Source organism: Catenulispora sp. GAS73 (assembly GCF_041262085.1).
Classification (GTDB): Bacteria; Actinomycetota; Actinomycetes; order Streptomycetales; family Catenulisporaceae; genus Catenulispora.
The window spans coordinates 1-57,671 of the sequence record NZ_JBGCCM010000050.1 but is presented as its reverse complement, the minus strand read 5'-3'; the positions used below and the strand labels follow the sequence as shown (position 1 = coordinate 57,671).

47 protein-coding genes and 1 pseudogene are annotated in these 57,671 nt (G+C 66.5%); 25 read left to right on the top strand and 23 right to left on the bottom strand.

The window, feature by feature from the left end:
• Positions 1-207 precede the first annotated feature (207 nt).
• From ABH935_RS45670 to ABH935_RS45660, 3 genes are all read left to right on the top strand, one after another.
• Positions 208-942: a TetR/AcrR family transcriptional regulator gene (locus ABH935_RS45670; RefSeq protein WP_370384264.1), complete on the top strand. Its 735-nt coding sequence runs from the start codon at positions 208-210 to the stop codon at positions 940-942.
• A gap of 1,076 nt (positions 943-2,018) precedes the next feature.
• Positions 2,019-3,059, top strand: a complete 1,041-nt coding sequence (locus ABH935_RS45665) for an N-acetylglucosamine kinase (RefSeq protein WP_370384263.1) — start codon at positions 2,019-2,021, stop codon at positions 3,057-3,059.
• Between the two features lie 453 nt (positions 3,060-3,512).
• Positions 3,513-4,742, top strand: coding sequence for a Gfo/Idh/MocA family protein (locus ABH935_RS45660; protein WP_370384262.1), 1,230 nt, complete (start codon positions 3,513-3,515; stop codon positions 4,740-4,742).
• A gap of 362 nt (positions 4,743-5,104) precedes the next feature.
• On the opposite strand, the gene melA is transcribed toward ABH935_RS45660, so the two are convergent.
• The 5 genes from melA to ABH935_RS45635 form a co-directional block, all read right to left on the bottom strand.
• Complete coding sequence (gene melA / locus ABH935_RS45655) at positions 5,105-6,424, bottom strand: alpha-galactosidase (RefSeq protein WP_370384261.1); 1,320 nt, start codon at positions 6,422-6,424, stop codon at positions 5,105-5,107.
• Between the two features lie 14 nt (positions 6,425-6,438).
• Positions 6,439-7,338: an SIS domain-containing protein gene (locus tag ABH935_RS45650; RefSeq protein ID WP_370384260.1), complete on the bottom strand. Its 900-nt coding sequence runs from the start codon at positions 7,336-7,338 to the stop codon at positions 6,439-6,441.
• A gap of 45 nt (positions 7,339-7,383) precedes the next feature.
• Positions 7,384-8,217 (bottom strand): carbohydrate ABC transporter permease, encoded by an 834-nt coding sequence (locus ABH935_RS45645; protein ID WP_370384259.1) that lies wholly within the window; start codon positions 8,215-8,217, stop codon positions 7,384-7,386.
• Positions 8,217-9,080 (bottom strand): carbohydrate ABC transporter permease, encoded by an 864-nt coding sequence (locus tag ABH935_RS45640; protein ID WP_370384258.1) that lies wholly within the window; start codon positions 9,078-9,080, stop codon positions 8,217-8,219. Before ABH935_RS45640 ends, ABH935_RS45645 begins: the two co-directional genes overlap by 1 nt.
• Before the next feature lie 193 nt (positions 9,081-9,273).
• On the bottom strand, positions 9,274-10,575 hold the full coding sequence (locus ABH935_RS45635; RefSeq protein ID WP_370384257.1) for an ABC transporter substrate-binding protein: 1,302 nt from the start codon (positions 10,573-10,575) through the stop codon (positions 9,274-9,276).
• 472 nt (positions 10,576-11,047) lie between these two features.
• On the opposite strand from ABH935_RS45635, the gene ABH935_RS45630 reads away from it, so the two are divergent.
• The 7 genes from ABH935_RS45630 to ABH935_RS45600 all read left to right on the top strand — a co-directional run bounded on the left by ABH935_RS45630 (position 11,048) and on the right by ABH935_RS45600 (position 18,505).
• Complete coding sequence (locus ABH935_RS45630) at positions 11,048-11,473, top strand: DeoR family transcriptional regulator (protein WP_370384256.1); 426 nt, start codon at positions 11,048-11,050, stop codon at positions 11,471-11,473.
• Between the two features lie 208 nt (positions 11,474-11,681).
• Complete coding sequence (locus ABH935_RS45625) at positions 11,682-12,710, top strand: LacI family DNA-binding transcriptional regulator (RefSeq protein ID WP_370384282.1); 1,029 nt, start codon at positions 11,682-11,684, stop codon at positions 12,708-12,710.
• Positions 12,711-13,149: 439 nt separating this feature from the next.
• Positions 13,150-13,947, top strand: coding sequence for a glucosamine-6-phosphate deaminase (locus ABH935_RS45620; RefSeq protein WP_370384255.1), 798 nt, complete (start codon positions 13,150-13,152; stop codon positions 13,945-13,947).
• Complete coding sequence (locus ABH935_RS45615) at positions 13,937-15,496, top strand: UxaA family hydrolase (protein WP_370384254.1); 1,560 nt, start codon at positions 13,937-13,939, stop codon at positions 15,494-15,496. Before ABH935_RS45620 ends, ABH935_RS45615 begins: the two co-directional genes overlap by 11 nt.
• A gap of 231 nt (positions 15,497-15,727) precedes the next feature.
• Positions 15,728-17,107: a mannitol dehydrogenase family protein gene (locus tag ABH935_RS45610; protein WP_370384253.1), complete on the top strand. Its 1,380-nt coding sequence runs from the start codon at positions 15,728-15,730 to the stop codon at positions 17,105-17,107.
• Positions 17,104-17,709, top strand: a complete 606-nt coding sequence (locus ABH935_RS45605; RefSeq protein WP_370384252.1) for a hypothetical protein — start codon at positions 17,104-17,106, stop codon at positions 17,707-17,709. Before ABH935_RS45610 ends, ABH935_RS45605 begins: the two co-directional genes overlap by 4 nt.
• Positions 17,699-18,505 (top strand): DeoR/GlpR family DNA-binding transcription regulator, encoded by an 807-nt coding sequence (locus ABH935_RS45600; RefSeq protein WP_370384251.1) that lies wholly within the window; start codon positions 17,699-17,701, stop codon positions 18,503-18,505. Before ABH935_RS45605 ends, ABH935_RS45600 begins: the two co-directional genes overlap by 11 nt.
• A gap of 188 nt (positions 18,506-18,693) precedes the next feature.
• Here ABH935_RS45600 and ABH935_RS45595 read toward each other — a convergent pair.
• Both ABH935_RS45595 and ABH935_RS45590 read right to left on the bottom strand, forming a co-directional pair.
• Positions 18,694-18,882, bottom strand: a pseudogene (locus ABH935_RS45595) (IS5/IS1182 family transposase); the annotation flags it as partial.
• Between the two features lie 377 nt (positions 18,883-19,259).
• Positions 19,260-19,922 carry a Type 1 glutamine amidotransferase-like domain-containing protein gene (locus ABH935_RS45590; RefSeq protein WP_370384250.1) on the bottom strand — a complete coding sequence of 221 codons (663 nt, stop codon included), beginning with the start codon at positions 19,920-19,922 and terminating at the stop codon, positions 19,260-19,262.
• A gap of 452 nt (positions 19,923-20,374) precedes the next feature.
• Between ABH935_RS45590 and mgrA the strand changes: the two genes are divergently transcribed.
• On the top strand, positions 20,375-21,400 hold the full coding sequence (gene mgrA, locus ABH935_RS45585) for an L-glyceraldehyde 3-phosphate reductase (protein WP_370384249.1): 1,026 nt from the start codon (positions 20,375-20,377) through the stop codon (positions 21,398-21,400).
• A 49-nt stretch (positions 21,401-21,449) separates the two neighbouring features.
• Here mgrA and ABH935_RS45580 read toward each other — a convergent pair whose 3' ends face one another.
• The 4 genes from ABH935_RS45580 to ABH935_RS45565 are packed head-to-tail and all read right to left on the bottom strand — an operon-like array spanning position 21,450 to position 25,204.
• Positions 21,450-21,764 carry a DUF1330 domain-containing protein gene (locus ABH935_RS45580; protein ID WP_370384248.1) on the bottom strand — a complete coding sequence of 105 codons (315 nt, stop codon included), beginning with the start codon at positions 21,762-21,764 and terminating at the stop codon, positions 21,450-21,452.
• Positions 21,765-21,788: 24 nt separating this feature from the next.
• Positions 21,789-23,321: an aldehyde dehydrogenase family protein gene (locus ABH935_RS45575; RefSeq protein WP_370384247.1), complete on the bottom strand. Its 1,533-nt coding sequence runs from the start codon at positions 23,319-23,321 to the stop codon at positions 21,789-21,791.
• A gap of 12 nt (positions 23,322-23,333) precedes the next feature.
• Positions 23,334-24,290, bottom strand: a complete 957-nt coding sequence (locus ABH935_RS45570; protein ID WP_370384246.1) for an alpha/beta hydrolase — start codon at positions 24,288-24,290, stop codon at positions 23,334-23,336.
• Between the two features lie 20 nt (positions 24,291-24,310).
• Positions 24,311-25,204, bottom strand: coding sequence for an NAD(P)H-binding protein (locus ABH935_RS45565; protein WP_370384245.1), 894 nt, complete (start codon positions 25,202-25,204; stop codon positions 24,311-24,313).
• 144 nt (positions 25,205-25,348) lie between these two features.
• Here ABH935_RS45565 and ABH935_RS45560 point away from each other — a divergent pair, with 144 nt between their 5' ends.
• Positions 25,349-26,278 carry a LysR family transcriptional regulator gene (locus tag ABH935_RS45560; RefSeq protein WP_370384244.1) on the top strand — a complete coding sequence of 310 codons (930 nt, stop codon included), beginning with the start codon at positions 25,349-25,351 and terminating at the stop codon, positions 26,276-26,278.
• A gap of 115 nt (positions 26,279-26,393) precedes the next feature.
• On the opposite strand, the gene ABH935_RS45555 is transcribed toward ABH935_RS45560, so the two are convergent.
• Together ABH935_RS45555 and ABH935_RS45550 are read right to left on the bottom strand one after the other, a co-directional pair.
• A complete protein-coding gene (locus ABH935_RS45555; RefSeq protein ID WP_370384243.1) occupies positions 26,394-26,588 on the bottom strand; it encodes a hypothetical protein in 195 nt (64 codons plus the stop codon).
• A 36-nt stretch (positions 26,589-26,624) separates the two neighbouring features.
• Positions 26,625-26,774 carry a TetR/AcrR family transcriptional regulator gene (locus ABH935_RS45550; RefSeq protein WP_370384242.1) on the bottom strand — a complete coding sequence of 50 codons (150 nt, stop codon included), beginning with the start codon at positions 26,772-26,774 and terminating at the stop codon, positions 26,625-26,627.
• 123 nt (positions 26,775-26,897) lie between these two features.
• Between ABH935_RS45550 and ABH935_RS45545 the strand changes: the two genes are divergently transcribed.
• Both ABH935_RS45545 and ABH935_RS45540 read left to right on the top strand, forming a co-directional pair.
• Positions 26,898-27,284 carry a nuclear transport factor 2 family protein gene (locus ABH935_RS45545; protein ID WP_370384241.1) on the top strand — a complete coding sequence of 129 codons (387 nt, stop codon included), beginning with the start codon at positions 26,898-26,900 and terminating at the stop codon, positions 27,282-27,284.
• Complete coding sequence (locus ABH935_RS45540) at positions 27,284-27,691, top strand: nuclear transport factor 2 family protein (protein WP_370384240.1); 408 nt, start codon at positions 27,284-27,286, stop codon at positions 27,689-27,691. The genes ABH935_RS45545 and ABH935_RS45540 overlap by 1 nt, the downstream gene beginning before the upstream one ends.
• Before the next feature lie 18 nt (positions 27,692-27,709).
• On the opposite strand, the gene ABH935_RS45535 is transcribed toward ABH935_RS45540, so the two are convergent.
• A complete protein-coding gene (locus tag ABH935_RS45535) occupies positions 27,710-28,822 on the bottom strand; it encodes an ROK family protein (protein WP_370384239.1) in 1,113 nt (370 codons plus the stop codon).
• 266 nt (positions 28,823-29,088) lie between these two features.
• Here ABH935_RS45535 and ABH935_RS45530 point away from each other — a divergent pair, with 266 nt between their 5' ends.
• Positions 29,089-30,720 carry a family 16 glycosylhydrolase gene (locus tag ABH935_RS45530; protein WP_370384238.1) on the top strand — a complete coding sequence of 544 codons (1,632 nt, stop codon included), beginning with the start codon at positions 29,089-29,091 and terminating at the stop codon, positions 30,718-30,720.
• Between the two features lie 340 nt (positions 30,721-31,060).
• Here the strand turns inward: ABH935_RS45530 and ABH935_RS45525 are convergent, their stop codons facing one another.
• Positions 31,061-34,912 (bottom strand): ricin-type beta-trefoil lectin domain protein, encoded by a 3,852-nt coding sequence (locus ABH935_RS45525; RefSeq protein WP_370384237.1) that lies wholly within the window; start codon positions 34,910-34,912, stop codon positions 31,061-31,063.
• A gap of 857 nt (positions 34,913-35,769) precedes the next feature.
• Between ABH935_RS45525 and ABH935_RS45520 the strand changes: the two genes are divergently transcribed.
• Both ABH935_RS45520 and ABH935_RS45515 read left to right on the top strand, forming a co-directional pair.
• Complete coding sequence (locus tag ABH935_RS45520) at positions 35,770-38,931, top strand: lectin (protein ID WP_370384236.1); 3,162 nt, start codon at positions 35,770-35,772, stop codon at positions 38,929-38,931.
• Between the two features lie 307 nt (positions 38,932-39,238).
• Positions 39,239-40,222 carry a LacI family DNA-binding transcriptional regulator gene (locus tag ABH935_RS45515; protein WP_370384235.1) on the top strand — a complete coding sequence of 328 codons (984 nt, stop codon included), beginning with the start codon at positions 39,239-39,241 and terminating at the stop codon, positions 40,220-40,222.
• 340 nt (positions 40,223-40,562) lie between these two features.
• On the opposite strand, the gene ABH935_RS45510 is transcribed toward ABH935_RS45515, so the two are convergent.
• The 3 genes from ABH935_RS45510 to ABH935_RS45500 form a co-directional block, all read right to left on the bottom strand.
• Complete coding sequence (locus tag ABH935_RS45510) at positions 40,563-41,120, bottom strand: GNAT family N-acetyltransferase (protein ID WP_370384281.1); 558 nt, start codon at positions 41,118-41,120, stop codon at positions 40,563-40,565.
• A gap of 158 nt (positions 41,121-41,278) precedes the next feature.
• Entirely contained in the window at positions 41,279-41,785 is a 507-nt protein-coding gene (locus ABH935_RS45505; RefSeq protein WP_370384234.1) for a GntR family transcriptional regulator, read from the bottom strand.
• A 289-nt stretch (positions 41,786-42,074) separates the two neighbouring features.
• Positions 42,075-42,659: an RICIN domain-containing protein gene (locus ABH935_RS45500; protein ID WP_370384233.1), complete on the bottom strand. Its 585-nt coding sequence runs from the start codon at positions 42,657-42,659 to the stop codon at positions 42,075-42,077.
• A gap of 186 nt (positions 42,660-42,845) precedes the next feature.
• On the opposite strand from ABH935_RS45500, the gene ABH935_RS45495 reads away from it, so the two are divergent.
• The 3 genes from ABH935_RS45495 to ABH935_RS45485 are packed head-to-tail and all read left to right on the top strand — an operon-like array spanning position 42,846 to position 45,534.
• Positions 42,846-45,152 (top strand): NB-ARC domain-containing protein, encoded by a 2,307-nt coding sequence (locus ABH935_RS45495; RefSeq protein WP_370384232.1) that lies wholly within the window; start codon positions 42,846-42,848, stop codon positions 45,150-45,152.
• Between the two features lie 41 nt (positions 45,153-45,193).
• Positions 45,194-45,340 carry a hypothetical protein gene (locus tag ABH935_RS45490; protein WP_370384231.1) on the top strand — a complete coding sequence of 49 codons (147 nt, stop codon included), beginning with the start codon at positions 45,194-45,196 and terminating at the stop codon, positions 45,338-45,340.
• Positions 45,328-45,534, top strand: coding sequence for a hypothetical protein (locus ABH935_RS45485; protein WP_370384230.1), 207 nt, complete (start codon positions 45,328-45,330; stop codon positions 45,532-45,534). Before ABH935_RS45490 ends, ABH935_RS45485 begins: the two co-directional genes overlap by 13 nt.
• Here the strand turns inward: ABH935_RS45485 and ABH935_RS45480 are convergent.
• Both ABH935_RS45480 and ABH935_RS45475 read right to left on the bottom strand, forming a co-directional pair.
• Positions 45,512-46,225 (bottom strand): toll/interleukin-1 receptor domain-containing protein, encoded by a 714-nt coding sequence (locus ABH935_RS45480; protein ID WP_370384229.1) that lies wholly within the window; start codon positions 46,223-46,225, stop codon positions 45,512-45,514. The genes ABH935_RS45485 and ABH935_RS45480 overlap by 23 nt on opposite strands.
• The gene (locus tag ABH935_RS45475; protein ID WP_370384228.1) at positions 46,194-47,675 is read right to left on the bottom strand and encodes a helix-turn-helix domain-containing protein; all 1,482 of its coding nucleotides are present in this window, start codon (positions 47,673-47,675) and stop codon (positions 46,194-46,196) included. The genes ABH935_RS45480 and ABH935_RS45475 overlap by 32 nt, the downstream gene beginning before the upstream one ends.
• Before the next feature lie 232 nt (positions 47,676-47,907).
• Between ABH935_RS45475 and ABH935_RS45470 the strand changes: the two genes are divergently transcribed.
• Genes ABH935_RS45470 through ABH935_RS45455 form a run of 4 tightly spaced genes read left to right on the top strand, consistent with a single transcriptional unit; the run spans position 47,908 to position 51,888 of the window.
• A complete protein-coding gene (locus ABH935_RS45470; protein WP_370384227.1) occupies positions 47,908-48,543 on the top strand; it encodes a hypothetical protein in 636 nt (211 codons plus the stop codon).
• Positions 48,543-50,696 (top strand): hypothetical protein, encoded by a 2,154-nt coding sequence (locus ABH935_RS45465; RefSeq protein WP_370384226.1) that lies wholly within the window; start codon positions 48,543-48,545, stop codon positions 50,694-50,696. Before ABH935_RS45470 ends, ABH935_RS45465 begins: the two co-directional genes overlap by 1 nt.
• Positions 50,697-50,719: 23 nt before the next feature.
• Complete coding sequence (locus ABH935_RS45460; protein ID WP_370384225.1) at positions 50,720-51,406, top strand: hypothetical protein; 687 nt, start codon at positions 50,720-50,722, stop codon at positions 51,404-51,406.
• The gene (locus ABH935_RS45455; RefSeq protein ID WP_370384224.1) at positions 51,403-51,888 is read left to right on the top strand and encodes a hypothetical protein; all 486 of its coding nucleotides are present in this window, start codon (positions 51,403-51,405) and stop codon (positions 51,886-51,888) included. The genes ABH935_RS45460 and ABH935_RS45455 overlap by 4 nt, the downstream gene beginning before the upstream one ends.
• Positions 51,889-52,376: 488 nt before the next feature.
• Here ABH935_RS45455 and ABH935_RS45450 read toward each other — a convergent pair whose 3' ends face one another.
• The 3 genes from ABH935_RS45450 to ABH935_RS45440 all read right to left on the bottom strand — a co-directional run bounded on the left by ABH935_RS45450 (position 52,377) and on the right by ABH935_RS45440 (position 56,197).
• The gene (locus ABH935_RS45450) at positions 52,377-52,589 is read right to left on the bottom strand and encodes a hypothetical protein (protein ID WP_370384223.1); all 213 of its coding nucleotides are present in this window, start codon (positions 52,587-52,589) and stop codon (positions 52,377-52,379) included.
• A 354-nt stretch (positions 52,590-52,943) separates the two neighbouring features.
• The gene (locus ABH935_RS45445; RefSeq protein WP_370384222.1) at positions 52,944-54,581 is read right to left on the bottom strand and encodes a UvrD-helicase domain-containing protein; all 1,638 of its coding nucleotides are present in this window, start codon (positions 54,579-54,581) and stop codon (positions 52,944-52,946) included.
• Positions 54,578-56,197, bottom strand: coding sequence for an ATP-dependent endonuclease (locus ABH935_RS45440; protein WP_370384221.1), 1,620 nt, complete (start codon positions 56,195-56,197; stop codon positions 54,578-54,580). The genes ABH935_RS45445 and ABH935_RS45440 overlap by 4 nt, the downstream gene beginning before the upstream one ends.
• 318 nt (positions 56,198-56,515) lie before the next feature.
• Between ABH935_RS45440 and ABH935_RS45435 the strand changes: the two genes are divergently transcribed.
• Complete coding sequence (locus ABH935_RS45435) at positions 56,516-57,619, top strand: hypothetical protein (RefSeq protein WP_370384220.1); 1,104 nt, start codon at positions 56,516-56,518, stop codon at positions 57,617-57,619.
• The last annotated feature ends 52 nt before the right edge of the window (positions 57,620-57,671 follow it).

Here is a 57,671-nt window from a genome sequence, read left to right as displayed (position 1 = left end):
CATCGCACCTCCTGAATCACACGTCCCAGCGCTCAACGACTTTGCCGCCCTCTAGCCTGAAGAAGTCAGCCATGGCGCGGCCGGGTTTATTTGGGTTGTCCAGCTCTAGGTCCAGCGGGAATCTGGTGTGACATCAATTTGAGTGTAACACCATGATCATAGCCTGGGGTAACCTGGTCGGCTATGAGTTCTCATACCGTCGACTGGATGGCTCTGCGAGCGCCGGGAACCGAGCCCCAGGCGGCCAAGGGGCTGCGCGAGCGTCGCAAACACGCCACCCGTCAACTTCTAGTCGACACCGCCACCGAGATGTTTCTGGAGCGTGGTTTCGACGCGGTGACCGTGGCTGAAATCGCTGAGGTCTGTGAGGTATCCCCCACCACCGTGTTCAACTACTTTCCCACCAAGGAATCGCTCGTCCTGGACCTGCCCGGCGAACTGCTCGCCGCCCTGGAGACCTCCCTGGCCGACCCGAAGACTCTTCCGCTGGAGGCGATGCTGCAGATCCTCGCCGGCGAACTGGACAACCTCATCTCGTGGCTTGAAGCCCAGCACGACCAGACCTGGGCCGCGAATGCGGTGCAGCGGTTCGAGGCCATGGTCCGCGACACGCCGACGCTGCGCGCCCATCACCGCAACATGCTTCAGCAGATGACCGACGCAGCGTGCCGCATTCTTGCCGACAGGGCCATGATGGACGCGTCAGACCCCGAACCACAGATCGCCGCTGCGGCCCTGCTCGGCTTGTGGAGCATCCAGGTCAACTCATCCTGCAAACACCTGGACGGGCGCAAGAGCCCGGCCCAAGTACGCCAGGCCGTCACCGCTGAGGTGCGTCGCGCTGCAAGACTGCTCGATACTGGCCTGTCCAGCTTCGCCGTACGCGGTGAGGGCATGCACGCAAACAATCGCTTGCAGCCTCGCCCTAATCGCGCTTCTTGAAATCGAACCGTTCGGTGCGTGTCTGGCGACGGAAAACCGAGCGTAGGCGTCTCATCCAGCACGGTGTCCGTGCGCTTCGGCCCAGCACACCGCCGAGGGCAGGCCACGTCACCCGCCCCCGTCAGTGTCGTGCCACCAGTCGATGGCGACATTGGCGAGACCGTCGTCCCGCTGGCCACGGCGACCTCCTCGCGGCGACGGCGGATCGTAGGGTCGATCCATCTTTTCGCCGCGGGCGCCAGCAACCACAACACGGGCTGGGGACTAGCCAGTCGGCCTATGCGAACAGTCAACGTGAAGAATACGGCGAACAACGGGCCATGTACCTCCGCGCTCGGCCTAGCCAACGGCGGCTCACCCAACGAGTAGGCGCTCCGCAGCGGGCGGGGATGCCAGCGCAAAGCGCCAGTAGGCGATACGCGCAAACCCGTTGCTCGCTTCTTCGTGATTCGTGGATCGAAATGGCTGTGCACGCGGAAAATCAATCGAGGCGAACGGCCCATGCCCTACGAAGGCTCTGTCCGTCGTGAGCTACCGAAAGGTCTCGGCACGGAGTGAAGCGAATGAATCATGACACCCAAGCCGACCGCGACCACGGTTTCCGCGGCGTGCCGAGCCCCCAGCACGTACCGCACAGCGTTCGCGGCGCCGGGACCGACGAGGTGGGCCGCCCGTGACCGCACTCGCTGTGCAGCGAGCCAGCCCTCAGTTTTGACTGCTTCCATGCGGCGGCGGCAACCACAAAGGGGGAACATGCCTAATGGAAGGAAATCGTCCATGCCTAGTGCCGCTGATTTGCGCGCAGTCCTCCTTCACGCGACGCCCTACTGCGGGGGCCGGCAACAGCGGGTGGTGCGGCACGAGACTGTCCGGCTCGTCCACCAGCGTCGAGGACTTGAGGCGTTCTTCTTCCAGCGGCAGGGGCAGGCAGCAGCAGCCGAGCTGGCCGACGGTGCCGAGCGGTTGTTCGCGCGGCGGGTCGTCCGGGGCGTGACGATTCATCCGTTGGCGAAAACGTTCTTAACAGCTCCGGTAAGACCCGCCGGCCCCGCTGGTGCCATCACGGAGGACCGGTCATGACCACGTCTTACTACCTGGGCGTCGACGGTGGCGGTTCGAAGACGGCCTTCGTCATACTCGATGGCGCCGGCCGAACGATGGCCGAAGCGCTCGGGCCAAGCTGCTACTACTTCGCCTCCGGGATCGAGCTGGTCGAGCGCGTGCTCGGCGACGGCATCGCGAAGGTGACCGCCGCCGCCGGTATCGTCCCAGCCGACCTCGACCACGCGTTCTTCGGCCTGCCCGCATACGGTGAGGTCAGCGCCGACGTTCCGCTGTTGTCCACTATCGTGCGCGGTCTTCTCGAACACGACCGCTTCGCCTGCGACAACGATGTCGTCGGCGCCTGGGCCGGGGCGCTTGGCGGGCATGACGGCATCAGCGTCGTCGCCGGCACCGGTTCGATCGCCTACGGCGAGCGGCTCGGCCGCGCGCATCGAGCCGGCGGCTGGGGCGAGCTGTTCGGCGACGAAGGCTCGGCGTACTGGGTCGCCGTCCAGGGCCTCAACGCTTTCGGCCGGATGAGCGACGGACGTCTGCCGCGCGGTCCGCTGTACATGCTCCTTCTCGAGCACATCGGCATTGATCGCGACCTCGAACTGGTGGGTGTGGTTCACGAACGCTGGGGTGGGCGCCGCGCCCAGATCGCGGCCCTGTCGAAGGTCGTAGTTGAGGCGGCCACCGCCGGCGACAGCGAAGCCGTCGCGATCCTACATAGGGCGGGGCAGGAACTAGTCAGGCTCGTCGAAGCTTGCCATGCCCGACTTGGTTACGAGGAAGGCGAGCGCATCTCGGTCTCCTACTCGGGCGGTATGTTCAACGCGCCGGCCTTCCGCTCCTCGTTCGCGCAAGCCCTCCAGGCCGCAGGCCCGGGATATCGGCTCTGCACACCGTTGCACAGTCCCGTAGTGGGATCGGCGCTCTACGCCATGAAGCTCCACGGTGTCCCTCTCGCGGCGCCGACTCCGGGTTCTGCTTCTCCCGAAGGAGAACCACGTGTCCAGCACACGGACCCCAACGGCCGCAGAACCGGCAAGAGGGCACCGCTTGAACCGTGAGATCGGTCCGTTCAAAGCCGTGACCATCAACATGAGCCAGATGGGTGGGATCGGGCCTTGCCACGATCCCACCCATAGCCGTGGCGTTCGGCGGCCCTCAGACGACCGTTCGGCTGGATTGCCGGCACGATCCTTGCGGGCTTCTCGTTGGCCGGCACCTGCCGCACACCAGGAGGCGTCATCACGGGGGTCTTCGAGCGCGTGGCCGCCGAGTGGGATGAGTGAACTACCCACGACGACACCTATGTCGCCGACAGCGAACGTGTGGTGTCGCTTGCCCGCTACACAACGCACAACAAGGACATTGGCAAGGACATGGTCGCACGCGTCGCGCACTCATTCATTGTGCGCGGTGGACCCATCGTACGAATGGAGCAGATCGTCGACTCCAGCCACGTACGTGCCGCGACGCGTTGACACGACCGCCAGGGCTTTGATTCGAAGGATGGACTGATGGTGCGGTACACGGTCTGTGGGCTGAGCAACCGGGCGCTGGCGATGTTCGTGCTTCCCATGCTGAACGATCCGGAGCGGGAGCTCGGGCTGCCAGTCGCGATCGTGGATCCGGACGCGGCGCGGGTGGAGGAGTTCGCGCGGCGGTTCGCCCATGGCGAGAAGATCCAGCACTACCTGCCGGAGCAGTTCGAGACGATGGTGGCGGAGGTGGGTCCAGACACGATCATCGTGACGTCGCCGGATCACACGCACTCCGGGTACATCCTCGCGGCGCTGGCGCACGATATCGACGTCATCACCGAGAAACCGATGGTCTCGACCGCGGAAGACGCTCGCCGGGTGCTCGCCGCGGAAGCGGCCAGCCGGGCGTCGGTGCGGGTCGCGCACAACCTGCGATACTCGCCGCGGCATCAGCAGATCAAGCGGCTGCTTCAAGGCGGGGCGGTCGGGCGGGTCACGCATGTGAACCTGGCTTGGCAGGTCGATGTGCGGCACGGGGCTTCGTACTTTTATCGGTGGAACCGGATGCGGGCACTGTCCGGCGGGCTGTCGGTGCACAAGAGCTGTCACCACCTCGATCTGGTGAACTGGTGGCTGGACGAACGGCCGGTTGAGGTGTTCGGCTACGGCGCGCTGAATCACTACGGGTCAGGCGGGGATCTGGTGCTGCCAGCGGATGCGCTTGCGCCGACTTCGGGTTCGGCTTTGAATTCGACTTCGGTCACGGCGCGGGTCGACCATCATGGGCTGCCGTATTACGTACAGTACGAGCCCGATTCGGAGCTCACCATCCACGACGCCGAGATCGACATCGAGGACACGTACTCGGCGGTGGTGCGGTATCGGGGCGGGCAGAGTCTGGCGTACTCAGTGGACTTCGCCAGCCCTTGGGAGGGCTACCGCCTGATCATCAGTGGGACCGGCGGGCAGTTGGCGGCTGACTTCTGCCTTCAGTCCGACGACAGCGTTCCGGACACGGTGGTGGTTCGCGATTTTGAGAACCCTGCGACGGTGTACGAGTTCGCGCGCGTGACCGGTGCTCATGACGGTGCGGACGAGCCGGCGCGGCGTGACCTTCTGCTCGGCGCAAGTGAGGCGTCACGTGAGCTCGGGCTGACGGCTGACAGTTCGGACGGTGCCTATGCGGTCGCGGTCGGGGAGGCGTTGTGGCGTTCGGTGCGCGAGAAGCGTGCGGTGGACGTCGAGAAGCTGCTTTCAGGAGCGTGATGCGGCGCCCTGACCGCGTCACCAGGCCGACGACGTCCTGTCCCACCCAGTCGCCACCGGGCACCCGGCACCCGCTCGACACGATCGCCGCCGCTTATCGTGAGCCCGAATCCGGAGACGACCGTGGCCTCCGAAGGGCACTGTCTCCAATTCGGGCGTCCCGTCGAACGGGGCTCCCGGCCGTTCAGCGGCGGACGGACTGCCTCGTGAGATGAAGGTCCCCAACGAACGGCGACGGCGGTCTCTTGACAGACCCCGTCGCCGATCGACCCGGTATGGCGGTGAGCTGTCGGCCACGCGATACGCCTGGCCGGCAACCCACCGATGTGCCCCGCGGTTCTGGGAACTTCGTAGCGAACCCCTCAGCCGACCCCGGCCGCCAGCGGCGCCGACCGCAGTGGTTCGGGCAGCGCCTCGCCGTGGGCGACGACCATCGCGTCGCACAGCTGCCAGATCTGCTCCACGGTGAGCGACGCGGCGGTGGCGGGGTCGGACATCGCGGCGTGCCGGATATGCCGCGGGTCGCCTTCCACGGCAGCGGCCACGACCAGCTCGACGACGCTGAGGAAGTGCCGGTTGAGGGCGGCCAGCTGCGCAGGCAGCGCACCGACGTGCCGCGGGTGCACGCCCAGGCGATCGACGCCGGCCGGGACCTCCACCGCCGCGCCGGCTGGCAGGTTGGTGATCAGGCCGGTGTTGGCGGTGGTGACCTGGATGGTGCGCGGGGTGTCGGTAGCCAGGCTGTGGATCACCTGCGGGGCGTACTCGGCCGCGTCCTCCCAGTCGGTGTCCGGCATACGGCCGGCGGCCAGGCTCGCGCGCAGCTCGTCGTAGACGGCCAGGTTCTCGGCACTGCTGCGCAGTTTGCTACCGACCGGGATTCGCAGCCTGCTGATCTCGCTGTCCCGCCCGAGATACCAGGGCACGTACTCCGAGGAGTGTTCGCTGGTCTCGGTGGGGAAAAAGCCCAGCCGCCGGTACATGTCCACCCGCACTCGGCGAGCCTGCTCCGGGTAGGAGGCGATGACGGCGTCCAGCGCCGGGTACAGGTCACGGCCCGCGTGCTGCCAACGCAGGATCCAGGCCTGGTGGTTAACCCCGGCGGACAGGTAGTCCACCTCGGCGAACGGCACGTCGATCAGGTCGCATAGCCCGCGCACAGTCCAGTAGACCGAGTGGCACAGCCCGGCGACCTTCAGCTGCGGGGCGATGGCGGTCAGGTACTGGATGTTCATGGCCATCGGGTTGGTGTAGTTCAGCAGCCAGGCCTCGGGACACACCTGTTGCATGTCGGCGGCCAGGTCCCGCAGGACCGGGAACGTGCGCAGCGCCCGGAAGATGCCGCCGATGCCGAGGGTGTCACCGATGGTCTGGCGCACACCGGCGGCTGCGGGGATCTCGAAGTCGGTGACGATGGCCGAATGCCCGCCCACGGCGATCATGTTCACCACGACGTCGGCGCCGACCAGAGCGGCGCGCCGGTCGGCGGTCGCCGACAGGACCGGCCTGGCACCGGCCGCCTTGGCGATGCCGGCAGCCAGGGCCGCGGCGACCTGCAGTCGTTCGAGGTCGATGTCGTAGAGCACGATCTCGACGTCGGACAGCTCGGGAAAAGACAGAATGTCGTGCAGCAACTGCCGGGTAAACACCACGGAGCCTGCACCGACAAAGACGATACGCATCAGATACTTGTCTTTCAGTAGTGGGTGTCGGGAACGGGGAACGAGCGCAGGATCACCGAGCTGGTCAGATGCCGCGGGACATCGGGATCCAGGCTGCGGACGGCGGCCAGGGCCAGAGCCAGGCGCTGGGCGTAGATCAGCGACACCAGCGGGTCCAGGTCCTGGGCGATCCACAGCCCACCAGTGGCCCGCACCTGCTCGGCCAGCCCTTCGGGAGCGGCTCCGAGCATCCACACCACTGACTGCTCGTCGGTGATGGCGATCGGGCCGTGCCGGTAATCCATCGCCGGATACGACTCGGACCAGGCCAGCGCGGCCTCGCGCATCTTCAGCGCGGCCTCGTTGGCCAGACCGATGGTCCAGCCCGTGCCGAGGAACGTGAATTGGGAGCGGTTGACAGCCCCGGCCGGGAGCGGCGCGGCCACAGCGTACCCGCCCTGCGCGATCACCGGGTCGAGATCGTCGCCCAGGTGCGCGCGTAGCAGCGCCAGCGTCGTAGTGGCGAACCGGGTCTGCACCACCGAGCGCTCGTGGGCGAAGTCCAGCACGATCGCGGTGTCGGCGAGCGCTGCGGCCGGAGCCTCGCCGACACCGGTGATGACGGTGGTCGGCGCATTCACGGCGCTGAGCAGGTCCAGAACCTCAGTGGTGGTGCCCGAGCGGGTCAGGGCCAGAACCCGGTCGTAGTCGCGGCCGGCCGGCATTTCCGAGGCGGCGAACGCGTCGGTGTGCCCCAGTCCGCGCGCCTCGCGCAGGCCCGCGTACGCCTGGGCCATGAACCAGGAGGTCCCGCAGCCGACGACGGCCACGCGCGCACCGGGCTCCGGCAGGCCGTGGGCCGCGGCGGCTAGCGAGGCAGCCCGCCGCCAGCAGTTTGGCTGGTCGGCCAGCTCAGCTTCGACATGAGAGGACATGAGACTCCGTTCGGTGAAGGTCCGTCGGGGGACGCGCGGCGGCGTTCAGCCTTTGATGCCGGACATGCTCATCGTCTGGACGAACTGCCGCTGCGCGATGAGGAATCCGAGGATCAGCGGCGCCGTGGCCACGACGTTGCAGGCCATCAGCTCCTGCCAGTCGATGTGGTGTGCGCCCTGGAAGTTGATCAGCCCGAGCTGGATGGTGAACTTCGACGGGTCGTTGATCGCGATCAGCGGCCAGAGCAGGTCGTTCCAGGAGTTGAGCAGCGTGAACACGGCCAGCGTGGCCAGCGCCGGCCGGGCCAGCGGCAGCACGATGCGGAAGAACACGCCGAAGGTGGTCAGGCCGTCGATCCGGCCGGCCTCCTCCAGGTCCTTGGGCAGCGACAGGAAGAACTGCCGCATCAGGAACACGCCGAAGGCCGAGGTCAGGAACGGTACGAAGGCCGCGCCGAGGGTGTTGATGAGGCCCAGGTCTGAGAACATGAAGTAGGTGGGGATCATGAGCATCTGGGTGGGGATCATGATCGTGGCCACCAGCGTCACGAAGGCGACCGTCCGGCCGCGGAAGGACAGCCGCGCGTAGGCGTAGCCTCCGAGGGAGCACAGGATCAGGTGGCTGACGATCGCGGTGCCGGAGACGATCACCGAGTTCAGCATCCACCGGGCAACCGGCGCGTCGCGGAACAGCCGCACGTAGCCGCCGATGTGCAGCGCGGACGGGATGAACCTCGGGGGGAACCGATTGATGTCCGCGTTCGAGGTGAACGAGGCCAGCACCATCTGCACCAGCGGGAGCAGGAACAGCAGGGACAGCGGCATCAGGAGCAGGTGCCAGCGGCTGGCTCTGCTGATTGTGTGGCTCAGGCGGCTCATCAGAAGGCCTCGATCTTGCTGCGCCGGGCGTAGGCGAACAGCCCCAAACTGATGATCAGGGTGGCGCCGAACAACACGTATGCCGCTGCGGAGCCGTATCCGTAGCGCGACAGGTTGAACGCCTGGTTGTAGATGAAGAACACGATGGTCTGGCTGGCTCCCAGCGGCCCGCCGTGGGTGGTGGTCAGAACCAGCTCGAAGATCTGCAGGACCGAGATGGTGTTCCAGACGCCGACGAACACCGTGACCGGCGCCAGGCTCGGCAGGATCACGTGCCGGAACTGCTGCCAGCGGTTGGCGCCGTCCATCCGGGCGGCCTCCAGGCATTCAGTCGGGATGTCCTGCAGCGCGGCCAGATAGACGATGACGGAGAACGCCAGGTTGATCCACAGGTAGATCAGCGCTATGACCCATATGGCCTCATGGCGGTCGGCGAGGAACCCCTGCCGCGGCAGGTGCAGCACCCGGAGCACGTTGTTGGCCAGGCCGAACTGCTGGTCGAACACGAAGTTCGCGAGGATGCCGGTGGCGGCGGCCGAGACGACCAGGGGCATGAACAGTGCGGTCCGGTAGAAGGCGATGAAACGGATCTTCCGGTTCAGCGCGATCGCCAGGAACATGCCGAGGGCGAGGACGACTGGGACGTACAGGACCGTGAACAGCACGGTGTGGTTCACGGCGGACTTGAAGTCCGGGTCATGCAGCATCTGCCGGTAGTTGTCCCAGCCGATCTGGCGGGCCGGGGTCAGGCCGTTCCAGTGCTCCCGCGAGATCAGGAATGCCCAGGCGGCCGGGAACAGGGTCAGGCCGACGATGATCAGCGTGGCCGGAGCGGCGAAGGACCAGCCGGTCAGATTGGCCACAACGCGGCGACGCCGCGCGGTCCACTTGCGCCCGTCCGCGCCGGGCCGGCTGAGCGGGACTCGCCCGTCGTGGTGGTCGTGTGCCTGGCGTGGTCCCGGTCGGGGCGGACTTTCCCGACCTGCCCGGCGCCAGGTGACAGCCTCGGCTTTGTCGTGGTCGGAGATGAGGATCCCGTGCTTCATATCGGCGACCTCAATCGGCCTGGGCGAGCGCGACATCGGCGGCCTTGGCTGCGTCCTGCAAGGCCGACTTCGGGTCGCCCTGCCCCTGCAGCACCTTGGCGATCGCCTGTCCGACGGCTTGCGACAGGCCGACGTAGCCGGGCACCGTCGGCCGTGCGGTCGTGGCGTTCTTCAGGTTGTCGAACAGCGTCTGCGCGCCGGGGTACTGCTTGACATAGGCGGCGAACTCCGCGCTGTCCGACTCGCTGCTGCGCAACGGCAGGTTCCCTGTGGCCAGGTTGAACTTCGGGTCGGTCTGCTCCGAGGTCAGCCACTGGGCGAACTGGTAGGACCAGTAGGCGCGGTCGGTGTCGTGGTGGTCGTAGAGCGTCCAGATGTCCGGGCCGGAGATGGTCTGGTGGCTGGTGCCGTCGAAGGACGGCAGGTAGGTGACGCCGTAGTCCAGCCCCGCGCTCACGTTGTCCGACAGCTGCCACGGCCCGGTCATGACCATGCCGATCAGGCCGGACTTGAACAGGTCGAGGTACTTCTGGTTGTCCTGCGACAGGTACACCGACTTGTCGGTGACCGCCATCTGCTGTAGGAACGTCAGGGCGGCGACACCGGCGTCGGAGTCGAACGCGGACTTCTTGTTGTCGGCCGTCAGGACGCTGCCACCTTTTTGCCAGAGCAGCGGCCAGAAGTGCCAAGTAGTGTCCTCGCTACCGGTCACCGAATACGCTGTGCCGTAGACGTTCTTGGCCGGGTCATTCAGCTTCTTCGCCGCGGCCCGGAAGTCGTCCCAGGTCCAGTTGTTCGTCGGCTCGGCGAGGCCCGCGGCCTTGAACAGCTTCTTGTTGTACATCAGCCCGATGTTGTCCACGACTGCGGGGAAGCCGATCACGTGGCCGTTGGGCGTCGCGGTCTGCCGGGCCGCCGGCGGGAACTCATCCCACTTCACGGCCGGGTCCTTGACCTTGTCGGTGATGTCCAGGGTGCGGCCGGACAGCTGCATCTGGGTGGCCCAGCTGCCGTAGTTGTAGGAGATGTCCGGGTAGGTGCCGCTGGTGAACGCGGCGGTGAGCTTGGGCAGCAGCTGGTCGGTGGTCGGGGCGCCGGGAGAGATGTCGATGGTGACGTTCGGGTGTGCGGTGTGGAACTGCTGGGCCAGGCCTTCCAACAGCTTCTCGGGATTGATGTCCTGCCCGCTCCACACGGTGATGGTGACGGGCTTCGCCGGATCCAGGCTCGCCTGCTTTGAGGAGGTCGACGAGCATGCGGCGGTCAGCGATAGCGCGGCGACGGTGACGGCAACTGCGGCCGTGCGAAGCATGCGTGTCGTTCTTGGATCCACGGGATGACCTCCCAGAGAGATGAATAGGGGAAGCTCGAATTGGGGGCCATTCAAGAACTCGGCGCGCCGAACAAGCAAGATCCACGCAAGTTTCGCTCACTTCCGAGTGCACGTTTGCGCGCGTTGCCCGGGCGCGGGCCGGCATTGGCAGCGCGGGTGGCATCAGGTGATCTCGTACAGGAAACGCGACGTCAGAGGCACGCGCGTCCGGTTTTACCGGCATCGCCGCAAGCCCGGGCAAAGCGGCCACGACGGCGATGGGCCTGCGAGGCAGGGCGCGGTGGAGCCCTCACCATGAGCCTCGTCCGTGCACGGTCGATCATCGCCCCGCCACAGTCCGCAGGCGGATTCGCAGGCAATTTGTGTCTCTCGCTACCAGTCAGTAGGCAAGAACCCGCTGAGGCGTAGGGCCGGCCCGGGCCGCTTCCGGTAGTCGACCTATGGCGGCACCGTGGATGTCGCCACCGTCGCACGCGAACTCGGCGTCTGCGTGGCGACCATCCGCCTCGACCTGACGCAGCTGAACGACCAGGATCTGCTGGTCCGTACCCGCGGTGGGGCGGCGGGGCGGTGGGCCGAGACGTGGCCTACGAGCTGCCGGTCCGCTACCATCAGCGCCGCCAGCGGCCTGTCCGCCCACGACGAGTTCGAGGCGCACACGAACGCCGTGATCATCGCCGCGCGCGCCCGGGGCGTGGCGGTGGCCGACGGCTCGAAGATCGGGCGCGCCCATCTGGGCCCATGCCGTGGACCTGGACGCGATCGGCGAACTGGCCACCGACACCAGCGCTGGCCCCTCCGATCCGCAGGCCATCGCAGCCCAGGGCGTCGCGGTGCGAATCTCCGAGCCGTAACGGCGCTGAACGGGCAGAAATGATGTTGCCGCTGGTGTGGTTGCCGCAGTCTGGATCAGGAGCTCGGGCAAACCCTTCGTGGTTGATGTTGATGTTCCGCAGCATGTTCCCGGTAACGAAGTTCGCGAACGACCGCTACCGAGCACAGGCCTGATGCCGAACGCGGCGAAGGGATGACCGGCCCGGACCAGGTACGCTCGGACTCCCCGAGACGGCAGAAGGCAGGTGCAGATGACCCGGCGACGGTCCGGACCACCCAGCCCCAGCCCGACTACGGCGTCCCTGAAGAGCATCGCCGACGAGGTCGGCGTCTCGATCTCCACCGTCTCTCGGGCCTTCACCCGCCCCGAACTGATCGGCGAGCAGACCCGCAACCAGATTCTCTCGGTCGCGACGCGCGTCGGCTATCAGCCGAACCGCTCGGCACGTGGACTGGCAACCGGACGGACCGCGGTGCTCAGCCTCCTGGTCCCCGACATCGCGAACCCATTCTTCCCGCCGCTCGTCCGAGCAGCCGAGAACCGCGCCTACAGCCAGGGCTATGCCGTGCTGCTCGCCCACACGGACGAGCACGCCGAGCGTGAGCGCCGATTAATGCGGGAAATGCTCAGCCGCGTGGACGGCCTGGTACTTTGCTCGCCGCGCTCGGCAGCCGGGCCGATCAAGGAAATCGCCAGGCAGCGGCCGGTGGTGCTGGTCAACCGCGCAATCCCGGGCATGACGTCGGTGGCGTGCAGTGTCGATGTGGGTGTCTCGGCGCTGATGGACCACCTACACGAGCTCGGCCACCGCGGCCTGGTGTATCTGTCCGGTCCCGCCTCGTCCTGGTCGGACAAGGATAAGCGCAGCTGTGTGCGTCGCCATGCCAAGCGTCTGGGCATGACCGTCGATGTGCTCGGGCCTTTTCAGCCTTCGTTCGACGGCGGCTTGACCGCCGCCGGTGCGGTGGCGGAACGCAGGTCGACGGCGGTGCTCGCCTACGACGACGTCATGGCGTTGGGGACCATTCGCGGGCTGACCGAGCTGGGATTGGACGTGCCGGGATCGGTGAGCGTCGCAGGCTGCGACGACGTGATGTTCGCCGGGATGACCATGCCGGCGTTGACGACGATCGCCATGCCCAACGAGCTCGCGGGCCGGACCGCCGTGGATCTGCTGCTCGATCAGCTGGCGAGCCCTGGACGGACTCCGCAGGAGGTATCGCTGTCGAGTTCGTTCGTCGCCCGCGGTTCGAGCGGGCCGGTTCGCCGGACGGCCTGACCGGCGACTGACTCGGTCCCCCCGGCTTCAGTTGATCAGACCCGGGGTCGACCGGCGCGCAGACTCAGTGCCTTCAGCCTGACTCTCCCGCTGAAGGCACTGTCTCCAAGGGGTTGACATCCGTCTCCACGCCCCTGACTATTTAGGTCAATGCAAGCGCTTGCAGAGATGATCTGGTGTTCTCGCCGTTCACCTCCGGGCCCGCCGCCGCAGACGAGGTGCCCATTTCGAAGAATCGTGGGGGCCCGACCTCGGCGGGGGGGCGGTCGGGCCTGTCGAAGGGCTGAGCGCGATCGCCGCAGTCCTGCCGTCGCCGAACCGACAAAGCCCATTAAAACGACCCGAGTGATCCAAGCTCCAAGACCGCTCCGCAGGTCACACAAGGCCAAATCAGCTGTGCAAGCGCTTGCTCAAAATCCATCAGGAGGAATCTGTGTCCGTGCCCGACTCAACGTTCGTCGTCGGCGATCTCAGCGTGGAAGTACATCCGTCCGAGGCGGCCGTCGGACAGGCCACGAGCGCCTTCGCCGCGCAGACGATCATCGCGGCCGTGCGGGAGCGGGGTGAAGCCCGCGTCATTCTGGCCACCGGCAACTCGCAACTGGCCTTCATCCACGCACTGGCCGGACAGAGCGTGCCGTGGGAGGCCGTCACCGTCTTCCACATGGACGAGTACATCGGCATCGACGCCGAGCACCCGGCTGCGTTCAGGCGCTGGATCCGTGAAAAAGTCGCCGACACGATGCATCCGCGCGCCGTGGAGTACATCCAGCCCGACCTGGATGACCCCGCCGCTGAGTGCGAGCGCTACGAGGCCCTGCTGCGCGCCGCGCCGATCGACCTGACCTGCATGGGCGTCGGCGAGAACGGGCACCTGGCGTTCAACGAGCCGGGGACAGCCGACTTCGACGACCCGCGCTGGGCTGGCATCATCTCCCTGACCGCCGAATCGCAGCGGCAGCAGGTCGACGAGGGCCACTTCCCCGACCTGGACACGGTGCCGCGCGCCGCGATCTCGCTGACCGTCCCGGCTTTGCTGGCAGCACGGACCGTGCAGGTCGTCGTCCCCGAGGCCCGCAAGGCCGAGGCGATCGCCCGGACGCTGACCGGGCCGATCAACAACGACTGTCCGGCGTCCATCCTGCGCCGCCAACCCCACGCACGCCTGTTCCTGGACCGCGAGTCGGCGTCCCTGACGGACTGGTCGCAAGCCGGAGTTCGCGCCGATGTCTCCTGACACCCTGCTGCGTATCTCGCGGCGCCCCGAACCCAGGGCACTGCGGCTACACGACGACGACCCGGTGGCCGTCGCGCTCACGCCGCTGGTCTGCGGCGAGAGCTTCGACGTCGGCGACGTCCGCCACGCGGCGCGCGACGACATCCCACGCGGTCACAAGGTCGCGCTGCGTGCGGTGGCGGCCGGTGAGCTGGTGCGCAAGTACGGCGAGGTCATCGGCGTGGCCACCGCGGACATCGCCGACGGTGCGCACGTCCACACCCACAATCTCGGCTTCCACGAGGCCGGTTCGGGCTCTGTGCGGGCCCGGCAACCGCGCCCGGTCGCCGAAAGCGGCGGCCCGGCGCCGACCTTCGAGGGCATCTTGCGCGCCGACGGCCGGGTCGCCACGCGGAACTTCATCGGCGTGCTGAGCACGGTCAACTGCTCCGCCAGCATCGCCAAGCTGATCGCCGCGCAGGCCGAGGCCGCGCCGTCGGTAGCCGAACGCGCCGACATCGACGGGGTTGTCGCCATCACGCACGCCGGCGGCTGCGGCCTGGCCGCCGACGGCGAGGGGATCAGGCTGCTGCGGCGCACGCTGCTGGGCTACGCACGGCACCCGAACATCGCCGCCGTCCTGATCATCGGGCTGGGCTGTGAGGTGAACGAGATCGGCCCGCTGGTCGGATCGGCCGAGCTCGGCGCGACGCCGGTGCGGACGATGACGATCCAGGACTCCGGGGGCTCGGCGGCCTCCGTGCGCGCGGGCGTCGCGGCAGTGGTCGAGCTGGTCGCCGGTCTGCCGCCGACGCCGCGCACACCGATACCGGCCTCGGCGTTGACGCTGGCGCTGAAGTGCGGCGGCTCCGACGGCTACTCCGGCCTGACCGCGAATCCGGCGTTGGGGGTGGCGGCCGATCTGCTGATCGCGCAGGGCGGCGCGGCGGTGTTGGGCGAGACGCCCGAGATCTACGGCGCCCAGCACCTGCTCGCCGCCCGGGCCACCGACCCGGAGGTCGCCGAGCGGCTGCTGAGGCGGGTCGACTGGTGGCAGGAGCACGTGGCGCGCGACGGCACGACGCTCGACCAGAATCCATCCCCCGGCAACCGGCGCGGCGGTATCACGACGATCGCCGAGAAGTCCCTCGGCGCGGTCGCCAAGTCCGGCTCGTCGCCGCTGCAGGCCGTAGTGGACTTCGCCGAGCCGGTCAGCGGCCCGGGTTTGACCTTCATGGACACCCCGGGCTACGACCCGGTGTCGGTGACCGGCATGATCGCCGGCGGCGCGACCGTCGTCTGTTTCACCACCGGCCGCGGGTCCGTTTTCGGCTCGCGTCCGGCGCCGTGTCTGAAGCTGGCGACGAACAGCGAGATGTACGCGCGGATGTCCGACGACATGGACCTGGACTGCGGCGGGATCGCTGCCGGGAAGGCCACGGTCGAGGAGGTCGGTCGGCAGATCTTCGAACTGGTGCTGTGCACCGCGTCCGGGCAGCGGACGCGCAGCGAGGCGCTCGGGTTCGGGCAGGAGGAGTTCGTACCGTGGCAGCGGGGAGTCGTGCTCTGATCAGGGTGGCGTCGATTCGGAGGATTGACTGATGGTGGGCGAGTGGGACCTCGGGCAGCCGGTCGCGATCGTCGATTCGGAAGTCGGCGCTGGTGGAGCAGTTCGCGCGGCGGTTGGGCCGCCGGGAGAAGATCGGGCCATGCGGCGCAGTTCGGTCAGCGAGACAGCATCTGCGGCTGGTGCCGGAAGGCGTATGCGACCAATGGCAGCAACTAGTGTGCCCGCGAACCCATGAGCCGGCCCCGGATCGTTCACCTAGGGCTCGGAAACTTCCACCGGGCCCACCAGGCCGTGTACACCGCCGAGGCGGCACCAGACTGGACGATCACCGGCGTCGCCAACCGCAACCGGACCATCGTGGACGCCCTCCAGGCGCAGGCGCACCGGTACACCGTGCTCACCCTCGACGACTCCGGTGTGCGGGCGCAGTCGATCGAGTGCATCACCGAGACGTTGGTGGCAGCCGAGCAGTCGGACGCCGTCGTGGCCCGCATCGCCGATCCGGACACGCACGTGATCACCCTCACGGTGACCGAAGCCGGCTACGCGATGCGGCCGGGCACGGCCGACCTCGATCTGGACGCGGTCCGCGCCGATCTGGCCGATGCGCGTCATCCCCGTCGTCCGCGCACCATCATCGGGCTGCTGGCCGACGGCCTGGCCTGCCGCGCCGATCGCGGTGGCGCGCCGATCGCGGTGGTCAGCTGCGACAACGTCACCGCGAACGGCCCGACCCTGCGCCGTCTGCTCGGCCAGTTCGCCGAGGCCGCCGGCCGGGTCGAACTTGCCGCCTACCTCGCCGCTGCCGTCGATCTGCCCTCGACGATGGTCGACCGGATCGTGCCGGCGACGAGCGCCGAGCACATCGCACTGGCCCGCGCCGCCGGGTACCCCGACGCCGTCCCGGTGGCGGCCGAGCCGTTCCGGCAGTGGGTGATCTCGCCGCATTTCCGGGCGGGGCGGCCAGGGTGGGAGCGGGCTGGCGCGGTATTCTCCGAGGACGTCGCCGGGTACGAGACGGTGAAGGTCAGGCTGCTCAACGGCAGCCACAGCCTCATCGCTTATCTGGGGCTGCTCTCCGGGCACCACCTTATGGCGACGGCTTTCGCCAACGAGTCGGTGCAGCGAGCTGTGGACGCCCTCATCGCCGAGTACCTACCAACGCTTGATGTACCCGCAGGGCTGGACATCGATCGGTATGTCCGGAACCTAAGGCACCGGTTCGCCAATCGGGCGTTGGCGCACCGCACCGCGCAGGTCGGCACTGACGGCTCTTTGAAACTGGGGCAGCGGGTGGTACCGGCGGCGCTGTGGCACGTGCGGGGTGGGGAGGTCCCATCGGCGCTGGCGTTGGTGGTAGCGGCGTTTCTGTGCTGTTTCGGTTGGCCCGGGGCAGGGGATTGGCCCACGGATCCGGCCGCCGAGCGGATTCGGGAGCTGGCCTTGCGCCAGCCCGAACCGTTGGCGTTCGCGCAGACAGTCCTCTGCGACGAGGCGTTGCTGGGCTTTGAGATCGCCGCGTACCCCGACTTCGCGCAGCGTGTCGGCGAACACCTGGCGGTGCTTAGCAAGACCGGGGTCGCGGCTGCGGTCGCCGACCTGGAGTCATGATGAACACCATCACCTCAGCTAGTCCGACGCACGGGTGGCTGGCTCGCAGTCCCCGACCAACGTCGGGGGTAAAGTACGAGCTTGACCTCAGCGACCCGATCGACGCAGCCGACGCCTACCGCTGGGTCAAGGTAAAGCTCTCCGGCGATGCGGCGCCGGACGCCGCGCAAGTGCGGGATGTCGGGCGGCTCGGCACGCGGATCAGTCAGGATCCGAACGACGGCTACAGGTCTGCGGCCGAGCTGGCCAATCTTCCCGACGCGGTGGACGCGGACTACATCGAGCAGCCAGCGCCGAGCGACGCTCCCGGCCCGGGATCAGGCGCGATACCGGCGCTGATTGATGAGGGGCTGCCCGATCCGGGACGTCTCGACGAGTTTACCGGCCGGGACGGCGTGGTCGTGAAGACGTGCCGCGGCCAGACGTCGGCGCTGCTGACGTACAGCTTGGCTCGGCATCGCGCCGACTTCGGTGTAGCCGCTCCCGGCCGCCTTCCTCGGCGCCGGCCCCACTACCTTTGGGACGACCGTCGTTCGGGCGTAGCTATCTGCCGCGCGCGGGCACGGCTGGACGTCTTCTCGGAGAACCGTGATGAGCGCTGAACCATCCCCGACGTCATCCACACACCGGCCCCAACGGGTCGCAGCAATCTTGGATCTGCTGGCACTGGGCGGCACGGTCACTGTGTCTGACACTGCTCGCTCTATGGGCGTCTCGGTGGCCACGATCCGCAGGGACTTGACGCTGCTGGACGAGCAGAACCTGCTGACTCGCGTCCGTGGCGGCGCGGTCGGCCGCGACGTGGACTACGAGCTGCCAGTGCGCTACCGCGACAACCAGGGCCGTGCGGCCAAGCAGGCCATCGCCCGCATGGCGCTGCGCTGCATGAGCCCGGGCCGGCACGTGGTGGCCATCAACGGCGGCACCACCACTTCGGAGGTGGCGCGGCTGCTGGCCACCCGCACCGAGCTAACGGTCGTCACCAACGCACTGAACATCGCCAGCATCCTGGTCAACCGGCCCAAAGTGAAGCTGGTGGTCACCGGCGGGGTGGCCCGCTCCAACTCCTATGAGCTGGTCGGGCCGTGGGCTGAGGGTACGGTCGGCCGGGTCAACGTCGACACCGCGTTCATCGGCATCGACGGAATCAGCACCGGCGCCGGGCTGTCAACGCACGACGAAGTGGAGGCGCATATCAATGCCATAATGATCGGCCGAGCCAAGCGGGTGGTAGTGGTCGCCGACGGCTCCAAGATCGGACGCAGCCACCTGGCCCACGTCGCCGACCTGGAGTGCGTCGACGAGCTCGTCACTGATGTCAGCGCCGATCCCGAGGAACTGGCCGCGATCGCCGCGCACGGCGTGAGCGTGAAGATCGCTGAGCCGATACGGCGGTGACCGGGGGCCGACCGGGATCGGCCCCCGGTCCGCAGCTAGTGGTAAGCCCGCTGTGCACGTCCAGGCCGGTGGCGGCGCGGTGGTGTCGAACCCGGTGGAAACGGCGGCCAGCCGAACTGGGCGGCGGCGGTGCCGCCAGCCAGGACAACGGCGGCCGCAGCCAGGGCGAACAAGGTGCCAACAGAATCAAGCTTAGCTGGCACGCCTTTGCCGGCGATCGGGCCGATCGAGGCGTGTTCGGTCAGGACGGCCTGGCAGGGCTTGCCGTTGTAGGCCGAGTTCAGATGGACCGTGGCGTTCTCCGGCAGGCCGCCGACCTGCTCGCGGGCAGCGCGCAGGGTCGGATCGAGTAGCTTGGAGTCGTGGCGGTTCGCGCCAGGGGGCGAACTCTGGCCGTTCGGGCAACAGTGGTGCGAACTGGATCCAGAGCCGCTCCAGCAGAGATGATGGGACGACAAGCACGGTTCCTCCGGCGGTTACGAAGCCTAGAGAACTCCGAGATCACCGGGATCCCAGCCCGCCTGTCAACACCCTCAATCACTTCCAGCGTGTCGGAACTGCCCGCTCGTCCTGGACGGTGTTGCCGCTCGTGATGCTCGCCGAAGGGACGGCGATCGTTCGGCTGTGGCGCTCGGATCGCGGCAGATCCGGACAACGGCAGTCGACGCTATCTACGACGTGGGCGGATGCTTTTAGGGAATGCTTCAGTCGACAAGGTCACGTCCATCGACCCGATGTCACGGATACCGGGCGGCTATGACCCGAACTTCGTCCATTGCCCTTCGGAGACCACCTCGACGGAGCCGTCGACGACCTTGATGGCCGTCTGTTCGTCGATGGCGTAGGCCGGGGCGGCGATGTCGGCGGCCCACCGTTCCGCGTCAGCCGGGGTGTTCGTGGGGAAGGCGTTCAGGTGCGGGAAGATCGAGAAGTCGACGACTCCCAGCGTGCGGTCGTCCGGCGCGGAGGGCCACTCGACGAAGTACGATCCGATTCGGGGCGTCATCACCATGCTACCGGCACTCACCCCCACCCAGACCGTGTCGGGCAGTGACGGCAGCAGATCGGCCAGTCCGGACTCCCGCATCCAGTGGCACAGGTACGTTGCGTCGCCACCGTCGACCAGAAGCACATCGGCCTCCCGGACCCAGGGGACCCATCGCTGCGCGCCGATAGTGGGCAGTGCGGTCAGCTCCAGGACACCCAGCGACGCCCAGCCTAGGCCGGAGAAGTGCCGGAAGTCGGGCTCGGCGGCTATCAGGCCTCGCACCGATGCCGGCCCGCACATCGGGTGACCCCACTGCGCGGTCGGGACAACCAGTGCGTGGGACTCGGCGATCGGCTTGCCGAGTAGCTGCACGAGCGTCGAGTGGATGCTGGGGTTTGTGACGCCGCCTGAGGTGAGCAGGAGCTTCAAGGTCCCTCCAAATTCCTACGTGCCCGATGTGATCGCCTCAAGCCGCACTGATGACGTCATCCCGTGACCCTACCGACGGCCACCGACAGCAACAGGGTGAACATTTCCTGCCGCAGCACCAGACCCGATCACCACACCAGCGCCGGTCCTATTACGTGAGGCCGACCCTGAGGGAATGCCATGAGCGCCGGCACAGCGCGGAGCGAGCCACCCACATCTACTGGCGGTCGCTCTTAGTCTTCACAGCACGCACAGCCTCGTTGCCGATGGCCCAGCCGGTCAACAACTCGCTCACCGCTGGTGAGCGGTGGTCTCGGATTCGCTCACGGCGTCTGCGCGTTTGCGGCGCGGTCCTCGACGGCGCCTTCGCACCGCTGATAGACATCGCGGCGGGCGCGACCGGGATGGCCGCTCCCGGTGATCGTCCACGCCAACATCGCCTTGGAGTAATCGTGAACTACCTCGCCGCCGATGATCGCTACGCCTCCATGGCCTACCGCCGGACAGGTCGCAGTGGCCTGCGACTCCCGGCAGTATCCCTGGGGCTGTGGCACAACTTCGGCGACGGCCGGGCTCCGGAGCTGAACAGGGCGATCCTGCGTAAAGCTTTCGATCTCGGCGTCACCCACTTCGACCTGGCCAACAACTACGGTCCGCCGTACGGCGGCGCCGAGACCAACTTCGGCCGCGCGCTGGCCGCCGACTTCAAGCCGTACCGCGACGAGTTGGTCATCTCCACGAAGGCCGGCTGGGACATGTGGCCCGGTCCCTACGGCGATCTGGGCTCGCGCAAATACATGCTGGCCAGCCTCGACCAGTCACTGGGCCGCATGGGCCTGGACTACGTCGACATCTTCTACAGCCACCGCCCCGATCCCGACACGCCGCTGGAGGAGACGATGGGCGCGCTGGACACGGCGGTGCGTTCCGGCAGGGCCCTGTATGCGGGCATCTCGTCCTACGACCCCGAGCAAACCCGAGAGGCGGCCCGGATCCTGAAGGAGATGGGCACTCCTCTGCTCATCCACCAGCCCAACTACAGCATGTTCGACCGCTGGATCGAGAACGGCCTGCTGGACACCCTGGGCGAACTCGGCATCGGCTGCATCTGCTTCTCGCCGCTGGAACAGGGCGTCCTCACCGATCGCTACCTGAACGGGATCCCCGAGGGCTCGCGGGCCAGTATCGGCCACTTCCTCAAGGCCGAACTCCTCAACAAGACAGTGATGACCCACGTCAGGGCCCTCAACGACATCGCCGCGAACCGCGGACAGTCCCTGGCACAACTCGCGCTCGCCTGGACGCTGCGCGACCGGCGCATGACCTCGACGCTCATCGGCGCCAGCAGCGTCGAGCAGTTGCAGGCCAACGTCGCCGCGCTGGACAACCTGGCGTTCACCGACGAGGAACTGGCTGCGATCGAAGTGCACGCGGTGGACGGCGGCCTCCTCAAGTGGACAGGCGGCGAGAGCCACTGAGCTCGGCGGATCCTGACAGGTGCGGCTGGCCGTCCCCCGCTTGGACCGGCTACTCGCCGGTTTGCCGCTGAGCGTCGTAGCCTTCGACGAACAGCAATCGGCGGCGCAAGGCCTTGCTCGCCAGGGCGCGAGCCGGGGCGTATTCCGCAGAGTCGTACCAAGCCCTGAGCGTGGCCATGTCGGCGAACTCGATGACGACAAGCCTCCGGTTGCCCGACCACTCCCCCTCCGCGGCGGTCGGCGACGCGGCCAGAACGAGATAGCGGCCGCCGAAGTGACCAACAGCCGCGCGCGCCAGCCGGATGTATTCCTTCGCCGCGTCCGGGTCGATGGTTTCAACCTCTGTGATGCTGTATGCGGGCATGGGAAGTTCCTTCCTGATCGAGATCTAAGCGTCTTCGGCGACGATGCGGTCGCGAACGGCGTTGAGCGCGGCGGTCACGGCACCGGCGGGGCGGTCGAAGCTGGCGAACGGCGCCGACGGGGCACTGGTGCGGGCGGTTACGGCGTGCGGGAAGGCGAATTCGCGCAGACCCTCTTCGCCGTGCTTGCGACCGAAGCCGCTATCGCCGCGGCCGCCAAACGGCAGTGCGGAGATCATCGAGGTCATCAGAGCGTCGTTGATGCTGGTCATGCCGACGCGAAGACGGCGCGCGAGCTGCTCGCCGTGCCCGCGGCTGTAGACCGAGCTGCCCAGGCCGTAAGGGCTCGCATTCGCGAGGGCGATCGCTTCGTCGGTGTCGGTGACCTTGACGATCGCCAGAGTCGGGCCGAAGGTCTCCTGCGTCGCGGCGAGCGTATCGGGGGCGACGTCGACGAGTATGGTCGGCTGCACGAACCGGCCACCGTCAGTCGTTTCCAATCCGCCGACCGGCGCGCTCGCACCGTGTTCGAGCGCGTCGGCGATGTGGCGGCGGATGACCGGGATCTGGCCGGCCAACGGCACCGAGCCGATCTGTGCTTCCGGGTCGCTGCCGGCGCGCACCGTGCGGGCGAGCGTGGTGACCTTGGCGACGAACGCGTGGTAGACGGATTCGACGACGTAGGCCACCTCAAGGCTGATGCAACCCAGACCCGCGTTCTGAAGCGCACCCCAGACCACGGAATCGGCGGCGACGTCCAGGTCGGCGTCCTCGGCCACGATGGCCGGATCCTTGCCCCCGAGTTCGAGCAGCATGGGGGTCAAGGTCTCGGCACACTGGGCAGCCACCGCCCGCCCGGAGCGGACAGAGCCGGTGAACGCCACCTTGTCCACACCCGCTGCGATCAACTCCTGGCCGGTGGCCGCGTAGCCGATCAGGTCCTGCAAGACCTCGGCGTGTTCGGGCACGGCGCGTTGCCAGGCACGCACCAGCCACTGCCCGACGCCCGGGGTGATGTGGCTGGGCTTGAAGACGACCGCGTTGCCGGCGGCGATCGCGTGGATCACGATGGCGCCGGGCGTGGCCAAGGGGAAGTTCCACGGGCCGATCACACCGACCACGCCGTAGGGCAGGTGCTCGATCCAGGCGCGCTGGTTGGCCGCGCTCGGCGGTACCTCGACGTCGCGGCGGCCGAGCACCGGCTCTGCGTTGTCGATGACGAAGCGCAGATGCTCGAGCACGGCGAGCACTTCGGCCTTGGCGTCCTCGATCGGCTTGCCGTTTTCGGCGTGGATGAGTTCGGCCGCCTCCTCGCCGCGCACGGCGATCTCTCGCCGCCAAGCGCGCAGGTACCTGGCGCGCTGATCGAAGCCGAGCTCCCACCACGGGCCGGCGGCGGCGCGGGCCGCGGCCAGTGCGTTCTGTGCCTCTGCGGGCCCGGCGACGGGATAGCGGGCGAGTACGGATCCGTCGGCCTGGTCAATGGTGACGACCTCGCTTGCGGTCGCGTCGAGCGCGCCGTCACGGGTGAGATCGTCGTTGAACGTTTCGGTGCTCATCGTTACTCCCTGCTATGCCATGTGCTTGTCGAACCAGTCGAGCATCGGAGCCGGGCGGCGCTGGAACTCCAGGTATCCGTCGAACCTGGCCGTGGTCCCCTCGATCCAGGCGAGTTTCTTGTCGGCGACGGTGATGTTGTCGAACATCGTCTGTACGTCGCTGGGATCTGTGAGTACGTCGTCGCGCACCTGATAGAGAAACGTCGGTACGCGCACGCTCTTGGCCCAGCTCTGTGCGTCGCGTTCGGCGAACCCGATGCTGGTCCGCAGGATGATCTTCTGCTCGAATTCGTCGACGCGGTCGGCGAGCCCGAGCATGCCGAGGCGGCGTTCCACGATGACGCGAGCTGTCACCGGCTGCGGCGCGACCAGCACCCGGACGCCATCGAAGGCATCCGGGAACTGCGTCATAGCCGCAAACGTGGAGCTCGCACCCATGCACCGGCTGAACAGGCCGATCGCCAGTTCACGGGTCTCACGACGGCTACGCACGAAGGCGAGCGAGCCGGCAACGTCGCGCGCCTCGTAAATGCCGCTGGAGGTGATCCCACCGTTGGCGGCGCCGCTGTGGCCGTGGTTGCGCAGGTCGTAGGCCAGCACGTGGTAGCCGGCATCGTGCAGGATCTTATAGTCGGGCACGAAGTCGACCTCGAACGCGTTGCCGCTGGCAACCCACTCGCTGTGCCACGGTTCCAGCTGCGTCGGAAGCCCGGAGCGGTTGAAGCCCATCGGATGGTTCGCGATGATCAGCTTGTCCGAGCCCGCGGCTGGGATGTACCAGCCCTCCAGCGGAACACCGTCGTGGGACGGGAAGCTGACGTTCTCATAGTCGAGCCCGTAGTCGCCGGGCGTGTGCAGGATCGGCGAGCGACGCTGGAAGCTGAAGCCGTCGGCGAACCTTTCCAGGATCTGCTGGGCCTGGGCCTCGGTGAGCGCGGTCGGAGTAGTCGGGGTATCGGAGGCAGGCATTGGTCGATTCCTCTCCTCTGCTACTGAGCCTGAACAGCAGGCTTGAGCGTGTCCTGGCACCACTGCCGGAAGCTGGTGGGTGTGCTGGTCAGCGGTGTACGGATCGCGGCGTTGTCGAGCCCTGCGTTCTTGGCGGACATCATGTCCGTCATGGCCTGGGCCATCGCCTGGCCCATGCCGCGCCCGGCGAGGTTCGCGGTGAACGTCTCGAACGGGATCTGCTGATAGCGCACCGGCGTGCCCAGCACCTCGGAGATGATCCGCGCCATGTCGCTGAAGGAAAGGTCCTCGGGGCCGAGCACCGGCTGCTCGGCCACGCCGGTCCAGGTCTCGTCGAGCAGCAGTCGGGCTGCGACCGCGGCGATGTCGCGGGTGGCGACCGACGGGAGTTCGCGGTCGGCGTCGATCGGCCCGAAGAACATGCCGCTGTTCTTGATCGGGGCGGCCTGCCACAGCAGATTGTCCATGAAAGAGGGCATCGTCAAGGCACGGTAGGCGACGCCGCTGCCGGCGATCAGGTCGTCCATCGCCAGGGTCGCGGTGACGTGGCCGGCCTTGTCGGCGACGTCGGTGCCGCGGCCGAGGGCCGAGACGCCGACGACACGGCGTACGCCGTGGCGTTCGAACGCCTCCACGGCCGGGCGGGCAAAGCCGACGTAGGCCTCCTCGACGCTCACGGCCCGGTCGTCCGGCGGCACCAGCCAGAACACCGCGTCGGCGCGCTGGAACGCGCGGTCGAGCACCGCGGCGTCGCCGTGCGAGCCTTCGACGACTTCGACGCGGCGACGCACCCGCTCCGGCAACCGGGCCGGGTCGCGGACGATGACGCGCACCGGTTGGGCACCCACGCCATCGAGGACGTTCGCCAGAACCTGGCGGCCGATCTGACCGGTCGGCGTAGTGATGACGATCATGACTTCTCCTGGCTTCGGTGGTGTGATCTCCACAGTGCGCCCCGGCTGCCGTTCCCGTCCAAGACGTGTTCCTGAATGCAATGCGTATCGCCTATGATGGCAGTTCAAGGCTCCGAATAGCGGAACCACTGCTACCATCGAAGGGTGTCTGACATCCCGTTCGCCGCTGCGGACGATCTCGGCCTGCGAGCTGTGCGGTTGTTCGTCGCGGTCGCCGAGGCCCGGCACTTCGGCCGGGCGGCAGCCGGGTTGCACGTCTCCCAGCCGTACCTGAGCCAGCAGATCCGCGCACTGGAACAGCGCCTCGGCGCGCGCCTGCTCGACCGCAGCCCGCGCGGCACCAGCCTGACCGAGGCCGGCGAGGTGTTCCTGCCGCGAGCCAGGGCGCTGCTGCGCTCGGCTGTTCAGGCCGAGGCGGCGGCGCGCGCGGCGGCCGCGCCGAGCCGCATCACCGTCGGGCACACCAGGCACATCGATGTCGAGGCCGCCGTCCGCGAGCTGCGCAGGCTGCATCCGGATGCCGAGGTGCATGTCGTGGACCTGAGTTGGAACGAGCCGCGCGAGGCTCTGCTGGAGCGCCGCGTGGACGCGGCGGTGGCGCGCTTTCCGCTGACCACCGACGCGTTGGACGTCACCGTCCTGTACGACGAGCCGCGCGAACTGCTCGTCCCCCTGGACCACCGGCTCGCCGGCAAGGAGTCGGCCGCGCTGTCCGACATCGCCGACGAGCCTCTCCCGAAGCTGCCCGACCCGGCATGGAACGCCTTCTGGCGTATCGACCCCCGCCCCGACGGCAGCCACGCCCCCGACGGCCCGGCGATCGAAGTCCTCGAGGACAAACTCGAGCTGATCGCCGCCGGGCAGGCTGTCGCCATCGTCGCCGCCGGGTTCCGCGGCATCCGGCCGGACCTCACGACCATCCCGCTGCCCGACATCGAACCGAGCCACGTCGTCCTCGCAACTCGCACAGGCGACCGCAATCGGCTCGTAGAAGCCTTCCGCAAGTGTGCTCGACGCAGCCTGACCGGTCCGCCGCTTCCTGGGTCCTCGCCAGAGGCGCCGCCGACGAGCTGATCAGATCACGAAGGCGGCCAAGCCGGGGGGCAAACAGCTGCGCCGCGCGGCGGACCTCGGCGGTGCACGTCGCGTACCTGTGCCGGGTTCCGCAGCCCGTCCAGTGTTTGCAGGATCAATCAACCTGGACGCTCCATAAGCCAACCAGTGCGACCGCAGCGATCTGCGGCTCGGGGTCGCCCGGCGTCAGCCCGGCCCGTCGGGCCACCCCGTCTGCCATCCGGGCGAGCATGTTGCGGTGGTGCGCGCGCAGCGCCGAGGTATCACAGGCCATGGCCTCGAAGCGCTGCACCGCCGCGGCGGCCCACACCTCCTGGGCTTCGAGCCAGGTGACCAGGTTGTCCAGCTAGCCGACCAGGATCCACAGCATGGCCGAAAGGTCCAGAACCAGGGACTCCTTGGTCGGGAAATATTTGAACGAGGTGGTCGGCGACACCCCGCACACGCGGGCGATCTCCACCACGGTCACCGCGTCGAACCCGCGCCCGCAGCGCACTCCAGTCGACGGTCTGAGATCTCATGGCCTCCCAGGATAGCCAGGATGCGCGATCATGAGGGTGGGATAAAGTTGTAGTGACACCACTTTTGATGTGCCATTTGCACCAGATCGGAGCGTTTCATGACGGACCTTGAGCGCAACAAGCAGGTTGTCGTCGACTACTACCAGACCGCGTTCGGCGGGAATCCGCAGAAGGCGATCGCCGACCACTTCGGACCCCGCTACGTGCAGCACAACCCGGACGCCCAGGACGGCCCGGAGGCCTTCATCGGCTTCGTGACCTGGCTGCGGGGCGAGTACCCGAACCTGCGGCTGGACATCAAACGGGTGATCGCCGAGGGCGACCTGGTCGCCACCCACTCCCACCTCGACCTGGAGCCCGGCACGGACAACCCCGGGCGCGCGCTGGCGGACTTCTTCCGGCTGGAAGACGGCAAGGTCGTCGAGCACTGGGACGTCATTCAGGAGGTGCCCAAGACCTCCGCGAACGACAACGGGATGTTCTGATGCCGGCCGACGCCGCCGCGCGCACCCCGGCCGAGGCCGTACGACTGCAGTACCTAGCCTCGGCTACCGGGGACATGGACGCCTGGCGCGAGGTGGTCGCCCCGGACGTTGAATGGACCGAGTCCGCCGGGTTCCCGCTCGCCGGCACCTACCGCACCCCCGAGGCCACGATCAGCGGCGTGTTCGAACGGCTGGCCGCCGAGTGGGACGGCTGGACCACGCACGACGATACGTACATCGTCGACGGGGAGCGGGTCGTCGTGCTGGCCCGCTACACCGCCCGCAACCAGGCCACGGGGAAGGACATGATCGCCCGGGTCGCGCACTCCTTCATCGTGCGCGACGGGCTGATCGTGCGGATGGAGCAGATCGTGGACTCCGCCACGGTACGCGCGGCCATGACCTGAGTGTCGCCTTGCCGGACCCTACGCGAATGTCCGGTCAAGCACCTGCTCCAAGGCGATCAAAACGGCGCCTCGGACTACGGGATTGCCCTCCAGCGTGCTGTGCACAACCCTGGTCGGCATCCGCGTAGCGGCGGAGAGCCGGCTCTCAATGCGCCGGGCCAGCTCTTCGCCACCCGCCCTGCCGACCGGCCCTGCCAGCACGATGAATCCCGGATCCAAGACCGCACACACACCGGTAGCCGCCAATGCGAACCTTTCGGCCAGCGTGTCCAAGAGCTCTGGGGTCGCCTTGCGCACAGCCGATTCCGGATCCGGCGCCTCCACGCCCGCTTCCCGAGACAGGGCGAGGATCGCCTCACCACCAGCCAGGTCGTACATCGTCGAGCCGTCGAGCCCCGCCGGCAGGTAGTCGAGCTCCCCGGCGCCGCCGGACCGGCCACGGTACAGCCGGCCGTCCAGCACCAGCGCCATGCCCAATGCGACCCCCAAGGAGAGCAGCGCGAAGGTATCGTGGCCGCGGGCGGCGCCGAGGCGATGCTCGGCAAGCCCCGCCAGGTTCACTTCGTTCTCAATCAGTACCGGCACGTCGCCCAGGCGCTCGTGCAGGCCGGGCAGCAGGTTCGCGTGCCAGGTCGGCAGGGCGCCGACGAAGTCGACGTCACCGGTCTCCGGATCTACCAGCCCCATCGTGGCTACCACCACGCCCTGCAGCGTCGAGGCGTCCAGGCCGGCGGCGTCCAACGCCTGGGCCAGCGCGCCGTGGACGACATCGGCGGGCTCCGCGCCGGGGTGGTGCGGCAGCCGCGAGCCACCAACCTGACGGCCGGTCAGGTCGCACACCGAAGCCAGGATCACGTCGGGACGAACTTCGACACCCGCGACGTGTGCCCGGTCGGCGACCACGCTGTAAAGCAGGGCGTTCGGCCCGCGGCGGACGGCCTCCTCGCGGCCCACCTCGGCGATCAGCCCGTCAACTTCCATGCGTTCCACCAGGTCGTTGACAGTGGCACGGGACAGCCCGGTGCGTGCCTGGATCTGGGAGCGGGACTGCGGACCCTGCTCGAGCAGGACGTCGAAGACGATGCGGTCGTTGATAAGGCGGGCGGTTCGCGGAGAGGCGGTTCGCGGCATAGCCCAGATCTACCACGGCACCGGTTCACCGGAAAGCCTTTCTTTCTGGATCCCATCCTGTTAATTTGAGCACTGCGTTCGGCGCTCTGTTGGGAAACCCTGTTCGGCACCCCGCTCGACGGCCACTCCGGAGGGCATCCAGCGACCGGTCCATGTCGCGCCACCGCGCCGCAGAACACGGTCATTTTTGCGCAAAGCCCCACCTCGTCACAGAAGCCAGCCGCAGCGACCGGCTGCGGTCTACCCCCCTCTCCGAAGGGATCACCATGGGTACAACCTTCGCAAGAAGGCTGAGATACGCCTCCGCCGCCGCGCTCCTGATCGCCTCCGCCACAGCCCTGTCGACGGTCACAGCGACCGCGCCCGCCCACGCCACAACCGCGGGAACCGTCCTGTTCTACGACGACTTCAACGGCACCAGCATCGACACGACCAAGTGGTTTCCCGGGCTGCATCAGGTCTCGACCAGTTCCTCGGACAACGGGGTCATCCCGGAGAACCTGTCGGTACACACCGTCGACGACAACGGCACCTCCATCGGAGTGCTGGACGCCGTCGCCAACGGCGACCAGTACGACGACAGCCAGCCCGGCGCGGTCAAAGGCGTCCACAAGATCGCCGGATGCACGCCGATCGGCGACCCTTCCTGCTACACCCGACTGAACACCGGCCAGCGCACCGGCGGGCTGGTGTGGACCAACCAGCGGTTCGGCCCGGCCCGCTACGAGATCCGGATGAAGAACCTGCCGCTCAACGGTGGCTGCTCGTGCATCTGGAACTACTACGAGAACGGCAGCGACTACACCGAGATCGACAGCGAGATGCCGGCCCACGGCAACGGGACGGGCTCGGACTGGTCGAACTGGGCCGGCTTCAACACCTACACCGCGCCCGACGATGCCCACGCCACCTACATGAACACCAACCTCGGCGCGGCCCAGAACGACGGCAACTTCCACACCTACCGGTGGGACTGGTACGACGGCACCGAAGGAAACGGCGCCAAGCGCATCGAGTTCTACGTCGACGGCGTCTTGAAAGCAACTTCCACCACGAACATCCCCACCCTCCCGGCACAGCTGTGGGTCGGCAACTGGCCCGCACCGTGGTCCGGCAACTTCGCCTACGCCAGCCAGCACCAGTACATCGACTGGGTGAAGATCACCTCGCTGGGCTCGACCACCTCGGGCGGCGGCGACACGACACCTCCGACCGCGCCGACCAGCCTCGCCTCCAGCACGCACACCTCCAGCACCATCGATCTGTCTTGGGGAGCGTCGACCGACAACGTCGGGGTCACCGGCTACACGATCTACAACGGCAGCTCCGTGCTGGCCACCGTGAACGGCACCACGACCAGCACCCAGCTGACCGGCCTGTCGGCATCCACCGCCTACAACCTCACTGTCAAGGCGAGCGACGCGGCTGGAAACTTCTCAGCAGCCAGCAACGCGATCACGGTGACCACGAACAGCAGCAGCGGTGGGGGCGGCGGCGACAAGGTCGTCAACGGTGACTTCGAAACTGCGTCGTTCAGCCCGTGGACCTGCACCGGACAGGTCAGCGTGGTGGCCGGCCAGGGTGTCGGTGGAAGCTACGCGGCACAGCTGACCCCCAGTGGCACGGTCACGTCCAAGTGCACGCAGACGATCACCGGGCTGACGCCCGGCGCGACCTACGCCCTGTCCGCACGGCTGCGGGTCACCGGCACGGAATGGATCTACGCCGGCGACATCGTCGGCGGCACCCAGACCGAGAAGGGCACCAACGCCACCAGCTACACCACGGTGACCGTCCCGGCCTTCACAGCACCCTCCAACGGGACGGCACAGGTCTACATATCCGCCTGGATGCAGCAGACCGGCGCCACTTACGCGGACGACGTGACGCTCCAATGACAGCCTACTGATCCCCGCGTGGCCGCCCGCTCCTGGGTGCCACGCGGGAATCAGTGTCGCCGACGGCACGAACCTCCCAGCGAGGACATGCGGTATATCGACGATGCGGTCGGCAAGGCCATCTAGTCATCGACAACGCCGGCGTCCGAGAGTCGACAGGACCCCGGTTGTCGATGGCACCACCCGCCCACGGCGACCTCCCCATGATCGCCGTCGAATTGCTTCCTCCCGGAGCGGGCCCAGCAAGCTGTTTGACGGGTGCCGACGCAGTCCCCACCACGTCTGCGTCGGCACCGTTGGACAAGCGGACGCCTGACCGCGCCGCCCGCGCCGGCTCAGGTCACGGAACGTTCCACTGCTGGTCCGAAGCACCGCTGCAGTCGTCGATGATCACCTGCGTGCCGGAGCCGCCGTTGCCGTTGTCCTCCAAGCACTTGCCAGACTGCGGGTTCGTCAGGGCGCCACCCGTCGTCGGCAACCATTCCTGCGCGCCGGTGCCGTTGCAGGTGTAGAGATCGACAGCCGTGCCCTTGGCGGTGGCGCCGCCGTTCACGTCCAGGCACATGCCGAGCGTCTGCAATGTGTCGTTCTGCCCCACCGTCCACTGTTGGGCGTTGTCGGGGTTCTGACAGGTGTAGACCTGCACCGGGTTTGAGTTCGCGGTCGAGGCCCCGCGGTCGTCCAGGCACAGGCCCTGATAGCCGACGACCTGACCTTGCCGCGGGACGTACGCACCACTGGTGGGCACGGTCCACATTTGCCCGGTCCCTTGGCCGCAGTAGTCGATGACCAGCTGGGTGCCGGAGCCGCCGTCGCCAGCGTCGTCCAGGCACTTGCCCGACTGCGGGTTGACCAGCTGACCGCCCGGCTGCGCCACCCAATCCTGCGCGCCGGTGTTGTTGCAGGTGTAGAGGTCGACGGTGGTGCCGTTGGCGGTGGCGCCGCCGTTCACGTCCAGGCACATGCCGAACGCCTGCACGGAACCGTTGGGCTCCATCGTCCACTGTTGGGCGTTGTTAGCGTTCTGACAGGTGTAGACCTGGACCGGGTTGAGGTTCGCGGTCGAGGCGCCGCGGTCATCCATGCACAGGCCCTGGTAGCCGGTGACCTGTCCGGTGGGGGCGGTGGTGGAACCGATCGCCGTCGTGGCGGTACCAGAGGTTCCGGCGCTCGTGGTCACCGAGACGGTGGCGCTGCTGCCGGGTACCACGGCCCACTGGCCGTTCGGGCCGGAGGGTGTGGGAACCGTGAAGGTGATGGCGCTGTCGCTCCAGCTGTCAATGGCGAAAGTGGCAGCGTCACCGGGGGCGCCCCAGGTGGTGCCGTCGTCGCTGAAGGTCAGGTAGCCGCCGCCCTGGCTCGCGCCGAAGCCGCTTCCGGTGACCGTGACCTGCTGCCCGGCTGAGGCACCTGCGGGCGACGCGGAAATGACCAGCGGCTTGGTCGGCTCCGACAGCTGTGCGGGTGTGCCACCGACCTGGGTGACGGACACGCTCCCGGCCGTTGACACGGCCCCGAGCGGGACGTGCAGCGTGTTGGTGGCGCCGTTGTAAGACCACTGCGAGGAGGCGATGGTCTGGCCGTTGATTTGGACGGAGGCGGGCTGCGACTCGTCGACCAAGTCGAGGGTGTATGTGCGGCTGCTCGGCGCACCGGGGTAGGAGCCAGCCGCGGGCGAGATGGTCAGCGTCGAGGTGTCCGCGGAGGCGTTCTCGGTGTAGCTGATCGGCGTGCTGGACGACTGCCCGGACTGGTAGCCCAGACCGGTTCCGGAGTCGTCGTACAGCGAGTAGGTCCCGCTGGCCCCGGCGTGAACCTGCAGGGTGATCGGTGCGGTGCCCGCGGTCTGCGCGTGACTGGTGGAGGGCTGCAACGGGATGATGCCGCCTTCCTTGACGAACACCGGCGCCCGGCTGGTGGGAACGGTGATCGTCTGCGTGGACGGGCCGGTGAAGGTGGCGCCGGTGAAGAAGTCCTGCCAAGTACCCGGCGGGAACCACACCTGCGTGGCGACACTGGCGCCCGGCTGGGTGACCGGGGCGACCAGCACGTTGGGGCCGAGGGTGTACTCGGTCGGGTTGGTATAGGCCGCGGACTGGTCGGGGTAGTTCAGGTAGAGCGCCTGGGTCATCGGCAGACCGGTGCTGCTGGCCTGCTCAGCCAGGGTATAGAGGTAGGGCACGAGCTGTTCGCGAAGCTGCATGAACTTGTCGCCCACGGCTTGGGTCGCGGCATCGTACATCCAGGGCAGGCGCGCGTTCTGGTCCTTGTCCGGCGTGTTCGAGTGCTCACGCATGATGGGCTGGAAGGTGCCCAGCTGCAGCCAGCGAAGATACAGGTCGTCCGGCACGTTGCCTGGCGAGCCGTCGCCGAGGAAGCTGCCGATGTCGTCGCTGACGTACGGCTCGCCGATGCTGCCGGCGTCCTGGGACAGCTGCGCCTCGCTGGCGAGCGTGTTCCAGGTGCCCTGGGTGTCGCCGGTGAAGTCGATGGTCGAGCGGTGCTCGGTCCAGGCCCCGGAGGTTCCGGATCCGGCCTGCGAGTTCTGCAGGGACGCACCGATCCGGGACAGCAGATATCCGCGCTTGCCATTGTTGGCCATCTGCTGAGCAGTCAGATGGTTGATCCATGAGTCAGCGGATACGCCGGGCTGGGAGAACACGCCACTGTTGTCGCAGCACCAGTCGAGCCAGGTCAGGCCGACAGAGTTCTGAGTGGGACCGGCTGTGGCGAAGTAGGACTCGGCCTGTGCCACCTTGGCCCAGTCCCACAATGCGCAGGATCCGTCGGGGCAAGCTGTCAGCGTGTTGCCGGCGATGTCCTGGGCCTGATTGTAAAGCGGGTCGGCGGTTTGGATGCTGGGGTGGACGTTGAGGGCCACGTTGATGTCCTGCGACTTGGTCCAGTCCGTGAACGCGGTGGAGTCGGGAAACAGTGCCGGGTTCCATTCCCATCCGTCCCACGTGCTCGGGCTCTTCCAGGCCGTGTCCACCGACAGGTTGTCGAGCGAGACGCCGTTGGCCCCGAACTGCGGAAGCAGCGTGCCCTGGTAATCCGCGGCCGTGTAGCTGTAGTACTGAGAGAACCAGTTGCCGAACACGGATTCGTCCGGCAGCGTCGTAGGCCCGGTCAGCTTCGCGAGGTCGGACAGCGCGCCGGTGTAATCGCGTCCATATCCGAACAGGTAGCCGTCCTCAACCTCGCCGGCCGGGCGGTTGGCGATCCACCCGTCCGAGGTCCACACTGCCGTCTTCGAATCGTCGAGCAGGTACCAGCCGGACTGGTCGAGCAGCCCGGACGTCATTGCCGGGATGTCGGCGGTGCAGGTGGCGCCGGACTGCCCACTTGCGCACGCTGGCGGGTTGGCGAAGTACGCGCCGTTGTTCGAGTCGTAGGAGCGGATGTATCCACCGAGCGGCTTGGCAGGCAGAACGGGCAAGGCGCTCGTGCCGGGTACGTTCACCGCGATGTCGTCGACGTTCACGTTGCAGCTATCGCCGCTGAGACAATCCAGGGCGACAGTGTTGGTCCCCGCGGCCATCGTCACCGGGACGGTGACAGTCGACCAGTCATCCCAACTCGCGGTGGCCGGAAGAGTGACCTGAGTGCTGGAGCCGCCCACGACCAGGTGCTCAGTGCGCGATTCGACGTTGCCGTCGGCACCCTTGTTGTTGGCGTACCGGATGGTCACGTCCGCGGTGCCAGCGGATGCGCCGAGCACCTGCCAGGAGGCATCCGCCCCGGCAGCGGTCAGACCGGCGACGAATCCGGCCGGACTGACAGAGTTCGCATGGTCGCTCGCCATCGCGGCCCCGCCGGTGAGGCTCGCGGCCCCGGACTGGCACACCTGACCGAAGGTGCACTCCCAGCCCCAGGTCGGCGTGACGTTCCCAGAAGCTCCCGGCGGCAGCGCACCCAGCAGCTTCATCGAGGTGTTCGTGGTGGCGAACGGACCAGAGCCCAGCTGATAGGTGAGCGTCATCTGACTGGTCGTAATGGTCAGCCAGCCGTTCGAGACGCTGGTGGTGAAGGCGGGCGCAACGAAGTTGCGATCGAGGATGTCAAAAGTCGGATCGTCGAGGAAGGAACCCGTCGCTGAATACTCCATCCGGATCACTTCCGGGGCGAGCACCTCGAAGCGGGCATCTCCCTGGACGACGGTCGCGTTGGCTGCGGCCTTTCCGTCTGCCATGTTGATCGAGGCCGACAAGTTCACTGGCGAACTGTCGGAGGTGGCCGTCTGCGCCACGGCGGCCCCGACGGGCAGACACAGGGCCGCAGCCACCAACGCTGCGGCCACCGCGCCAAGAGCCCGGCGAGGGCCTGAGCGATTGAACAATGTTCTTCGCGATTTTCGCATGCTGCGCTCCTAGGGGCGGAGGACCCTCACGGTGGGCTGGAGGACGAACGCCCCGACAGCTCAACCCTCTGGTCACCGACGGCCGCATGACGCAGCCGCCCACCTCGAACCCTGCGTGCGGCCCGAGCCCGCTGTCAGCGCCCAGCGGGTCGATCATTGAGAACGTTCACAATTCACGAGTGTGTGTCAGGGATCTTCCATCGTCAAGACGCAATAGGCGAATTCGTCGCTCCAACGCGCCCTCATCAATAAGCGATCTTCCCTCCGGGGCACGCAGCAAGCCGGGGATGAAAACACAGCGAAATTATTTTCAAGCTACTTGCGCATAGGCGACGGGCGCTGACACCCGTCGTCTGAGGGCTTCCTGCTAGCCAGACCTGTGCCCCGCGCGACCGCGCGACAGGGAGCGCGCCCGAACATGAACCGAAAACCACGGACCCTGGCAAGATACGCGCAAAAACAACACGACTGACTTGCGCATAAAGATCTCCGGGAATTCCCGCCCTGAACATGACGAAGCCTTAACACCGAGAGGGGTCTCATCGCATCCATCTTGACGAGACAAGAGCTCTGACGAACACTCCGGGGTGAACGTTCCCATCCATGAGCTCCGCCCGCGCAGCCCTGACAGCACTCTCACTCCCGCACCAGCCCCAGCCACACGAAGTTTTCAAAGGACCCTGATGAGCATGGCGAAAACCAAGGCAATCCCCAGATCCAGGACCGGGCTCGCCGTTGTGACCGCCCTGGTCACCGCGGCGGCCTTGACTACCGCCGCGCCGGCCTCCGCGGCCGCCCACGCCGCTTTGGTCAGCGACCCCGCGTCGCTGGTCAACCCCTTTATCGGCACGACGAACAACGCCGACGACTTTCCGGGCGCCGACGCGCCGTTCGGCATGGTCCAGTGGAGTCCAGACACCCCCTCCCGGCCCGACGGAGGCGGTTACGAGTACAACGACTCCTCAATCACCGGGTTCAGTCTCACGCACATCGCAGGGCCGGGCTGTGGCGCGGCCGGCGACATCCCGCTCCTGCCAACCGTCGGCTCGGTGAACACCTCGGCAACCGACTCGTTCACCCACACCAACGAGTCGGCATCAGCGGGGTACTACGCCGTGTCGCTCGACAACGGCGTCAAGACCGAACTGACCGCCACGCCCCGCACCGGAATGGCCAGGTTCACCTTCCCCGCCACCACTCAGGCGAACCTGGTCCTCAAACTGAACGGCAGCCAGAACGGAGACTCCAACACCCAGTTCACCGTCGTGAACGGCACCGAGGTCAGCGGTCAGGCCACCAGCGGCAATTTCTGCGGCGGCGGCAACAACTACACCGTCTACTTCGACATGCAGTTCAACCAGTCGTTCACCGGCAACGGCACGGCCGCAGCCGCTCCGACCGCGAAGCCGACGGCCACCGCCGGCCTGTCGAAGAACGCCGCGGAGATCCCGAACAAACCCACCTGGCATGGCACGCCACCGAACCCGAAGGCGTCAAGCACCGCGCCGAACGCCGCAGCCAACAACGGGTACGTCACCTTCAACACGACCGGCAACCAGACCGTCCTGGCCAAGGTCGGCGTCTCGTACGTGTCCGTCGCCAACGCCAGGGCCAACCTGACGGCGGAGAATCCGAACTGGGACTTCTCCGCCGTCCAGTCCGCCACACACTCGGCGTGGAACACACTGCTCGGGCGGGCACAGGTCGGCGGAGGCACCACCGCACAGCAGCAGGAGTACTACACCGCCCTGTACCACTCCCTCCTCCACCCGAACGTGATCAGCGACGTCAACGGCCAGTACCCCGGCTTCGACGGCTCCGTGCACACCGTGGACTCCGGGCACGGAGCCGCCTACGGCAACTACTCCGGCTGGGACATCTACCGCAGCCAGGCACAGCTCGAGGCCCTCATCGACCCGTCGGCGGCCTCGGACACCGCGCAGTCGATGGTCGACGACTACGCCCAGACCGGCATCTTCCCCAAATGGTCCGAGAACAATGGCGAGACCTACGTCATGGTCGGCGACCCGGCCGACGCGATCATCGCTGACTACTACGCCTTCGGTGCGCGCAACTTCGATACCGCCACCGCCCTCAACGACATGATCGCCGAGGCCACCAACGCCGGTAACGTACGACCTGGGCTGAACTACCTGGCCGCACCGGGATACACGCCGCACGACGGCACCTACGGCTGCTGCAATTTCTACGGACCGGTGTCCACCACACTCGAATACAACACCGCCGACTTCGCCCTCTCCGCGTTCGCAGGCGCACTGGGCAACAGCGGAGCGCACGCCACCTTCGCCAACCGAGCGCAGGACTGGCGCAACGTGCTCAACCCCAACAGCGGCTTCGACCAACCCCGCAACACCGACGGTGGTTGGCTGCCCGGCTTCGATCCCACCAGCGGCAACGACTTCGTCGAGGCGGACTCCTGGATCTATACCGGTATGGTGCCCTTCGACCTCGGCGGCTTGGCCGCCGCCAAGGGCGGTGCCGCAGTGATGAACCGCTACCTGGACACCACACTGCGCAGCTTCACCGGAGCCGCTGGCTACGCCTGGGTCGGAAACGAGCCCAGTATCAACCTGCCGTGGGAATACGACTACACCGGCGAACCGTACAAGACCCAAAGCACGATCCGCGCCATCCAGGACCAGATCTGGACCGACGCCCCGAACGGCCTGGCCGACGGAAACGACGACCTGGGCGAGATGAGTTCCTGGTTCGTGTGGTCGGCGCTGGGCATCTACCCGGAGACGCCAGGCACCGCCGACCTGGCCCTCGGCTCACCGATGTTCACTCAGGCCGTGCTCACCCTGCCCGGCGGCAACACCCTGACCATCAACGGCAACGGCGCGGCGGACAACGCCCCCTACGTGCAGTCCGCGACATGGAACGGCGCGGCATGGAACAACGCCTACGCGCCCACGCCGTCGATCAGCACCGGGGGCACCCTGTCCTTCGCTCTCGGCACGAACCAGAACACTTCGTGGGCGGCGGCGGCGAGCCAAGCCCCGCCATCCTACGGCGGCGACACGATCGCACCGCCAAGCCCGCGAGTCGGCCCGATCACCTCAGGCGCAGGCACGAACCTGTGTATCGACGACGCACAGTCGTCCACCACCGACGGCAGCCACGTACAGATCTACCACTGCGATCAGACCGCCGCCCAGGACTGGGCCATCGCCACCGACGGCACCCTTCGCACACTCGGCAAATGCCTGGACGTCGCCGGCGGAGCCTCCACCCCAGGCACACCGGTCCAGCTGTACGGCTGCAACAACACCGGCGCCCAGCGCTGGACACCCGGATCCAACGGCAACCTGGTCAACCCACAGTCCGGACTCTGCCTCGCGGACCCCGGCGCGAGCACCAGCGACGGTACCCAACTTCAGATCGACACCTGCGCCAACAACCCGGCCCAGAACTGGACGCTTCCACCCGCACCAGCCTCCCGCACCGGCGCGATCACCGCCGGAGTCGGCTCCAACCTGTGCATAGACGACAACGGAGCCCTCACCACCGACGGCACCAAAATCCAGATCTACACCTGCAACAACACCCCCGCCCAAAACTGGACCCTGGCACCGGACGGCACCCTCCAGGTCTTGGGCGCGTGCCTAGACGCGACCAACAGCGGCACCACCAACAACACCCTCATCCAGCTCTACCACTGCGACCAGACCGGCGCTCAGCAATGGCGCGCCACCGCCTCCGGACAGCTGATCAACACCCACTCCGGACTCTGCCTCGACGACCCGAACGCGGCCACCACCGAGCGCACCCAACTCCAGCTCTACACCTGTGACAACACCCCGGCACAGGTGTGGAACCTGCCGTCCTGACCAAGCCGCCTGAATTCTCGACCAGCCATCCGGCGAAACGATCGGCCGCGGCTCCGCGGCCGATCGTTTCGCCGGACTTCGAAGGAAGCGCGGGCAGCGCCGCGCCGCACGCCACTCCGCGCCACTGCTGCCGCCCAGCACCAAAGCGGTACCGCGTTCGCCAGCGGCTGCACGGTGTGCAGTACACGCTGCCGACAGATGAATTTCGATGCAAGAGAGCAATGAAGTTACGAAAAAATCGTCGCCCCGTGCGGCTATAGCCTACGAGGCCTGCAAAACACCGAGGTTTCGTGCCATCATCCGTGGCATGCCCACACGCCTGGCCGAAGTGGCCCTGAAAGTCGGTGTCAGCGAGGCGACGGTGAGCCGCGTGCTGAACGGCAAGCCGGGAGTCTCCGACGCCACCCGGCTCGCGGTTCTCGCCGCGCTGGACACCCTGGGCTACGAACGCCCCTCGCAGCTGCGCGGTATGAAGGGTCGCCTTGTCGGCCTGGTGCTGCCGGAGCTGCTGAACCCGATATTCCCGGCACTCGCAGAGGTCGTCGGCGGCAGCCTGACGCAGCTCGGCTACATCCCCGTGCTGTGCACGCGCACCGCCGGCGGCCTGACAGAGGCCGAATACATCACGATGCTGCTGGACCAGCAGGTGTCCGGCGTCGTCTTCTGCGGAGGCTTGAAGGCTTCGCAGTACCAGCACCTGATCGACCGGGAGGTCGCGGTGGTCCTGCTCAACGCCGCGGTTGACTACGAGGGCTTCCCGCAGGTGTCTACCGACGACGCAGCGGCTGTGGACTACGCCTACACGCACCTGGCTTCGCTCGGCCACCGCCGGATCGGGCTGTTGGTGGGTCCGGGCGACCACGTCCCGACCCGCCGCAAAATCGAGGCGTTCCAGAGGCGGTGCAGTCGCGACGGTGTCGCCTCACCACCAGTGGCCCTCACCTTGTTCTCCTTCGAAGGCGGCCATTCGGCCGCCACCGAGCTGCTGCGACACGACGTCACCGGCATCATCTGCGGGAGTGATGTGATGGCCCTCGGAGCGATCCGGTCGATACGGCGCGCGGGACTCGAGGTTCCGGGGGATGTGTCAGTGGTCGGATTCGACGACTCCGCGTTCATGAACTACACCGACCCGCCGCTGACCACGATCCGTCAGCCGATCGAATCGATGGCGCGGGCCGCGGTGACTTTGCTGGTGAACCAGTTCACCGGCGCGCCTACGCCGAAGGAGCTGCTGCATGACCCTGAGCTAGTCGTGCGGTGTTCGACCGGGCCCGCACCCGTGGGGTGACAACACGCGAGGGCCATACCGTCGACTTGTCGCTGTAGCTTATTCTCATGCGATTCTTTACGTTTATCCTTGTGCGTGAAAAATTCCCATCCGAGGTGCCAACGCCGCTCAGTTTGGCGTAGCGGGTGGTTTCAAGGCTGTCAGTAGAGGCCAAGCAGCGGAGCTCCTGTAGAAGAGGACTGTCACTCCAGGACATCCTCAGCGCGAGTGCTGCGCTGTTGGAACAGGCTGCCATAACGCGAACGATCAGGGTCACGGCCGGGGCTTTAACGCCGGTTCGCCTGGGCGAGGTGACTCGAACTTGCAAGCTATGAACCAGGGCTACGCTCCCCAAAGATACCTACGCCTGTCCAGTTGTCGAGTCGAGACTCACGGAGTAGCGGTCACCCAAATCGTCGAGAGCCTGGACGGCGTCGCTTGGCCGTGCTGCCCGCTGGAAGAGTGCGCCCGAATTCCTGTACGGGAGGTCCACGGTCCGTCGATGGGTGAACCCCTGTCGTCGGTAGTACTCCTGAAGCTCCACATTGCTCTTGCTGCAGTCCAACCGGACCCACGGGATTGACCTCCGCGCTGCCTGGTCGCTGGCAAACTCCAGGAGGGCGCTGCCCACGCCCAGCCCGCCGGCGCTCCGCCGAACGGCAAGCCCATGGACAAAGAGGGCGTCCCGTTCGTCGTCCGCCCACCATTCCGGATCCGCATCGGTCATCAGGGCCACAGTTGCAATCGGTTCCGCTTGACCATCGATAGTCGCTAGCCAGACTTTGCCGTCTACTACTCGCTGCGGCGTTGCCCCGGGGAAAGAACGAATCCAGCCGATACCCCGCCCTGCTAACCAATCCGTTGCCTCACGAATGATGGCTACAGTCCGGTCAATATCGCTAAATTCCGCAAGGCGCACCGACAGCACACGTGGCTCACCCACTGGTCAACCCACACTGAATGATGCGCTTGTCAGCGGGCAAGACCCCAACACCCATTCGGACAGCCGTTCCCTCTGAATCGTAGCCGGCATGCCCCCGGATCGGAATAATCGCGCCGATACGACGGGTGTCGCGCTCATAGGGATCCGGCATTCGGCCTCTTCTCCGCATGCAGCTCGATATCTTGCAGCTGAATGATTTCGCTTGTCGCCACAATGGACATGGGGTAGTAACTCATTGAGAGGGAGTTCGGCTCGCCATCCAATGTGCGAATGCCCTTTCGTACGGCTGTCGATTCGTTCTCTTCTAGCTCCAACAGCGACGCGACCTGTTCGCGGGCCGGACGCAGGTGATCTCGATTGCTTCCCCCGAGCGCCATTGCGCGATCACGTCGGTAGTCCATGAACAGCAGCGTTGCACTGGCCCGCACAAAGCGCTCGCGACCGCTCACGGTCGGCTGCTCGTTCGCAAGTTGACCGAGGGCAAGTCGGACAGTATTTCGAGACGCGTCGCACTGATCCATCAGCTCACGTTCGGCCGGAAGCTGCTCCCCCAGCTTTAGGTCTCCGTTGTAGATCTTCGACCCGAGATGGTCGGCAAGCTGGCGATACAGCGTCCTTGAGATGTGCAGATCGATGGCCATTGGCACCTCCCAGAGATGTTTACTAACAATACACCCAAACCCTCTTGATAGACCTCGGCGACTACCCCAGTCTCTCAAGTAGAACCAGTTGTACACCCCGCCAGAACTCCGGGTTTCCTGGCACCACCACCCCGCCTTCACAACCGGACGTCGACCCCCAGATGGCAGCTTCGGATCGAGCATGTCGTACTGCGGGCAGCAACTCACAAATCCGTTGGATAAAGCGCACAGCTCGCCCCGGACCACCCTAGACCACCTGGATCCGACTACCAACGGACTGTCGGCGCCGCTACCAGCGGACTTCGGAGATTCTCCTCTTAGGGCGTGCGCGGATAGGCGCGGGGCGAGTCAGAGATTTGACTTTCACGATCTTGTAGAGGTTGTTGGCCTGTTTGGTGACCGTGCAGTGCTGGTTGGTGCCGCCGGTGCAGGTCCACTGGATGACGGTGGTCCCAGGGGTAGTGAAGCCGCCGTTGACGATCTGGTAGGAGCCGTCGGACTGCCGGGTGAAGACCCAGTTCTGGTTGGCGCCGTTGTTCGGCGTCCAGGTGATGAGCTGCGTGCCGTGCGAGGTGGCGTTGTTGGGGTCGTCCAGAGCCTTGCCAGCGGCGCTGATCGTGTGGGTGCCGCTAAAGACCGGGGTGGTCGGGTTGCCTTGCCGACGATCCGGGTGCCGTAGAGAACGTAGAAGTACCCGGATGCGGTGTCGACGAACAGCCGCGGGTCGCCGTCGCCGTAGTACCGCCTGGCCGGTGAGGTGGCGTCGTCGAGGCGGCGCAGCGAGCCAACGTGGCCGAGTAGAGCGCTGGGAGCGGCAGTTCCTGCACTCTGGTCGGGCTGCCCTGGGTGGCTGGCAGGGCTGGAGCCTCGGCACATGAGGCGCAGCTGGAGCGCGAGAACGAGAAGCTCAAGGCCGCTCTAGGCGAGGCCCATGTCGAGCGACTGGCCGATGGGAGCTGCCGACGACGTGGTGACGTGCCCGAACAGCCGGGGTACATCACGACTGCCGTAGCGGAGTGTTGCGCCGGGTAGTGGTGCGTTGTCTAGGATCAGACCTCTGATGAAGTTCGGCTGCAGTCGGCGGTCGACGAGTGGGGTGGGGGCCGGGTTGATTGAGGAGATCACGAAGGAATCGCTCGAGAAGTTCTTGATTGCGACCGGTGGTGCTCTCGGAAAGGGCGCAGGCGAAAAGGTGGGCAGGCCGGCCGCCGCCGCGTTCGCGAGGGCGATGGTCGCGCGACTTCCGAAGCTGAGAAAAATGATCAAGGCGAAGAAGGATCCGATCGCCGAGATCGCACGGCTGATGACGCAGCTGACGCTAGCCGACTCCGACGACGCGCAGTCCGCGCGTTTGCACCGCGCCATGCTGACGGAGCACATCGAGACCGACATCATCGGCCCCGAGTTCCAGTTCAGGTGCACCGATGCCAATTATCCGCCCGAGCCCACAGAGTTCGCCGATCGCGTTGAAGAGCGTGCGTGGATCGTCGAGGCCGCCTGCGCCCGAGGCGACGTGGCGAAACTTCTGTACCTCGCCGGAATGCGGAGCATCGGGAAGTCGACGATGTTGCTGTACTGGATCCGTCATCATGGGACGGACTTCTTCGAGGACGGCATCTATTATCTGGACCTGGACAGACTGAACTCTGACGAGCCGGACCCCGGCGAGGTCGCCAGGGTGCTCCTGGCGCAGGTCGGACTACCCCCGGCACTGATCCCGCCCGAGCCGGAAGTCGCCAGAAAATGGTGGGCCAAGCTGACGCAGGGCAGGAAGATCTGCGTCATCTTCGATCACGTCAAGGACGCCGACGAGATCGCGACGCTGATTCCGCAGTCGGCGAACAGCACGGTCATTGTGGCTGCGGACACGATGATCGGCGACCTGCTGGGTGCCGACGTCAAGTATCGCGAGGTGCGCGGATTCGACGCAGACGCGGCCAGAGCGTACTTCCAGAACACGGTGGCACCCCACCAGCTGGACAGCGACGCCGCTTTGCGCAGTGTGGTCGACGTCTGTGCCGGCATCCCGGCGGTCCTGATGATGGTCGCCGGCATCCTGAACAGGGAGCCCAGCACCACCATGACTGACTTGAACCACCGGCTGGCCCGGCGCGGTGGCGCGATCGACGAATTCCGCTCGCACCGCTCGGGCACGGTGCGAGTGTTCGACGAATCGTACGCGAGCTTGCCCGCGGATGCCCGCAAGCTTTACCGAGCACTTGGTCTGCTGCCCGACCAGATGTCGGCATTCGGCGACTCGTGGCTTGCGGAAGTCTCAGGACTTTCGCTCGAAAGGACGCGCGCGGCACGGCGGGAACTGACTGGGCGGTACCTGATCGCCAAGTCCTGGAACGAGACGGCCGGGACAGACCAGCCCGGGGACGGAACGACGCTCTCAGCCAACCATATGATCCGCATCCATGCTCGCGAGGTGCTCGAGCAGGAAGGCGAATTCTCGAAGGCCCGGCAGCGGGAGGCCTACGTTGCACTGCGCGCTTGGTACGCGATCATGCTTCAGTACGCCGACAAGGCGATCTCGCGTAACAACCCGTTCCGGGTGGTCAAAGTGGCGCTGGACGCCGATGCCAACCCGTTTGCCCGGCAGCAGACCGCGCTTATGTGGGTCGGACAGCACTTCGACCGAGTCGTGATGCTGATCAACCAGGCGTTCATTGACGGCGAGGACGAAGTTGTCGTCGAAATGACCGAACCGCTGCAGACGTACCTCTTCAACCGGCGCCCAGGCAGAGTATCCGTCGACGTGCTCCGGTGCGCGGTCATCTCGGCCCAGCGCCTCGGCAACAAGCGCTACGAGGCCAGAATGCGATGCTTGCTGTCGCGCGCGCTACGGGAAGCTGAAGCCGAACTCCTCGACGAAGCCCAGGAACAGGTCGATGGGGCCCTCGAAGTCGTCGGGACCTTGTCCGCGCCGGCCGACGACGACGAACAGCACGCCGACAAGATACTGAGGGCATCGGTTGACGAGTTCATCGGCCTCGTCCGCCTCGACAAGAACGACCCTGAAGCCGCACTGAAATGCTTCGAGCAGGCGTATCAGCAACACGTCGCGATCAAGAACGAGCGCGGCATCGTGCTCATGATGCAGATGAGGGGCCGGGCGCTTGTCAGATCCGGCAGGGCGGCCGAGGCGGTGACCATCCTCGGAGAGGCGCTCGAGCGCGTCAGCGATCTCGACGACCGCCTGCACGGCCGCCTGTGGATCGACACAGCCATCGCACGCCTCGGCATCGACGACGAGGCCGGAGCCTTCGAAGCCGTCGACAAGGCAATGCCGTTCCTTCGCGCCCAACAGATGTCAGAGGACATCGAACAAGCAAAGAAGCTGCGAACAGTCAATCAGCCGTAGTTCGTAGCAAGCGATGCACGGCGCGCTGATGTGCCCTGGGTTTGGGACAGTCGGGGCGCTTCATGCTGAACCTGATCGTGGCGCTCGATCTGTGCCTGCAAGGTAGACACAAGCCGATCCGCACCATCTTGATCCTGCTAGTCGGCATGGCGCTGTCCCTAGCCTTCTACTACGAGTGGTCGTGGTGAAGAACACGTGGCGGCTGCTGGCCGAAGCGCGGGTCCACACGACGACGATAAAGAAGGCCAAGACCGCGGTCGCGGTCGGCGCGCGGGCGGCGATGATGCGGACTCGGAGCCGGAGCCTGCTGCAGAGTGCAGGTTTTCGCGCGGTCTCCGTCTTCAACACCACGTCAACGCTTACGTCCGTGGCCGCTGGATGAGATCCACGATCGTCACCTCGCCGGTCGCGGTGATGACGTCGGCCTTCAATTTGGCATCGACCCTGCGCGGCTCGGTTCCATCAGCGCGCACGACCACGGCTTTACCTTGCACTTCGCCGACTTCCGCCGCGGCCTTGATGCCGCTCTTGTCGCGGCTCCGCTTCCGCTTGGCTAGTTCAGGAACCATGTCGGCCAGCTGCGTGGCGAGGTCGGGCAACGTGATCCGCAGGCGGCCGCCGGGTTCCAGCCGGACCGCCTGACGATGGGCCAGCGGCGCGATGTCCGCCGGGAGGTCGTGCGGCGCCGGGATCGAGATCTCGTCGCGGTCTCCGAGCAGCAGCGGGACCACGCGGTTGCCGTTCTTGAGCGCCAGCTCGATCTCGCGGCGGACCCAGTCGTGAGCGTCTTCCAGGCGTCGGGTGCCGTCAGCGTTCTGCGCCGCGAGCCATTCGGGGCCGATGCAGACCAGCATCACGGGGCAGGAAGCCGCCATGTCTTCCAGTTTCGGCGGGAACTCATCTCCGGCGCGCAGGTTGTGTCCGGCCTTGAACACTGCCGACTTGCCGAACTTGGCGGCGAGCTCGTGGTGGACGAGATCAGGAGCCCACTTGGCATCGCCGCCGCCGCCACGGTAGCTGATGAAGATGAGCGGTTTGCGCTTAGGCATTCGGGGCCTCCGGTCGCTTGCCACGGATCCGTGGGTGCGCGGTCCGCGCCAGGGTGATGATGTCGGGGGTCAGCGACCGGAGCCGGGCTGCACGTCGTCGGGACAGGATCGACGCAAGCCGTCGCAGGTCATGGCGTACGGTGACCGATTCGCTCGGCACAGCGGGCAGGAAGGACTCGATGACGTCCGCTGCCCGGTCGCATTCGTGGACATGGGCGTACGCGGTCGCCTCGCGGATGGCGAAACAGACCCGGGCGTGCCGGAGCGAGGGGTTCGACTCGTGCCCGTCCGGGAAGGTGCGCGGCATGGTCGTGGCGAACACTTCTGCTGCCATGCGGAACTCCTCCAGTTCCATCAGCCCTGTGGCTTCGGTCAGCCGCGACGAGCCGAGCTGCGGGTCCCATGAAGGACCCCACTCCCAGTTCTGTGCCGGCGGCGCTGGTGTGTCGCCGACGAGATCGTAGAAGGCGTCCATGACCCGGCTGAATCCTTCTCGGTCTCCGATGCGGGCTCTGGCCCGGGACTCGCGTTGCAGGGCTATGCGGCGCAGTTTTGAAGGCAGCTCCGGGTCCGAGAGCACAGCCTGGACATGGCCGAGGGCGGTCTCGGGGTCGTTGGCTCGCAGCGCTGTCGACGCCCGGCGGATGGCTGCATACCCTGCGACGGCGCTGTCGCCGTAATCAGCGCCGAGTTGCACAGCGACCATCAACCACTCACGCATCGCCCCCGCATCAGCCAATTCCTCCGCGAGCCAGCTCAAGTACTCCGCGTAGCGCGCTTCCACATAGCGGAACGTGGGTGCCTGCCTGACTGAAACCGCAGCTGCTGCCCCGTGGAGGGCCACGATCTGCGTGACGACGTGACTCACCACGGCGGCCGGTCCGAAGCGGTGCCGGTGTACCCGCAGCCGTTCCAGCTCCGCTGCGGCTCCGGCGACCGCCGCCTCGACGGCTTCCGAGGGTCGGGCCGGCACTGCCTTTGCCAGGATCGTCGGGCGCGGGATCCTCACCGGATCCGGGCCGCAGGTCGACGCGGCGCTGAACAGGTTGAGCAAGGCGCCGTCCTGCCTGAGCCGCTTGTCCAGTAGACGAGCTACGTACGGCGATCCGAACGACTGCCCGTTCTCGAGCTTGCTGACGTACCCGAGCGACACGCCCACCAGCGCGGCCAGGTCACGTTGGGACAGGCCCAGGGTGGTCCTGGCACGCAGGATCTCGCCGCCGTAGCTCGCCGGGAGCGGAGGCCTTTGCGAGCTCACAGGCCGCGACGGCTGTGGCGGGGGTAGTTCGGTAGGCCGGCTGAGTAAGGATTCGTACACCCGCACCAAGCGTGGCGACGCGGGCCGCAGCCCATTCTCGATCTTGCTCAGGTGGCCCTTGGTGTAGTCGGTGAGTTTCTCGATCTGCCCCAGGCTCACGCCCGCCTCCTCGCGGAGATCTCGCAACGCGTGGCCGCTCCCGTTCGATGGTGCCATGAATCTCAAAGTACTGAGAAATCCGGCCGATGGGGGTCCTCTTCGCGACGCTCCGGAGCAATCAGGGGGCCCAGAGTGAACAGGCAACAGTTCTCAAGCCTGCTCCGCGTTGCTAGTTTCATTGATCGCCAGCCGTTATCCGCAGCGGCGCTGACCCGCTGACCTGCCGATGGTGTCGCGATGGCTTCGTGCCATGACAACTATCGATCAATTCTGCGCTGCTACGCAGAGCATGCGCGTGGCCGACAGGCGCACTCGAGATCTGGAGGAACCGATGCCCGACCCGGACGCGGTGGCGATACCGGCGCTCGCCGGCGCCGCGCTCGCCCAAGGAATCACGTTTCTGTACGGCCAGGCCGCCGAGCTGCTTCGCGTACGGCGCGAAGACAAGGGCGCGCATCGCGTGGTCTTCGCAGTGCCCGAGGTCTTCAAGCCGTTGGACTCGGCTGCGCGGCCCGACCTCGCCGTTCTCGCCGACCGCGAGCGCGACCTCCGGATGCTGCTCCAGATCGCCGAACCGTTCACGGCCCGGCCGGCGGCGGACCTCGACGGTGCCGACGAATCACTGAGGGTCTGCTTCGGCCACATACGCGCCGTACTGGAGGACGTCTACGGCACGCGATTCACGTTCGGGGGCGAGCCACGACCGACACGGCGCGTGCGGCAGACGGTTGGGGACGTCCGCGGCCCGACGACCGGAATGAAGATCCGCGGCGCCACCGCGAACACTGTCGTCGACGTCGTACAGCGGGTCAAGACCGTCCACGAGAGCGGCGAGCTGACGGGCATCGACATCGATCTCGGAGCCAGGCAGTCCGCTCAGACACCACATCACGATCAAGCGAATGAATCCAGTTTGGGGGACTGATGGACCTTCTGCAGACGGTCGAAGCGACCAGTCATGATGAGACGGAGGTAGCGACGCTGGAGATGTCGGACGTCGATGCCGAGCTGGAGCAGTTGAGGATACCTCCCACGCAGCCGGGAATCCGGATCAAATCCGAGGTCGGAGTCAATAACGGTAGCCTCACCTTGCTCAGCGTGGTGGTGGCCGAAGCGCGCAAGCGTTCGAAACTTCCGTCCGACTTCCTCGCCGAGGTTCGCCGAACCTTCGCCCAACCCGGCAAGACGTTCGACTCGGCGTTCTCCGCGCTGCGTAGCAATCAGCGACTCGTCGTGCTGAGGTACCGGCCGGACAGCGGAACCCGAACTGCGGCCGTCGCCATGATCGCTCGATTGACGAGGAACGAGCATGTCAGGCCGCACTATCTGCGTGTGGGCGGGCCAAATGGGCTTCCCACGGCCGAACTGGCTTCCGAGAAATATCAGGCTTATCTCATGGACCTGACCGTGCTCGGAGAGGAGACCGATCTCTCGCCGGACTTCGGTGTCGAGCTCAAAGCCGTGTCGGCAATACTCAGGAAGTCGGACTCCTATCTGATCGTGATCACGGAAGACGAGCAGTGGGGCTGGATCGGCCAATACGCGCCGGACAGCCTGGTGCACGATCTGGAGCCGCCGAATCCGGTGCTGGTTGCTCAGAAATGGCTGAAGGAGCGCGTCCCGGACCGTGACTTCGCGGATTGGTTCACCGACCCCGCTATCAGGAGGTTGCTGAACAAGGTGGCGCCGCGGGAAGCCGTCAAGATCGCGCAGCTCATCGAGACGGCGGTCGCACCCGGTTTCAAGCCCTTGCTGGACGGTACCGACCTGAAGCCGGGAACGACCAGCGAGGACGCCGACTTCCAGCAGCGTGTCAGAAGCGTCGTGGCCAGTCGGGCGCAGTGGCGGTCGGACCTGCTGGATTGGCACAAGGCGCCGGGACGAACAGCCTTCGAACGCAATTTCCTGCTTGCGACGGCAGTGTTGAGTGGGTTCTCGGTGGGAGTCGCGTATGCCGAGGCGAAGAGACTCTGTAAGGTGTTCCGCGACGTGGTCGCGGGGGTGAGCGGGCACAGCGGACCTGGCGTCATCGAGCTGCTGGACACGATCCGGGCAGACACCGACCACGATGAAAGCGTTGTCTTCCCGAGGCCACGGTGGGCAGAAGCTGTTCTCGCCTACTACTGGCAAGACCGACCCGACGACCATGACGCCTTCATCACCTGGCTCGCCGGGCTGCCGAAGAGCGAATCTATCCGGCCGGCGACGCGTGCCGCCGTGGCCACCCGCGTGTCCGATGTCCTGTTCGACCTGATCATGACTCCGGAGCGGGTCGGCCAACTCGGTCGTGTCATCGACCTGTGGAGCGCACAGGAAGAGTCGAGGACCGCGGCTCGCAGCTTTCTCACCGCAGCCGCGTTGCACCCCACGTTGGGCCGTGATGTCGCACGGATGATGCTGGACTGGTCGAAGCAGCTCGGCGTCCAGCGGCGCATAGCGGTCGCGGTGGTCTGCGGCGGCGACTTCGGGCAGCTCAGCACCGACAAGGCGCTGGTGCGGCTCAGTTACCTCATCGAGAGCGATGAGCCTGAGGTAGTCACTGCGGCTGAGCAGGCTGTAGTCGCTCTTTGGAAGCAGCCTGAGACCGGGAGAGAGCTCCTTGAACAGCTGATCAAATGGGAATCGGACGGCGTGGCGACGCATGTCCGGGCTGCCCGGAACATCTTCACCCGGGTGGCCGCGCTTCCCTCGCCGACCGCCGCTGGTCGCCCCGATCTGCTGGTGCGGGCGGTGGCAAGCGAGGAGGACCTGGACCTCGTCGCGAAGGGGTGGCGTTGCCTGCTGGAGTCCGAGATGAAGGGCGATGCTCTCGGTAAGGCATTGCTCCCCTGGTTCGACGCCGCCCTGGTGGCTCCGGACGTCGCCGCCGACGTGATGTCCGTATTCGAACGGGTCACAGCGGACAGCCGGCGGGCGCACAGGCGTCTTGAAAACTGCGCCTACTTCTGGCGCGGATCCTCCGGACCAGCGGACGAGACTCCGGCGGGCATCTTCATGAGTCAAGTCGTTCGACTCGGGGAGCGCGAGTCGAACGGTACTGCTCCTGACGGCCCTGGCGAGGAGGACCCCGCGGAATGAGGTGGTTGGGGAGTGGCCGCGAGGTGTGGCTCGATTCCTTCAGCGACCGAGCCGCCGGGCAAGACGGCTTCAGCTTCGATGTCGAGTACCACGTGGCAGTTCAGGGAGCCGATGCCGGTTCGCTGGACAAACAGCGAAATGCGTGCGCCACCGTCCGCGCGATCGCCGAACCGGCACTGGCCCGCTGCGATGTCCTGCGCCCCTGGGCAGCGGAGCAGGACGTCAATCTCCACCTGTCATCGTCGTTGTCGAGGCGTGGGGTGGGAGCCGTTGTCGCGGGGGCCCGGATAGTCGTCCGAGTCGACGGCGAGACCGCCGATGTGGCCGGTCGTTTGGCTAACGCCCGCCAGGTCGCGAAGGTGGACGCGGTTGAGCGGGAGAGATTACGCGCCCGGATGGCGTTCCTTGAAAGGGAGGTCATCCGCGACAAGGCGGCGCTCAGACTCTACTTGCTGGCCGAGGAAATCGAACAAGGCAGGCAGATTCCTGATAGGCATATCGAAGAGCTGGAATCCCTGGCCGACGAAGTTCGGCAATGGTCGCCAGCCAATGCGTGGGTTGCGACGGCGAAGATCCTCCATGACTATTTCGACCGTCTCCACCCTCGTCATGTCGAGACGTTGGTCTCGACCCTACGTGACAGCATCCGCGACCACGACAACCTGGACCTCCTCGACCGGTTCGATACCGTGCACGGTCCGCGGGCGTGACCGCACGCAGATCCCCTCTCCTCAAAGGTTTCAAGACCATGTTGCGTCCAAAAGGTGCGCCCGAAGGCGCGGCCAAGTATAAGAGAACATCGATGTGGATCGGACATGGACGGCGTCTGACCAAGGCAGCCGGTATCTCGACGATCACGCTTCGGTGCCACGCCGACACCTGGAATGTGATCCTTGAGTTGATGCGAAGTTTCCAAGACTGGAGCGCGCCTCAAGCGATTCCCTGCCCGCCTGGCGCCATGGTCGAAGCCCAGTTGTCAGGGCCGAAAGTCGCCGCCCTCCTGTTCGGAATGCGCTCCCGCTTCGTCGCCTTCAACGGATTCAACCGCGCCGTTGCCCGCCGCGTGTACATCGCGGTGGCTGAGGTAGTGGACCTGGTCGACTCGGCGAGCGCCGGGAGTGCATCGCCAGCCGTCTTCCTCAACGATATCGCCGACGGCTCCGTTGATGGAACGTCAGCGGAGCCCGACTGACCGGCCAGGCCGAACAGCCGGCGGGCGCCGTGGATCAGCGGTTCAGCAGCCGAGTAACCTGCAGCGCCTGAGACATGTCGGTGCTGGGGCGGTGTGCGGCAACCGTCAGCAGTTATCAGCGCGTTGACGGAACCCACGGGAATCCTCAGGAAGCTGTTGGGCATCCAGTTCAGCACCGCGACGGCCTGGTGCCAGACGGTGGGCAACACCAGGCTCGCCTAGGCTGCCCCGCTGACTAAGCGCCGCCCATCCCGACGGTCAACGCCCAAGGTAGGGTTCGTTCGGTGGACGATTCCTCGAACGTCGTGTGGATCCGGTGACGGCTTGCGGCAAGGACCGCCCGCGCGCTCAACCTGCAAACTCAAGGCGTCGATCGGCGCCGTCTGGACAAATACCTGCTCCAGGGGATCCCGCGGTGCTCGGCCGGATCGCCGCCGCGATCGCCCATCAGCTTCCGGCCAGGGCTCTCGATCACAGCTGTACAAGCCTCAGATATCAGCCAAACCATACGGGGCGAAGTCGGAGTCGCCGTGGCCCTTAAGTTCCTTAAAGGTCGGCTCAATCTTCGCCGCCGGCGGGATGCAGGACGTGCCCGAGCGCGTGGTGATCTTCATGGTTATGAAGAACCGGCCTGCTGGTGGCCGATCCGTCACGATCATGACCCAGATGCCCAATGCGATAGGCGTGACCTGGGGATTCACTGCTGAATATTACTTACACCACTACAGTGGACATGACCACGCCTGCGGTGACTGGCTCCTGCTGCCGGCCCGATCTGGCCCGGAGCCTCGGCAAATACGCGGCAAGACTTGACACGGGCCAACACCAAAAGTGTCTTAGCAGCAGGCCGGGAGGCTGCGGTGCCGCGAAACTGTGGGGACTCATAACCCCTTGGTCACACGTTCAACTCTCCTGGCCAGGCCACAAAGAGACAGCGGTCCATGGTGGGCTGGTTGCATGTACACGACTGGGTTCATGGGCGCTCATTCTCGCCCGGCCGGCGCGCGGAGCTACGGTGTCATGCCAAGCCTGTGGTGAAGCAGAGGCCGGTCTGGTCACTCTGCGCCGGCAAGATGCTGCCGCAGTTCCGACCAGGGGGTGTCGCACGGGTCAGCGACCAGTCGCCACCATCGACTGGGACTCCTCGGGTACGGTTTGCCTGCCTTGGACACGTGCAGTTGCGCCCTGGTGAGGATGAGTCCGTGTCGGGCACGGGAGAGCATGACGAGCAGCACGCGCTGTTCCTCGGCTACTGCCTCGTTGTCGGTGGCCAGGTAGTAGGGGATGTGTCCTTCGTCCAACCCAATGACGATCACCCAATCAAACTGCTGCCCTTTACCTGTGTGCGCGTTGAGCAGATGCACGCCCGGTTCGATCGGCCGATCGTCAGCGCGGATGGTCAGCTGGTCGAGGGCTTTGGATGCCGGCCCTGCCGGTCCGGCAAGCTCCTCCAACATCTCCAAGGCTTCAACCGCCTGCTGGTAGGTATCCACGTCCGCGGGGTCGATCAGCGCTAGGACTCTATCTCGCAGTTCCTCAACGGTGCTGGTCGCCGGGAGGGCCCGGAAGGCGTCCCGGAGCCGCTCGGCCAGCACGCTGTCATCGATCGCCAGGTCCCAGCGATAGCGTGGCAGTCCGTGCGCGTTGTCCAAGGCGTCATCCAGTTCCTTGCGCCGCCAAGAAGCGCGCACGATGACCCCGATGGAAACGTCGGGGTCTTGAGCCAGGATGCTCTCGCATATTTCGACGATCGCCTCGGCCTCCTCGGTGGTGCTGTCGAACTCCACGGCGCACGCGGCCCCGCCGACGCGCCAGGCGGACGGGTCGGCGGCGGCCAGTTGCTCGCCACCGAGTTCTTCGGCCGCGGCGTTGACGACGGCCAGGACCGCTGGAGAGGAACGGTAGGAGACGGTAAGTGCATGCGGGCTGCCGCACATCTGCCTCAGCGTTGCCTCCACCTCGGCCGGCTGAGCACCGGCCCACGTGAAGATGCCCTGCAGGGGGTCGCCGACGAAGGTGCGGCTGGCAGTGCAGCTTCGGGTGGCCAGGTCCAGCTGCTGCATCGACAGATCCTGGAACTCGTCGACCAGCACCGCCCCATAGTGCCGCTCGTACAGCTCGGCGATCGCATCCACGTGGAGAAGCCGCTGGGCATGCCGTAGGAGGTCGTCGTAGTGCAGGATCCCTGCGGCGACTCGGCCGCGTTCCAGGTTCGCGGCCCGCAAGTCGATATCGTCAAGCAGCGCGGCGACTTCGGCGTCGTCGAGGGGCCCGCGTTTGGCCTCCCGAAGGGCCCGTGCGATCGCCTCCCGGGCCGGCCAGTCGTTGCCGACCTCCGTCTCCAGCGCCCGGGTGAGCGTACGGGCATCGGGCATTGCGAAGGCGGGGTCCAGGCCGAGGGTGCGCCCGTGGGAGCGCAAGATCTCGGCGGCGTGGCCGTGGAAGTTGCGCACCCGGATGTAGCGGCGGAACCGGATGGCGCCAAGCTCGCGCTGCAGTCTGGCTCCCAGGTTGCGCTTGGCCTTGTTGGAGAATGTCAGAGCGAGGATCTTCTGGTGCGGTTCCAGGCGTTCGATCAGTACTGCCGCGCGGCGGGCCAGCAACTCGGTCTTGCCGGTGCCCGGGGGCGCGATCACCAGCAGCGCGTCGCCGGGGGTGGCGGCCAGCGACGCAGCGGTCAGCGGTTCGGTCACGTCTGGCTCCGGGCTGCGACGGCTCGCAGCATGTCCGCCACGCTTGTGATGCTGGCGGCGTCGTCCGCTGTCAAGGCGCCGCCCACGGCGAGGGCCGTCTCAGTTTTATTCTTGCGGCAGAACTCCGCGGCCTTCTCGGCGGTGATGTCTTCGATCTCGGAGACGCAGGCCGTCTGGAGCAGGTCCGCCTGCTTGCAGACGCCCGCATTGATGAGGATCTTCGCCACGGCCGGGCCTCCCAGAGCGGCGCAGTACTCGCCCTCCAAATCCGGGTCACACACCCAAATCCGGCGGCCCAGAATATTCGCGGGCTTGTCGTTGAAAGCTCCCACCCACTTATTCTTCCTGTCCGCATCAACCAGGCCGAACAGTTCGACATCGAAGCCCTTGGGGCCGAGGAAATTGAAGAGGTTGGGGAACTTGTCGGCACCGTCGATGTCGAACACCGTGCAGCCGAGACGATCCAGCCCGATGTCAAGGGCCCGACCGACGCCCTCGACGACGTACCGGTCGGCCACACCCTCGACCAGGACGACCGATCGCGCCGACAGTGCCTCCAGCAGCCGCGAGGACCACCACCGGGCCCGCAGCTTGTCGATGTTGGTCAGCGCCGAGGTCGGCAGCTGACGTACCCGGCCCTGCGGACTGATCGCGACCACCTGTGACGGCTCGAATCGCTCCATGACGAACGGCGAGTGCGTGACAAGCAGCAGCTGGTTCTGCGCGCCGGCAAACAGGTTCGCCGCGGTGCGCTGGCTGGTGGGGTGAAGGTGCAGTTCGGGCTCGTCGATCGCGATGACGTTCGCCGTCCCCTGCGCGAGCAGGAACAACGTCATCGACATCAGCTGGCGCATACCGTCGGACTGGTCGCTCAGCGCGACGAATACGTCGTCGCGCTGTAGGAACATCGCGACGTTCCCCAGCACCGAGGCGGCCGGATCCGCGACCGAGCGCACCGCCAGGTGGTCGGCGCCGATCTGCCGGGGCATCGCACGAGACAGGTGCTCAGCGACGTCCTCGCGCAGCTTGGCCAGCATGGTACTCGAGCCGAGCTTGGCGTTGAAGTCCGCGAGCATCGCGGCCAGCTCACCACGCTCGGCTCCCAGGTCGATCGAGTCCAGCAGTACCCGCATCGCGCTGGCCGGACCGTCGAGCTGGGAGTTGCCGGTGCCTCGGGTGGCCGGCAGATAGCGCCAACCGAACGCCTCCATCTGCTCGCGGCTCGGCGGACGGTTGTCGCCGCGGCCAGGGAACCATCGGCTGACCACGACCTGCTCGGGATCCTCATCCAGGGCGACTTCCAGCCGGACGGTCAGCGTTTCGCGGCGGCCGTCGGGCGAGACGTCGATCTCACGGTGGAACAGGGTCTTCTCCTGCGCGGTGAACTCCTCCAGCACGACCTCGACGACGAGGGGTTGCATTGGGTCCCGCAGATCTGAGGAGCCGTAGGTCTGGTACAACTGCCCCACTCCGAGGCCCAGGACAGCCTGCACCGCCCGAAGCAGCGAGGTCTTGCCGACGTCGTTGGCGCCGATCAAGACCAGGTGGTGCCGAACCTCTATGTCGACGTCCTGCAACCGGATGTAGTTGGCGACTTTGACCCTAGCCAGGCGCATCGGCGGTGTCCTCACCCTGTTGCGCGGTACCCTGCCTGCCGCCGTACGACCCGGCTTCGCTCCGTGTTGCTCTGATCACGCGCACCAGAGTACGGGGGTGACCCGGCCTGCTTCACGCGAATTGCCGGACCGGAACAAGCTTCGGCGCAAGAGTTTGGCGCCAGCCCGAGCCGTGCTCGGCGACGGCCATGGCGCCCGCCCTCGATCAAGCCATCGCATCGCGAATCAACGCCCCGCCAATGAAGAGCCCTGATACGATCGACCACTCACTGCCACGCTCGCCGAACTGTATGTAATTGACTTGACGATGGGGGCTAGATGCATCTTCTTGTCGGCGATAGTGAAGGCCGCGTCCGCATACCGGTCGGCGGCCTTCCTGACGGAGTCATCGCAGTCACCGTTCCCGTACGGCGCGATCGCGAATCTCACGCACCGCGGGATCGGCGCGGACGATTACGCGTAGCCGATGTCGACCTCATCGCGGAGGAGCCTTCGAGTGCTTATTCACCGTCTGCAGACCTCAGCACTCGTGACTTGATTTTCGCATTGGAAGCGGGGCGACGTGACTGGTCGACCATCGTCGACTACTTCGGCATCAACCGCGTGCATTCAGCGGCCCTGTCCCTCGTTCGATCAGGGGGCGTCGTCCTGCGCTGCCAGACCGATGAAAACCTGGACTTGGCTCTACCAGTGGGTTGGCGACGCTCCCACGCTTGGTCGCTTCAACATGCCGACCTGCTCAACGATCTCCGAGGCCGCCCTGATCCAGACGCATTGCGCGCCGAACTCATCCAATTGATGAGCAGCGTTCCGAAGCTCGACGAGGAGCGCGCCCTGTTAGACGCCTGCCCCGCAGGAACGCCCTTGCGTGTTCCCGCGAAGAGCGCAACAGCGACGGCGGCCTGGAGCGTGTACGAGAACGCGATCCGAGCCGCCGTCATCTGGTGGCCACATCACGACAAAGCCTTGCCGAAGCTCACCGCTCACGACGTTGCGGGGCGCGCGTTCCGCAACTCGAAGGCTTGGACGCCTGAACGTGCGGCGGCTTTCACCAATCTCATCGGCATAAGCTTCGACCAGGCTCTCGACCGCGCCGACACGGACATCCGCGTGAGGGGTCCGCTCGAGTGGTGGATTGGAAGTGTCGCGGCTGACGCGTCCACGGCCGATCCATGGATCGCACTGCCTGCACGGGGTCTGCAAACGGTAGGTGACCTCCGATGCCGCGCTGGCGGTGTGCTGCTTGTGGAAAACGCCGACACTTTTGAAAAGGTTTGCACGATCCCCGGGCTCACGGAAGCGTGGTTGTGCATATGGGGAAAGGGCTATTCAAGCCACGGCATGGTCACGCTTCTGGAACAGTTTTCGACTCTTCCCATGGTCACGTCCGCGCTGGTGGTGTATGGGGTGGCCAGCGGGTGATCCTGTGTTGTTGTTAGGCGATCAGGGCTGCCGGTTCTGCATCCGGTTCGGG

What these genes read in the sequence shown, in the direction of transcription:
- ABH935_RS45470 (WP_370384227.1), top strand. Translation starts at nt 47,908, where the DNA reads ATGCGCGTGGCCGACAGGCGCACTCGAGATCTGGAGGAACCGATGCCC.
- ABH935_RS45570 (WP_370384246.1), bottom strand. Translation starts at nt 24,290, where the DNA reads ATGCCTGCCTCCGATACCCCGACTACTCCGACCGCGCTCACCGAGGCC.
- ABH935_RS45605 (WP_370384252.1), top strand. Translation starts at nt 17,104, where the DNA reads ATGATGAACACCATCACCTCAGCTAGTCCGACGCACGGGTGGCTGGCT.
- ABH935_RS45535 (WP_370384239.1), bottom strand. Translation starts at nt 28,822, where the DNA reads ATGCCGCGAACCGCCTCTCCGCGAACCGCCCGCCTTATCAACGACCGC.
- ABH935_RS45670 (WP_370384264.1), top strand. Translation starts at nt 208, where the DNA reads ATGGCTCTGCGAGCGCCGGGAACCGAGCCCCAGGCGGCCAAGGGGCTG.
- ABH935_RS45515 (WP_370384235.1), top strand. Translation starts at nt 39,239, where the DNA reads ATGCCCACACGCCTGGCCGAAGTGGCCCTGAAAGTCGGTGTCAGCGAG.
- ABH935_RS45575 (WP_370384247.1), bottom strand. Translation starts at nt 23,321, where the DNA reads ATGAGCACCGAAACGTTCAACGACGATCTCACCCGTGACGGCGCGCTC.
- ABH935_RS45600 (WP_370384251.1), top strand. Translation starts at nt 17,699, where the DNA reads ATGAGCGCTGAACCATCCCCGACGTCATCCACACACCGGCCCCAACGG.
- ABH935_RS45505 (WP_370384234.1), bottom strand. Translation starts at nt 41,785, where the DNA reads ATGGCCATCGATCTGCACATCTCAAGGACGCTGTATCGCCAGCTTGCC.
- ABH935_RS45530 (WP_370384238.1), top strand. Translation starts at nt 29,089, where the DNA reads ATGGGTACAACCTTCGCAAGAAGGCTGAGATACGCCTCCGCCGCCGCG.
- ABH935_RS45540 (WP_370384240.1), top strand. Translation starts at nt 27,284, where the DNA reads ATGCCGGCCGACGCCGCCGCGCGCACCCCGGCCGAGGCCGTACGACTG.
- ABH935_RS45665 (WP_370384263.1), top strand. Translation starts at nt 2,019, where the DNA reads ATGACCACGTCTTACTACCTGGGCGTCGACGGTGGCGGTTCGAAGACG.
- ABH935_RS45465 (WP_370384226.1), top strand. Translation starts at nt 48,543, where the DNA reads ATGGACCTTCTGCAGACGGTCGAAGCGACCAGTCATGATGAGACGGAG.
- ABH935_RS45625 (WP_370384282.1), top strand. Translation starts at nt 11,682, where the DNA reads ATGACCCGGCGACGGTCCGGACCACCCAGCCCCAGCCCGACTACGGCG.
- ABH935_RS45660 (WP_370384262.1), top strand. Translation starts at nt 3,513, where the DNA reads ATGGTGCGGTACACGGTCTGTGGGCTGAGCAACCGGGCGCTGGCGATG.
- ABH935_RS45565 (WP_370384245.1), bottom strand. Translation starts at nt 25,204, where the DNA reads ATGATCGTCATCACTACGCCGACCGGTCAGATCGGCCGCCAGGTTCTG.
- ABH935_RS45475 (WP_370384228.1), bottom strand. Translation starts at nt 47,675, where the DNA reads ATGGCACCATCGAACGGGAGCGGCCACGCGTTGCGAGATCTCCGCGAG.
- melA (WP_370384261.1), bottom strand. Translation starts at nt 6,424, where the DNA reads ATGCGTATCGTCTTTGTCGGTGCAGGCTCCGTGGTGTTTACCCGGCAG.
- ABH935_RS45525 (WP_370384237.1), bottom strand. Translation starts at nt 34,912, where the DNA reads ATGGCAGACGGAAAGGCCGCAGCCAACGCGACCGTCGTCCAGGGAGAT.
- ABH935_RS45635 (WP_370384257.1), bottom strand. Translation starts at nt 10,575, where the DNA reads ATGCTTCGCACGGCCGCAGTTGCCGTCACCGTCGCCGCGCTATCGCTG.
- ABH935_RS45440 (WP_370384221.1), bottom strand. Translation starts at nt 56,197, where the DNA reads ATGCGCCTGGCTAGGGTCAAAGTCGCCAACTACATCCGGTTGCAGGAC.
- ABH935_RS45520 (WP_370384236.1), top strand. Translation starts at nt 35,770, where the DNA reads ATGGCGAAAACCAAGGCAATCCCCAGATCCAGGACCGGGCTCGCCGTT.
- ABH935_RS45610 (WP_370384253.1), top strand. Translation starts at nt 15,728, where the DNA reads ATGAGCCGGCCCCGGATCGTTCACCTAGGGCTCGGAAACTTCCACCGG.
- ABH935_RS45650 (WP_370384260.1), bottom strand. Translation starts at nt 7,338, where the DNA reads ATGTCCTCTCATGTCGAAGCTGAGCTGGCCGACCAGCCAAACTGCTGG.
- ABH935_RS45615 (WP_370384254.1), top strand. Translation starts at nt 13,937, where the DNA reads ATGTCTCCTGACACCCTGCTGCGTATCTCGCGGCGCCCCGAACCCAGG.
- ABH935_RS45495 (WP_370384232.1), top strand. Translation starts at nt 42,846, where the DNA reads ATGAAGTTCGGCTGCAGTCGGCGGTCGACGAGTGGGGTGGGGGCCGGG.
- ABH935_RS45435 (WP_370384220.1), top strand. Translation starts at nt 56,516, where the DNA reads ATGCATCTTCTTGTCGGCGATAGTGAAGGCCGCGTCCGCATACCGGTC.
- ABH935_RS45580 (WP_370384248.1), bottom strand. Translation starts at nt 21,764, where the DNA reads ATGCCCGCATACAGCATCACAGAGGTTGAAACCATCGACCCGGACGCG.
- ABH935_RS45645 (WP_370384259.1), bottom strand. Translation starts at nt 8,217, where the DNA reads ATGAGCCGCCTGAGCCACACAATCAGCAGAGCCAGCCGCTGGCACCTG.
- ABH935_RS45545 (WP_370384241.1), top strand. Translation starts at nt 26,898, where the DNA reads ATGACGGACCTTGAGCGCAACAAGCAGGTTGTCGTCGACTACTACCAG.